This window comes from Kitasatospora sp. NPDC091335, from assembly GCF_044757205.1.
Classification (GTDB): Bacteria; Actinomycetota; Actinomycetes; order Streptomycetales; family Streptomycetaceae; genus Kitasatospora.
In genome coordinates this window covers 343,874-399,644 of sequence record NZ_JBIVUM010000007.1, presented here as the reverse complement: position 1 = coordinate 399,644, position 55,771 = coordinate 343,874, and the positions used below count along the sequence as shown (strand labels likewise).

50 protein-coding genes, 1 pseudogene and 1 riboswitch (1 of these 52 only partly in view) are annotated in these 55,771 nt (G+C 74.3%); of the genes and pseudogenes, 24 read left to right on the top strand and 27 right to left on the bottom strand.

Annotated elements, in window-relative coordinates; all coding sequences use genetic code 11:
• Positions 1-49: 49 nt before the first annotated feature.
• A complete protein-coding gene (locus ACIQOW_RS18310) occupies positions 50-241 on the bottom strand; it encodes a DUF5999 family protein (protein ID WP_188300053.1) in 192 nt (63 codons plus the stop codon).
• A 413-nt stretch (positions 242-654) separates the two neighbouring features.
• A complete protein-coding gene (locus ACIQOW_RS18305; RefSeq protein WP_401085858.1) occupies positions 655-1,227 on the bottom strand; it encodes a hypothetical protein in 573 nt (190 codons plus the stop codon).
• Positions 1,228-1,619: 392 nt separating this feature from the next.
• Between ACIQOW_RS18305 and ACIQOW_RS18300 the strand changes: the two genes are divergently transcribed.
• Both ACIQOW_RS18300 and ACIQOW_RS18295 read left to right on the top strand, forming a co-directional pair.
• On the top strand, positions 1,620-3,125 hold the full coding sequence (locus ACIQOW_RS18300) for a glutamate--cysteine ligase (protein ID WP_401085900.1): 1,506 nt from the start codon (positions 1,620-1,622) through the stop codon (positions 3,123-3,125).
• 95 nt (positions 3,126-3,220) lie between these two features.
• Entirely contained in the window at positions 3,221-4,009 is a 789-nt protein-coding gene (locus ACIQOW_RS18295) for a CPBP family intramembrane glutamic endopeptidase (protein WP_401085855.1), read from the top strand.
• Here the strand turns inward: ACIQOW_RS18295 and ACIQOW_RS18290 are convergent.
• The 6 genes from ACIQOW_RS18290 to ACIQOW_RS18265 all read right to left on the bottom strand — a co-directional run bounded on the left by ACIQOW_RS18290 (position 3,987) and on the right by ACIQOW_RS18265 (position 9,681).
• On the bottom strand, positions 3,987-4,514 hold the full coding sequence (locus ACIQOW_RS18290; protein ID WP_401085853.1) for an HAD domain-containing protein: 528 nt from the start codon (positions 4,512-4,514) through the stop codon (positions 3,987-3,989). The two genes, ACIQOW_RS18295 and ACIQOW_RS18290, sit on opposite strands and share 23 nt — an antisense overlap.
• A gap of 101 nt (positions 4,515-4,615) precedes the next feature.
• Positions 4,616-5,887: an MFS transporter gene (locus ACIQOW_RS18285; protein ID WP_401085851.1), complete on the bottom strand. Its 1,272-nt coding sequence runs from the start codon at positions 5,885-5,887 to the stop codon at positions 4,616-4,618.
• Positions 5,888-5,957: 70 nt separating this feature from the next.
• On the bottom strand, positions 5,958-6,659 hold the full coding sequence (locus ACIQOW_RS18280) for a dienelactone hydrolase family protein (RefSeq protein WP_401085848.1): 702 nt from the start codon (positions 6,657-6,659) through the stop codon (positions 5,958-5,960).
• A 56-nt stretch (positions 6,660-6,715) separates the two neighbouring features.
• Positions 6,716-8,128, bottom strand: coding sequence for a sugar porter family MFS transporter (locus ACIQOW_RS18275; protein WP_401085845.1), 1,413 nt, complete (start codon positions 8,126-8,128; stop codon positions 6,716-6,718).
• A 117-nt stretch (positions 8,129-8,245) separates the two neighbouring features.
• Positions 8,246-8,995 carry an FMN-binding negative transcriptional regulator gene (locus tag ACIQOW_RS18270; protein ID WP_401085843.1) on the bottom strand — a complete coding sequence of 250 codons (750 nt, stop codon included), beginning with the start codon at positions 8,993-8,995 and terminating at the stop codon, positions 8,246-8,248.
• A 14-nt stretch (positions 8,996-9,009) separates the two neighbouring features.
• The gene (locus tag ACIQOW_RS18265) at positions 9,010-9,681 is read right to left on the bottom strand and encodes a pyridoxamine 5'-phosphate oxidase family protein (protein ID WP_401085840.1); all 672 of its coding nucleotides are present in this window, start codon (positions 9,679-9,681) and stop codon (positions 9,010-9,012) included.
• Between the two features lie 34 nt (positions 9,682-9,715).
• Between ACIQOW_RS18265 and ACIQOW_RS18260 the strand changes: the two genes are divergently transcribed.
• The gene (locus ACIQOW_RS18260; RefSeq protein ID WP_401085837.1) at positions 9,716-11,053 is read left to right on the top strand and encodes an aminotransferase class I/II-fold pyridoxal phosphate-dependent enzyme; all 1,338 of its coding nucleotides are present in this window, start codon (positions 9,716-9,718) and stop codon (positions 11,051-11,053) included.
• A 165-nt stretch (positions 11,054-11,218) separates the two neighbouring features.
• Here ACIQOW_RS18260 and ACIQOW_RS18255 read toward each other — a convergent pair whose 3' ends face one another.
• A complete protein-coding gene (locus tag ACIQOW_RS18255; RefSeq protein ID WP_401085834.1) occupies positions 11,219-12,577 on the bottom strand; it encodes an NAD(P)/FAD-dependent oxidoreductase in 1,359 nt (452 codons plus the stop codon).
• Positions 12,578-12,782: 205 nt separating this feature from the next.
• Here ACIQOW_RS18255 and ACIQOW_RS18250 point away from each other — a divergent pair, with 205 nt between their 5' ends.
• The 3 genes from ACIQOW_RS18250 to ACIQOW_RS18240 all read left to right on the top strand — a co-directional run bounded on the left by ACIQOW_RS18250 (position 12,783) and on the right by ACIQOW_RS18240 (position 14,491).
• Positions 12,783-13,538, top strand: a complete 756-nt coding sequence (locus tag ACIQOW_RS18250; protein WP_401085831.1) for a HipA family kinase — start codon at positions 12,783-12,785, stop codon at positions 13,536-13,538.
• Entirely contained in the window at positions 13,535-13,951 is a 417-nt protein-coding gene (locus tag ACIQOW_RS18245; protein ID WP_401085828.1) for a DUF3037 domain-containing protein, read from the top strand. The genes ACIQOW_RS18250 and ACIQOW_RS18245 overlap by 4 nt, the downstream gene beginning before the upstream one ends.
• A gap of 84 nt (positions 13,952-14,035) precedes the next feature.
• Positions 14,036-14,491 carry a MarR family winged helix-turn-helix transcriptional regulator gene (locus ACIQOW_RS18240; RefSeq protein ID WP_188300066.1) on the top strand — a complete coding sequence of 152 codons (456 nt, stop codon included), beginning with the start codon at positions 14,036-14,038 and terminating at the stop codon, positions 14,489-14,491.
• Positions 14,492-14,532: 41 nt separating this feature from the next.
• On the opposite strand, the gene ACIQOW_RS18235 is transcribed toward ACIQOW_RS18240, so the two are convergent.
• Entirely contained in the window at positions 14,533-16,647 is a 2,115-nt protein-coding gene (locus ACIQOW_RS18235) for a HelD family protein (protein ID WP_401085826.1), read from the bottom strand.
• A 118-nt stretch (positions 16,648-16,765) separates the two neighbouring features.
• Between ACIQOW_RS18235 and purB the strand changes: the two genes are divergently transcribed.
• Entirely contained in the window at positions 16,766-18,196 is a 1,431-nt protein-coding gene (gene purB / locus ACIQOW_RS18230; protein WP_401085823.1) for an adenylosuccinate lyase, read from the top strand.
• Between the two features lie 7 nt (positions 18,197-18,203).
• On the opposite strand, the gene ACIQOW_RS18225 is transcribed toward purB, so the two are convergent.
• Positions 18,204-19,745, bottom strand: coding sequence for a DHA2 family efflux MFS transporter permease subunit (locus tag ACIQOW_RS18225; protein ID WP_401085820.1), 1,542 nt, complete (start codon positions 19,743-19,745; stop codon positions 18,204-18,206).
• Positions 19,746-20,026: 281 nt separating this feature from the next.
• A riboswitch (cyclic di-AMP (ydaO/yuaA leader) is annotated at positions 20,027-20,237 on the top strand.
• 3 nt (positions 20,238-20,240) lie between these two features.
• Here ACIQOW_RS18225 and ACIQOW_RS18220 point away from each other — a divergent pair.
• Both ACIQOW_RS18220 and ACIQOW_RS18215 read left to right on the top strand, forming a co-directional pair.
• Entirely contained in the window at positions 20,241-21,248 is a 1,008-nt protein-coding gene (locus ACIQOW_RS18220) for a peptidoglycan DD-metalloendopeptidase family protein (RefSeq protein WP_401085818.1), read from the top strand.
• 476 nt (positions 21,249-21,724) lie between these two features.
• Positions 21,725-22,381, top strand: a complete 657-nt coding sequence (locus tag ACIQOW_RS18215) for a hypothetical protein (protein ID WP_401085815.1) — start codon at positions 21,725-21,727, stop codon at positions 22,379-22,381.
• Positions 22,382-22,399: 18 nt separating this feature from the next.
• Here ACIQOW_RS18215 and ACIQOW_RS18210 read toward each other — a convergent pair whose 3' ends face one another.
• From ACIQOW_RS18210 to ACIQOW_RS18195, 4 genes are all read right to left on the bottom strand, one after another.
• Positions 22,400-23,119: a DUF2470 domain-containing protein gene (locus ACIQOW_RS18210; RefSeq protein WP_401085812.1), complete on the bottom strand. Its 720-nt coding sequence runs from the start codon at positions 23,117-23,119 to the stop codon at positions 22,400-22,402.
• 152 nt (positions 23,120-23,271) lie between these two features.
• Complete coding sequence (locus tag ACIQOW_RS18205) at positions 23,272-23,682, bottom strand: RidA family protein (RefSeq protein ID WP_401085810.1); 411 nt, start codon at positions 23,680-23,682, stop codon at positions 23,272-23,274.
• Positions 23,683-23,716: 34 nt separating this feature from the next.
• Positions 23,717-24,466, bottom strand: a complete 750-nt coding sequence (locus tag ACIQOW_RS18200; RefSeq protein ID WP_401085808.1) for an IclR family transcriptional regulator — start codon at positions 24,464-24,466, stop codon at positions 23,717-23,719.
• Between the two features lie 31 nt (positions 24,467-24,497).
• Positions 24,498-25,640 (bottom strand): sugar kinase, encoded by a 1,143-nt coding sequence (locus tag ACIQOW_RS18195; protein WP_401085805.1) that lies wholly within the window; start codon positions 25,638-25,640, stop codon positions 24,498-24,500.
• 206 nt (positions 25,641-25,846) lie between these two features.
• Here ACIQOW_RS18195 and ACIQOW_RS18190 point away from each other — a divergent pair, with 206 nt between their 5' ends.
• The 5 genes from ACIQOW_RS18190 to ACIQOW_RS18170 all read left to right on the top strand — a co-directional run bounded on the left by ACIQOW_RS18190 (position 25,847) and on the right by ACIQOW_RS18170 (position 32,465).
• Positions 25,847-27,178 (top strand): alanine racemase, encoded by a 1,332-nt coding sequence (locus ACIQOW_RS18190; RefSeq protein ID WP_401085802.1) that lies wholly within the window; start codon positions 25,847-25,849, stop codon positions 27,176-27,178.
• Entirely contained in the window at positions 27,178-28,824 is a 1,647-nt protein-coding gene (locus ACIQOW_RS18185; RefSeq protein WP_401085799.1) for an amidohydrolase family protein, read from the top strand. The genes ACIQOW_RS18190 and ACIQOW_RS18185 overlap by 1 nt, the downstream gene beginning before the upstream one ends.
• Entirely contained in the window at positions 28,821-29,486 is a 666-nt protein-coding gene (locus ACIQOW_RS18180; protein WP_401085797.1) for a bifunctional 4-hydroxy-2-oxoglutarate aldolase/2-dehydro-3-deoxy-phosphogluconate aldolase, read from the top strand. Before ACIQOW_RS18185 ends, ACIQOW_RS18180 begins: the two co-directional genes overlap by 4 nt.
• A 179-nt stretch (positions 29,487-29,665) precedes the next feature.
• Positions 29,666-31,252 (top strand): alpha-amylase family glycosyl hydrolase, encoded by a 1,587-nt coding sequence (locus ACIQOW_RS18175; RefSeq protein ID WP_401085794.1) that lies wholly within the window; start codon positions 29,666-29,668, stop codon positions 31,250-31,252.
• A gap of 160 nt (positions 31,253-31,412) precedes the next feature.
• Positions 31,413-32,465, top strand: coding sequence for a hypothetical protein (locus ACIQOW_RS18170; RefSeq protein ID WP_401085791.1), 1,053 nt, complete (start codon positions 31,413-31,415; stop codon positions 32,463-32,465).
• 211 nt (positions 32,466-32,676) lie between these two features.
• On the opposite strand, the gene ACIQOW_RS18165 is transcribed toward ACIQOW_RS18170, so the two are convergent.
• From ACIQOW_RS18165 to ACIQOW_RS18155, 3 genes are all read right to left on the bottom strand, one after another.
• Positions 32,677-34,185, bottom strand: a complete 1,509-nt coding sequence (locus ACIQOW_RS18165; protein ID WP_401085788.1) for an APC family permease — start codon at positions 34,183-34,185, stop codon at positions 32,677-32,679.
• Between the two features lie 310 nt (positions 34,186-34,495).
• Complete coding sequence (locus ACIQOW_RS18160) at positions 34,496-35,227, bottom strand: (2Fe-2S)-binding protein (RefSeq protein ID WP_401085785.1); 732 nt, start codon at positions 35,225-35,227, stop codon at positions 34,496-34,498.
• 155 nt (positions 35,228-35,382) lie between these two features.
• A complete protein-coding gene (locus tag ACIQOW_RS18155) occupies positions 35,383-35,919 on the bottom strand; it encodes a hypothetical protein (RefSeq protein WP_401085782.1) in 537 nt (178 codons plus the stop codon).
• A gap of 199 nt (positions 35,920-36,118) precedes the next feature.
• Here ACIQOW_RS18155 and ACIQOW_RS18150 point away from each other — a divergent pair, with 199 nt between their 5' ends.
• Positions 36,119-37,372 carry a sensor histidine kinase gene (locus ACIQOW_RS18150; protein WP_401085779.1) on the top strand — a complete coding sequence of 418 codons (1,254 nt, stop codon included), beginning with the start codon at positions 36,119-36,121 and terminating at the stop codon, positions 37,370-37,372.
• A gap of 51 nt (positions 37,373-37,423) precedes the next feature.
• On the opposite strand, the gene ACIQOW_RS18145 is transcribed toward ACIQOW_RS18150, so the two are convergent.
• Positions 37,424-39,007: a purple acid phosphatase family protein gene (locus ACIQOW_RS18145; RefSeq protein ID WP_401085775.1), complete on the bottom strand. Its 1,584-nt coding sequence runs from the start codon at positions 39,005-39,007 to the stop codon at positions 37,424-37,426.
• An 88-nt stretch (positions 39,008-39,095) separates the two neighbouring features.
• Here ACIQOW_RS18145 and ACIQOW_RS18140 point away from each other — a divergent pair, with 88 nt between their 5' ends.
• A complete protein-coding gene (locus ACIQOW_RS18140; RefSeq protein WP_401085772.1) occupies positions 39,096-39,782 on the top strand; it encodes a response regulator in 687 nt (228 codons plus the stop codon).
• Positions 39,783-40,253: 471 nt separating this feature from the next.
• Complete coding sequence (locus ACIQOW_RS18135; protein ID WP_401085770.1) at positions 40,254-41,051, top strand: pseudouridine-5'-phosphate glycosidase; 798 nt, start codon at positions 40,254-40,256, stop codon at positions 41,049-41,051.
• A 51-nt stretch (positions 41,052-41,102) separates the two neighbouring features.
• Here ACIQOW_RS18135 and polX read toward each other — a convergent pair whose 3' ends face one another.
• Entirely contained in the window at positions 41,103-42,833 is a 1,731-nt protein-coding gene (polX, locus tag ACIQOW_RS18130; RefSeq protein ID WP_401085768.1) for a DNA polymerase/3'-5' exonuclease PolX, read from the bottom strand.
• A gap of 66 nt (positions 42,834-42,899) precedes the next feature.
• Positions 42,900-43,640, bottom strand: coding sequence for a hypothetical protein (locus tag ACIQOW_RS18125; protein ID WP_401085765.1), 741 nt, complete (start codon positions 43,638-43,640; stop codon positions 42,900-42,902).
• 292 nt (positions 43,641-43,932) lie between these two features.
• Here ACIQOW_RS18125 and ACIQOW_RS18120 point away from each other — a divergent pair, with 292 nt between their 5' ends.
• Together ACIQOW_RS18120 and ACIQOW_RS18115 are read left to right on the top strand one after the other, a co-directional pair.
• Complete coding sequence (locus ACIQOW_RS18120; protein ID WP_188301096.1) at positions 43,933-44,553, top strand: helix-turn-helix transcriptional regulator; 621 nt, start codon at positions 43,933-43,935, stop codon at positions 44,551-44,553.
• Entirely contained in the window at positions 44,550-45,890 is a 1,341-nt protein-coding gene (locus ACIQOW_RS18115) for an MFS transporter (RefSeq protein WP_401085762.1), read from the top strand. The genes ACIQOW_RS18120 and ACIQOW_RS18115 overlap by 4 nt, the downstream gene beginning before the upstream one ends.
• Positions 45,891-45,917: 27 nt before the next feature.
• Here the strand turns inward: ACIQOW_RS18115 and ACIQOW_RS18110 are convergent, their stop codons facing one another.
• On the bottom strand, positions 45,918-46,601 hold the full coding sequence (locus tag ACIQOW_RS18110) for a DUF6629 family protein (RefSeq protein ID WP_401085759.1): 684 nt from the start codon (positions 46,599-46,601) through the stop codon (positions 45,918-45,920).
• Positions 46,602-46,814: 213 nt separating this feature from the next.
• Positions 46,815-47,654 (bottom strand): annotated as a pseudogene (locus tag ACIQOW_RS18105) (DMT family transporter); the annotation flags it as partial.
• Between the two features lie 268 nt (positions 47,655-47,922).
• Here ACIQOW_RS18105 and ACIQOW_RS18100 point away from each other — a divergent pair.
• Entirely contained in the window at positions 47,923-48,186 is a 264-nt protein-coding gene (locus ACIQOW_RS18100; RefSeq protein ID WP_188301093.1) for a dsRBD fold-containing protein, read from the top strand.
• A gap of 571 nt (positions 48,187-48,757) precedes the next feature.
• Here ACIQOW_RS18100 and ACIQOW_RS18095 read toward each other — a convergent pair.
• Complete coding sequence (locus ACIQOW_RS18095) at positions 48,758-49,639, bottom strand: alpha/beta fold hydrolase (protein WP_401085756.1); 882 nt, start codon at positions 49,637-49,639, stop codon at positions 48,758-48,760.
• Positions 49,640-49,793: 154 nt separating this feature from the next.
• On the opposite strand from ACIQOW_RS18095, the gene ACIQOW_RS18090 reads away from it, so the two are divergent.
• Positions 49,794-50,228, top strand: a complete 435-nt coding sequence (locus tag ACIQOW_RS18090) for a MarR family winged helix-turn-helix transcriptional regulator (protein WP_401085898.1) — start codon at positions 49,794-49,796, stop codon at positions 50,226-50,228.
• A gap of 72 nt (positions 50,229-50,300) precedes the next feature.
• Here ACIQOW_RS18090 and ACIQOW_RS18085 read toward each other — a convergent pair whose 3' ends face one another.
• Complete coding sequence (locus ACIQOW_RS18085; protein ID WP_401085753.1) at positions 50,301-51,227, bottom strand: AEC family transporter; 927 nt, start codon at positions 51,225-51,227, stop codon at positions 50,301-50,303.
• 206 nt (positions 51,228-51,433) lie between these two features.
• Here ACIQOW_RS18085 and ACIQOW_RS18080 point away from each other — a divergent pair, with 206 nt between their 5' ends.
• Positions 51,434-51,892 carry an HD domain-containing protein gene (locus tag ACIQOW_RS18080; protein ID WP_401085751.1) on the top strand — a complete coding sequence of 153 codons (459 nt, stop codon included), beginning with the start codon at positions 51,434-51,436 and terminating at the stop codon, positions 51,890-51,892.
• A 200-nt stretch (positions 51,893-52,092) separates the two neighbouring features.
• Here ACIQOW_RS18080 and ACIQOW_RS18075 read toward each other — a convergent pair whose 3' ends face one another.
• Positions 52,093-52,467, bottom strand: a complete 375-nt coding sequence (locus tag ACIQOW_RS18075; protein WP_223245427.1) for a transglycosylase SLT domain-containing protein — start codon at positions 52,465-52,467, stop codon at positions 52,093-52,095.
• 552 nt (positions 52,468-53,019) lie between these two features.
• On the bottom strand, positions 53,020-54,525 hold the full coding sequence (locus ACIQOW_RS18070) for a carboxyl transferase domain-containing protein (RefSeq protein ID WP_401085747.1): 1,506 nt from the start codon (positions 54,523-54,525) through the stop codon (positions 53,020-53,022).
• A 295-nt stretch (positions 54,526-54,820) separates the two neighbouring features.
• Here ACIQOW_RS18070 and ACIQOW_RS18065 point away from each other — a divergent pair, with 295 nt between their 5' ends.
• Together ACIQOW_RS18065 and ACIQOW_RS18060 are read left to right on the top strand one after the other, a co-directional pair.
• Positions 54,821-55,522 (top strand): TetR/AcrR family transcriptional regulator, encoded by a 702-nt coding sequence (locus ACIQOW_RS18065; protein ID WP_401085744.1) that lies wholly within the window; start codon positions 54,821-54,823, stop codon positions 55,520-55,522.
• A 140-nt stretch (positions 55,523-55,662) separates the two neighbouring features.
• Positions 55,663-55,771, top strand: the 5' end (the start) of a protein-coding gene (locus ACIQOW_RS18060) for a universal stress protein (protein ID WP_401085741.1). Its footprint extends 419 nt past the window's final position; 109 of the gene's 528 nt are visible here — the first part of the coding sequence; it begins with the start codon at positions 55,663-55,665; its stop codon lies beyond the right edge, outside the window.

Genomic DNA, 55,771 nt, shown 5'->3' with positions numbered 1-55,771 from the left:
TGCGCTCGTTCGTCGGCGGCTGCCCCCGCCGTACGGTCCGACCGGGTGGTCAGGCCGCGTGGGCGACGGGGCGGCGCGGGGCGATCACCCGGCCGTCGGGCAGCAGTTCTCCGGTGTCCTCGAAGAGGACGACGCCGTTGCAGAGCAGGCTCCAGCCCTGCTCCGGGTGGCGGGCCACCGACGCGGCCGCCTCACGGTCCTCCGACTCGGCCGACGGGCACTCAGGACGGTGCTGGCACATACGCGTACCCTCGCTTCGCTTCGCGATCCTCCCCGTGATGCGGACGCCGGAGGTCGGGCCGTCCGGAGCCGCCGCGGTAGTCGGATCCTGTCCGCACGCCGGCCAAGTGTGGACCGGCGCTCAAGTGGGTAGGACAGGGGGTCCTTCCACGCTGGTTCCCAGTGTCGGCATCTGCGGACCCGCGCGCAGGGATTTCGTGACATGCGCCACAACTCCCGGGCATAGATCACCCGTTCAGGTGGGACAGCGGGGAAATGGCGCACCAGTGGGTCAGTCGGGACATGGCCCGTTGGGGCCATGGCGGATGGCTCGTCCAGGTGGGTGCCGTTCGGGTGAGGAACGCGGGGGCGGGCGCGCGGGCACGGCTGAGGGCCGCCGGGCGGGTGGGCCCGGCGGCCGGTGGGGTCGCCGGGTCAGGAGGAGCCGAGCAGCAGCGGCCTGGCGAGCGGGGCGCGGGCGAGCAGCGGCAGCAGTTCGGCGGCCGGGCAGGCGCGGTGCGCGGTGACGCCGAGTGGGGCCGGGGCCAGCGGGATCAGCAGGTCGGCGGTCGGATCGGTGTCGGGGCTGTGCAGCCAGAGCGCCGTGGCGTACTGGCCGGGGAAGGTCAGCAGCCGGGGCTGCCGGCGGGTCCTGGAGCCCTGGGCGAGCTGCCAGGCCTCGCGCAGGGCGCGGACCGTCGAGTCGAGGTAGGGGCCGGCGGTGAAGTGGGAGAAGGTGTGACCCTCGGCGCTCTGCACCACCTCGGCGGCGGCGGCGACCTCGGTGCCGTCCTTGATCAGGAAGCGCCAGCCGGTGCGGCGGGCGGCCGGGAGCTCCGGGCGCGGGCCGTTCAGGACGTACACCGCGAGCGGGTGGGCGGGGAGTAGGGGGCCGTTCGGACGGAGCAGTGCTGCGGCGGCGGGCTGGCGCAGTGCGGTCTCCGAGTCGAGCGCGCCCAGGACGGCGCGCAGGGCGCTCGGTGGGGGCTGGGGGGTTTGCAGGGTCATGGCGGGGTCCGCCTCTCCAAGCGAGATCGGCGTGCGAGTGCGGCATACCGGCATGGCGCGGCGACGCGTCCACGGTGACGGGCCTGGCCGTGTCCGGTTGTGCAGGATCGCGGTGCCGGCGCGGTCGCCGCCGTCGACGAGGCTCCGGGGTTCCGGAGCTTCGGGGCAAAGGCGGACCGGCCGGGGGCTGGCGAGATTCGAACAGATGCGCAGGGTGACCTGTTTATCACAGGCAGTGGCGTCGGGCAAGTCCACAGTTCTACTGATTCTCCGTCAGACGCCTTGCAATGCAAGCCAGTAGGCGCATTCGGGTATCGATCTTCGGGGTGGGCATCATGCTTGCACGGTCGGTCGACCGGGTGCTCGACGGGGTGGCTCTGGAGGAGGGGACCGTGGGCGAGAAGGTCGTGGCGACTCGGGCGGAACTGGCGGACCGGCAGCTGTACCGGCGCAAGCTCCAGACCTGCCTCGAAGCGCTCGGACGGATGCTCGGGGAGGACCGCTTCGACCGGCCGCGGGCGGTGATGGGCCTGGAGATCGAGCTCAACCTGGCCGACGAGCAGGGCCTGCCGGCCATGAACAACGCCCAGGTGCTGAGCGCGATCGGCTCCAGCGACTTCCAGACCGAGCTGGGCAAGTTCAACATCGAGGTCAACATCACCCCGCACCGGCTCTGCGGACACGTCTTCGAGGAACTGCGCGAGGAGATCGACACCGGGCTGCGCTACGCCGACCGGCGGGCGGCCGAGGCGGGCGCCAGGATCGTCATGGTGGGAATCCTGCCGACCCTGGAACACGCCCACACCGGGCTGGACGCGATGAGCCACAACCAGCGGTACAGCCTGCTCAGCGACCAGATCCTGGCCGCTCGCGGGGAGGACATCGCGCTGGACATCGAGGGGGTCGAGCACCTCCAGCTGGAGTCGATCACCATGGTGGCCGAGGCCGCCGCGACCTCGCTCCAGCTGCACCTCCAGGTGACCCCGGAGCGGTTCTCCTCGGTGTGGAACGCGGCCCAGGCGCTCTGCGGGCCGCAGCTCGCGCTCGGCGCCAACTCGCCGTTCCTGTTCGGGCGGGAGCTGTGGCGGGAGACCCGTCCGGTGCTCTTCCAGCAGGCCTGTGACACCCGTACGGCGGAGCTCAAGGCGCAGGGGGTGCGCCCGATCACCTGGTTCGGCGAGCGCTGGGTGGACTCGGCGTACGACCTGTTCGAGGAGAACCTGCGGTACTTCCCCGCGCTGCTGCCGATCTGCGACGACGAGGACCCGATGAAGGTGCTGTCCTCGGGCGGTGCGCCCAGGCTCGCCGAGATGAGGCTGCACAACGGCACCATCTACCGCTGGAACCGCCCGGTGTACGACGTCGCGGGCGGGATCGCGCACCTGCGGGTGGAGAACCGGGCTCTGCCGGCCGGGCCGACGGTGGCCGACACCCTGGCCAACGCCGCCTTCTACTACGGGCTGGTGCGGGTGCTCGCCGAGCAGCCCAGGCCGGTCTGGACCCGGCTGCCGTTCGAGCGGGCCGACGAGAACTTCCGGCAGGGCGCCCGGTACGGCATCGACGCGGTGTTCCAGTGGCCCCGCCAGGGGCGGGCCGGCCGCGGCGGCGGGCTGCAGACGGTGTCCGCCGTCGACCTGGTGCTGAACGAGCTGCTGCCGATGGCCCACCAGGGCCTCGAAGAGTGGGGTGTGGAGCCCGCGGACCGGGACCGCTACCTGGGCATCATCGAGCAGCGCTGCCTGCGCCGCACCAACGGCGCGACCTGGCAGGCCGCGACCTTCCACCGGCTGCGCGAGCAGTACGGGATGGACCGGCCGGCCGCGCTCGCGGCGATGACCAGGCGCTACGCCGAGCACATGCGCGGCGGCGAGCCGGTGCACACCTGGCCGGTGGGCTGAGACCTCCCCGCCGGGGCGCTGCGGCGGCTGTGTCAGGATGATCGCTCCGGCGGTCGGCCGACGGCCGGAGCGACCGCCCGTCCGCTGGAGCCCCCGTGACCACCGTCCCGACCGCGCCGGAGACCGCGAAGCCCACCCGTCGGCTGCTCGGCGCGGAGCTGCTGATCGTCCTGGGCCTCTCCCTCGGGGCGAGCGGGATCAGTGCGCTGATCAGCTTCACCGGCTCGCTCACCGAACCGCTCAAGCTCGGCCAGCAGGTCGCCACGCTGAACGGCTCGCGGGCGCCGGGGCGGCCCTGGCTGGACCTGGTGTGGCAGCTGTACTACATCGGGCGCGGGCTGATGCCGGTGGTGCTGGTCGGCTACCTGCTGGTGCGCGAGGGCGTGGCGCTGCGGGTGCTGGGCTTCGACCTCGGGCAGAAGCTGCGCGACCTGGGCCGGGGCGCCGCCGTCGCGGCCGCCATCGGCGGGTCGGGGCTGGCGCTCTACCTGGCCTCGCAGGCGGCCGGGTACAACCTGACGGTGGCGCCGTCCGGGCTGCCGGACGTGTGGTGGCGGGTGCCGGTGCTGCTGCTGTCGGCCTGGCAGAACGCCGTCCTGGAGGAGGTCCTCGTCCTCGGCTACCTGCTGCGCCGGGTGCGGCAGCTGGGGTGGTCCTGGCCGGTGGCGGTGGCGGCGAGTTCGGTGCTGCGCGGCTCGTACCACCTGTACCAGGGGGTCGGCGGGCTGGTCGGCAACATGGTGATGGGCGTGGTGTTCTGCCTGCTGTACCGGCGTTGGGGGCGGGTGATGCCGCTGGTGGTGGCGCACGCGTTGATCGACACGGTGGCCTTCGTCGGGTACGCCCTGCTGGCCGGGCACGTCAGCTGGCTGCCGACCCCTTGACCGACAGCGCCTGGCCGCGCGGCGGGCGGGCGAGCAGCCGGTCGACGTGCCGGCGCTCCAGGCCCTGACCGGGGTCGACGGGCAGCAGCAGGCGGTCCCGGCGCCACTGGGAGCGGCGGACCAGCCGCGGTGGGATGACGTCGTCCACCCAGGCGAACGGGCGCCCCTCGGCGTAGCGCAGCAGCGGGGCCCACTTTGCGGCGGAGAAGAGCTCCATCAGCGGGACGCGCGGGTCGCCCGGCTGGGGGGCGTAGCCGGTGAAGGTGACCACGGGGAGCGGGTCCAGGCCGATCGCCGGGGCGATGTGGGTGTTCGCGTGGGTCTCCCAGGTGGTCGCCCACACCAGGTCGTACGTGCGGGCGAGTTCGCGCAGCCAGGCGCCGTGCCGGGCGGAGAGCAGGACGGTGTAGCCGAACATGGTGTGGGCGTCGAACCCGGCGTCCGGATGCGGGCAGACCGGGTTCAGGACGCCGTCGACGTCCAGGAACAGCAGTGGCTTCGGCACCGGTGGCCCCCAGAGACAGTGGTGTTTCCTGACTGTTCGGACGACCCGCGCGCACCTCCGGTTGCTCATGGGGGGTGGGCGCACGCGGGGCGCACAGGGGCTCACGGCGCGGGCGCGGGCTCGCTGACGGACACCGGTGCGTCGGTCGTGCTCCGCCGGCTCAACCGGCGCACCTGCGGTTCCAGCAGGACGACCGCGCTGAGCACCAGGCAGATGACGGCGCACGCCCAGAGCGCTCCGGACAGGCCGAGCGCCACCGCGGCGGGCCCGGCCAGCGCGGTGCCGACCGGGGCCAGCGAGTAGGAGCCGAGTTCGTCGTAGGCGCTGACCCGGGAGAACATCTCCTCGGGTATCTCCTGCTGGAGCGCGACCATCCAGTTGACGCCGAAGACGGTGACGCCGACGCCGGACAGGAACATCGCGACGACCAGCAGCGGCAGCGGCACCTCGGCGGCGAGGGCGAGGGCGGGCACGCCGAACAGGAAGACCCCCCAGTTGCCGACCAGCAGGATCCGGCGGGGCCGCCAGCGGGTCATCAGCACGCCGGTGGCCACCAGCCCGACGCCGTAGGCGGACATCGCCAGGCCCCAGGCGCCCGCGCCGCCGAGCCGCTCCTTGGCGGCGGTCGGACCGTACACCGACTCGACCGCGTTGATGCAGGCGACCAGGACGGAGAACTGGAGCACGATCACCCAGAGCCAGCGGCGGGAGGCGAACTCCCGCCAGCCCTCGCGCAGATCGCGCAGCATGCCGCCGCCGGAGGGCACCGGGCCCTTCTCCGGCTCCAGGAAGTAGCGGAGCGCGGCGGCGGCCAGGAAGCAGAGGGCGTCCAGGGCGAGCACCCAGCCGGGGCCGACGGCGGCGGTGAGCGCGCCGCCGAGGGCCGCGCCGCCGATCTGGGAGGCGTTGAGGCCCATCCGGAAGACCGCGAAGGCGCGGGCGGCGTGCTCCTTGGGGACGGCCTGCATGATCATGCCGCCGGAGGCGGGCGAGTACAGGGCGTAGCCGGCCCCGCCGGCCGCGGAGAGCACCATCATCTGCCAGAACCGGACGTCCCCGGTCAGCACCAGGGCGGCCAGGACGGCCTGGGAGACGCCGCTGAACACGTTGGCGGCGACCATGATCAGGTGGCGCGGCAGCCGGTCGGCGAGGGTGCCGCCGACCACCATGAGCAGCACGGTGGGCACCAGTCGGGCGGCGGTGACGTAGCCGACCTCGGTGGTGGTGCCGCCGTTGCCGAGCACGGCGAAGGCGGTGGCGATGGGGGCTCCGGCGTTGCCCAGGCCGCTGATCACGGTGGCGGCGGTCTGGATGCGGAAGTTGCGGCTCGCCCAGGCGAAACGGCGGGGGGAGGAGGGTGGGGTGGTCGGCACCCGGTGACTATGCCGAAGGGTCGTACGGCTGTCCATACGGTTTTCGTACCGGCACCCCGGAACGGGGGTGTCAGCCGAGGTGGCCCCAGAGGAAGGCGAGCGTGCGGCGCCAGGCGATCCGGGCCTGGAGCGGGTCGTGGGTGCCGATCAGGTTCTCGTCGTTCATGAAGGCGTGCCCGGCCGGGTAGAAGTGGATCTCCGGACGGACGTCGGTGGCCTCGCCGATCCGGATCGCCGCCTCGTCCACGGTGGCCATCGGGATCGAGCCGTCCAGCTCGCCGAAGTGGCCGAGCACGTGGGCGGTCAGACCGCGGTAGTCGAAGTCCGGGTCGGGCGGCAGGCCGTAGAACGGCACCACGGCGGCCACCTTGTCGCCGGCCCTCGCGGCCAGCAGCAGGGCGAAGCCGCCCCCCATGCAGAAGCCGACCACCCCGACCGCGTCGCCGACCACGCCGTCCAGCGCGAACAGGTGGTCGACGGCCCCGGCGAGGTCCTCCACCGCCCGCTCGACCGGGAGCTCGCGCCTGAACCGGGCCGCCTCGGTGCCGTCGTGGGTGGTGGCGCCGCCGAACAGGTCGGGGGCGAGGACGGTGAAGCCCTCGGTGGCGAAGCGGTCGGCCACGTCGGCGATGTGCGAGGTGAGGCCCCACCACTCCTGCACCACCACCAGGCCGGGACCGACGCCCTGCGGCGGGCGGGCCAGGTAGCCGTGCGCCGTACGGCCGTTGCTCGGGAAGGTGACGTTCTGCCGGGAGCCGCCCTGGTCAGGCATGGCTTCCTCTCGGTGGGTCGGGCCGCGTGCGGCGGGGGTCGGCGGGGCGGTCCCGGTCAGCCCATCTCCTCCAGCGCCCGGCCCTTGGTCTCCTTGATGCAGAAGGCCACGAACGGGATGGAGAGCAGCGCGAAGGCCGCGTAGATGACGTACGTCGCCGAGAGGTTCCAGTCGGCGAGGTCGGGGAAGCTGACGGTGATCGCCCAGTTGGCGATCCACTGCGCCGAGGCGGCGACGGACAGGGCCAGCGCGCGGATCCGGTTGGGGAACATCTCGCCGAGCAGGACCCAGACCACCACGCCCCAGGAGAAGGCGAAGCAGAGCACGAAGACGTGCGCGGCGATCAGGGCGACGGTGGCGTGGGTGTTGTCCAGGGTGGCGGTGTCGCCGGTGCCGTGCCGGTAGGAGAACGCCCAGGCGGCGGTGGACAGCGCGGCCGCCATGCCGGCCGAGCCGGCCAGGGCGAGCGGCCTGCGGCCGATCCGGTCCACCAGGACCATCGCGATCACCGTGCCGATCACGTTGATGATCGAGGTGGAGAGGCTGATCAGCAGCGAGTCGGACTCGTTGATGCCGACCGACTGCCACAGGAAGGACGAGTAGTAGAAGATCACGTTGATGCCGACGAACTGCTGGAACACCGAGGCGCCGATGCCCACCCAGACGATCGGCAGCAGGCCGAAGCGGCCGCCCGTCAGGTCCTTGAGCCGGGGCTTGTGCGAGGACTCCAGCACCGTGCGGATCTCCGCCACCCTGGCGTCCAGGTCCACGCCCTCGCCCTCGACCTCGACCAGCACCTTGCGGGCCTGCGCCTCGCGGTGGTCGGCGATCAGGAAGCGCGGCGACTCCGGGATGGAGAGCGCCATCAGCCCGTACACCAGGGCCGGGATGGTCTCGACCCCGAGCATCCACTGCCAGGCCTGGATGCCGCCGAGGTGGCTGGTGGACTCGCCGCCGGCGGCCTGGTTGAGCGCCCAGTTGGCGAGCTGGGAGACGGTGATGCCGAGCACGATCGCCATCTGCTGGAAGGAGGCGAGCCGGCCGCGGTAGGCGGTCGGGGCGACCTCGGCGATGTAGGTCGGGGCGATCACCGAGGCGATGCCGATCGCGATGCCGCCGATCACGCGCCAGGTGGCGAGGGTCTGGATGTTCGGCGGGAACATCGAACCGAGGCCGCTGGCCGCGAACAGCACGGCGGCCAGCAGCATCGTGCGCACCCGGCCGAGGCGGTCGGCGAGCCGGCCCGCGATCACCGCGCCCGCCGCCGAGCCGAGCAGCGCGATCGCCACCACGAAGGCGGTGGTGCCGTTGCCCACCGCGAAGTGCCGCTGGATGCCCGTCACGGCGCCGTTGATCACCGCGCTGTCGTAGCCGAACAGGAAGCCGCCCATGGCCGCGGCCGCCGAGATGAACACCACGTGGCCGAGGTGGGCCTCTCCGGTCGCCCGATGGCTGTTGACTGAGGACACACGCGCTCCCGGGGGTGGACGGGCCCGCTCCGACGCCGAGTGGGCAGGGCTCGTCTCACATTCGAGCAGCGCGGCGGCCGACCTGCCCGAGTTGGCGACCGATCGGGTGACTCCGGGTCAGTCGGCGGCGCGCGGGTGGTCGGTGCGCCGGTCCGCACCGCGCGGGTGGTCGGTGCGGGGGGTGGTGTCCGAGGGGGCGGTGGCGCCCTCCGGTGCGGCGCCGGGCCCCGCGGTGCGCCGCCGGTGACGGCGGAGCAGCTGGGCGCGGGCGGCGGCGTACTGGTCACGGCCGCGCCCTCGTCCGTCGGCGCGCTCGGCGAGCCGGTCGGCGATCGCGTACTGCGCCTCGGCGGGCTTCTTGTCGTCGTACTTGAACTTGGCCCGCACCTCGTTCACGGTCAGCCGGAGCCCGCGCAGCCCGGGCAGCTGCCTGGCCAGCTCGCCCTCACCGGGCACCACCCGGACCTCAGGCGTCTCGGGCTGGAAGTGCGCCAGCTGGCGGTTGAGGATCTCCGCCTTGCCGGTGGCTGACTCCACCACCTCGGCGGTGCAGTGGAAGTGGACCGAGGCGTAGTAGCTGGTGGGCGTGCCCGGCGCGCCGCGCCAGTGCCCGGGGGCGAAGGCGTAGCCGTCGGTGACCGCGAGGGTGACCTGCGGGTCGGCCCTGACGGCGGCCAGCAGCGGGTTGGGCGCGGCCAGGTGGAGCAGGATCTCGCCGCGTTCGGCGTCCAGCAGGAAGTGCGTCGGGACCAGCACCGGGCCCTCGCCGGCGCCGCCGTTGGCCGCGAGCAGGCCGAAGTCGCGGCCCTCGGCCAGCCAGGCGCGCCACTCGTTCTCGTCGCCGCGGTCCCAGGATCTGATCAGCATGGGTGGACCTCCCGTCAGCGGGGGTAGCCGCGCAGGTGCGCGGGCAGCGGGACGGTGGTTCCGGGGTGCGGCTCGGGGGCGCCGTGCACGGTGGTGACCGGGATCAGGCCGGACCAGTGCGGCAGGCCGGCGTCCTCCGGGTCGTCGTCGGCGCCGTCGGCGCGGGTCTTGGCCGAGACCTCGTCCAGCTCCAGCCGGATGACGGCGGTGGCGGCGAGCTCCTTGGCGTCGGCCGGACGGACCTCGGCGGACCGGCCGGGCACCGCGTGGTCGACCAGGGCGGCCAGCGCGACGTCCCGTTCCCCGGCGTCGGTGACCTGGTGCGCGGTGCCGTGGGCGACCACCGAGCGGAAGTTCACCGAGTGGTTGAACGCGGACTTGGTCAGCACCAGGGCGTCGACCAGGGTGACCGTGACGCAGACCGGCATGCCCTGCTCGCCGGAGGCGTTGCGCAGCGGGCGGCTGCCGGTGGAGCCGTGGAGGTAGAGCCGGCTGCCGACCCGGGCGAAGATCGTCGGCAGGACGACGGGGGCGCCGTCGACGACGAAGCCGAGGTGGCAGACGTACGTGCTGTCGAGGATGGCGTGGATCGCCTCCTGCTCCCAGGTGGCCCGGTCCCGGTAGCGGGTGGGTGTGGTTCCGGGGGTGCGGGAGTAGCTGGGCGAACCTTCCGGGTTGGCTGACATGACATCCTCTATGTACTAGTGCATAATTTGCTTTGTGCTAGGAGACTATCCGCTGAAAGGGCGACGCGCCACTGAGATCGCGGCCCACATCGAGCAGGGCGTGAGCAGCGGACTGCTCGCCCCGGGAACCGCGCTGCCCCCGCTGCGCGACCTCGCCGCCGAACTCGGCGTCAACCCCAACACCGTCGCCGCCGCCTACCGGCTGCTGCGCGACCGCGGCGTGATCGAGACCGCGGGCCGAAAGGGCAGCCGCATCCTGCCCAGACCCGCCCTCGCCCCGCGCGACCGGATCCGCGTCCCCGTCCCCCCGCACGCCCGCGACCTCTCCACCGGCAACCCCGACCCGGCCCTGCTGCCCGACCTCACCCGGGCCATCGCGGCCGCCGCCGAGGCCGCGCACGCCGATCCGGTGCTCTACGGGCACGAGGCCGTCGACCCGCGGCTGCTCGCGATGGCCCGCGCCTCCTTCGAGGCCGACGGCCTGCCCGGCGGACCGGTCGTCGTCGCCTCAGGCTCGCTGGACACCGTCGAGCGGATCCTCGACGCCCGGCTGCGCCCCGGCGACGCGGTGGCCGTCGAGGACCCGGGCTGGGGCAGCCTGCTCGACCTGCTGCCCGCGATGGGGCTGCGGCACGCGCCCTTCCGGCTGGACGACGAGGGCCCGCTGCCGGACTCGCTGGCCGCCGCGCTGGCCGAGGGCGCCCGGGCCGTGGTGGTCACCAGCCGGGCGCAGAACCCGACCGGCGCGGCGCTCACCGCGCGACGGGCCGAGGCGCTGAAGGCCGTACTGGCCGAGCACCCCGGAGTGCTGCTGATCGAGGACGACCACGGGCACGGCATGGTCGACCAGCCCTACCACCCGCTGGTCGGCGCCGGCACCCGGCACTGGGCGGTGGTGCGCTCGGCGGCCAAGGCGTACGGGCCCGACCTGCGGGTCTCGATCGCGGTCGGCGACGAGGAGACGATCGGGCGGGTGGCCGGCCGGCTGCGGCTGGGCGTCGGCTGGGTCAGCCACCTGCTGCAGCGCACCGTCGCGGAGCTGTGGCGCGGCGACGCCGCCCCGGCCGCCCTGGTGGCCGGGGCGTACCGGGCCAGGCGGGACGCGCTGCTCGGGGAGCTGGCGGCCCGTGGGATCGCGGCGCACGGGGAGAGCGGGCTGAACGTCTGGGTGCCGGTGCCGGACGAGACCTCGGTGCTGGCGGCGCTGGTGCAGCGCGGCTGGGTCGCGGCGCCCGGCGCGCGGTACCGGATCCAGTCGCCGCCCGGGCTGCGCTTCACCACGGCGCGGCTGGAGCCCGCGCAGGCGCGGGAGCTGGCGGAGGACCTGGCGACGGTGCTGGGGGCGGGCCGGGGCGGATCGCGGCTGGTGTGAGCGCCGGTGCGGTTCGGGGGCGGCGGGTGTGGCCGACGGCCGGGCAGGACGTGCCCGGCCTCGCGCCGACCACGTGCGTCGGCGCCCCGCCGGCCCGGCCCTGGCCCTGGCCCGGCCTCGGCCGCCGGGGCGCCGACCCGGTCGGGCGCGTCCCGTGCCGGAGGGTCAGCCCTTGGCGAGCAGGGACTGCGCGTGGGCGCGGACCTGATCCTTCGTCAGATAGGCGTCGGTGTACTCGAAGTCGCGCAGCCGGGCGGGCTGGCGGGCGAGGAAGCCGGTGCGCACGAAGTCGTCGCCGGCGGTCGCGTTGAGCACCCAGTTGGCGCCCACCCGGAACTTGGCCGCGTTGGTGCGCATCGCCATCAGGTGGTAGCCGCGCGCCACCAGCTGGGCCGGCACCCCGCGCAGCTCCACGCCGAGCGGCTTGGAGACCGCGTCCTTGCCGCCGAGGTCGACCACCAGGCCCAAGTCCTTGTGGTAGTACGGCTCCAGCGGCTGGTTGCGGAGCGAGGCGATCACGTTGTCGGCGGTCGCGCGGCCCTGCCGGGCGGAGTGCTGGGCGGTCGGCGGGCAGACCGCGCCGTCCCCCTTGGCGAGGTCGGGGACGGCGGCGGCGTCGCCGAGCGCGAACACGCCCTCGAACTGCGGCACCCGCATCTCCGCCGTCACGGCGAGCCGGCCGCGGACCGTCTCGGCGTCCAGGGTGCCGATCAGCGGGCTCGCGGCCACGCCGGCGGTCCAGATCAGCGTGCGGCAGGGGAGCACCCGGCCGTCGGTGAACTTGACCGTCTCGGCGCCGACTTCGGCCACCGAGACGCCCAGTGACACCTCGATGCCGCGGTCGCGCAGCACCTCCAGGGCGGCTTCGCCGAGCGGGTCGCCGAGCTCCGGCATCAGCTTCGGGGCGATGTCGATCAGGTGCCACTTGATCTGCCGGGCGTCCAGGCGCGGGTAGCGCAGGGTGGCGGCGGTGGTCAGCCGCTGGAGGCAGGCGGCCGTCTCGGTGCCCGCGTAGCCGCCGCCGACCACCACGAACTGGAGCCGGGACTCGCGCTCCTTCTGGTCCAGGGTGGCGGAGGCGAGGTCGAGTTGGGCGATCACGTGGTCGCGGACGTAGGCCGCCTCGGCGAGCGTCTTCATGCCGCGGGCGTAGTCGGTGAGGCCGGGGATGTCGAAGGTGCGGGTGACACTGCCGGGGGCGAGCACCAGGATGTCGTACTTCTGCGCGACCACCTCGTCGGTGATCTTGCGGACGACGCACACCTTGGAGGCCGGGTCCACGCCGATGGCACCGCCGGGGACGATGTGGGTGCGGCGCAGCGAGCGGCGCAGGGAGATGGCCACGGACTGCGGGGTGAGGACGCCGGCCGCGACGTGGGGGAGGAGGGGGAGGTAGAGCTGGTAGCTGAACGGCGTGACCAGCGAGATCTCGGCCTCCGACGGTGACAGCTTGCGTTCGAGGCGGCGGGCGCACTCCAGGCCGGCGAAGCCACCGCCCACGATCAGGATCCGAGGTCGTTCCATCGTTCATCCCTTTGCCGTGAAGGTCCCCATTACTGCCCGCCACACTCGCACGGAGCAGCGGGGGCTGCCACCGGGGCGGGGCGCAGGGGGGAGCCGGGGGGCGCGGGGCGTGGGCGGGGCAGCGCGGCGGGGAGAGGGGAGCGGGCTTCCCCCGTACGGGGTGGTGGTGGGGGAAAGGGGTGGCGGCACCGATAGGCTGTCGGCCGTGCTACCCCAGGTGACGGCGATCCGGTACGTGACGCCACTGCGAGAAGGCGGCTCGATGCCGGGCCTGGTCGAGGCCGACGACCGGCGGCTGTACGCGCTGAAATGGGTCGGTGCCGCGCAGGGGCGCAAGGCACTGGTCGCGGAGGTGCTGGCCGGGGAACTCGGCCGGCGGCTCGGGCTGCCGGTGCCGGAGCTGGTGACGGTCGACCTGGACCCGGTGCTCGCGCGCAGCGAGCCGGACCACCAGATCCAGGACCAGATGCGGGCCAGCGGCGGGACCAACCTCGGGATGGCCTTCGTCAGCGGCGCGCTCAACTTCGACCCGCTCTGCTTCGAGGTGGACCCGGAACTCGCCGGGCAGGTGCTCTGGTTCGACGCGCTGATCGGCAACGTCGACCGGTCCTGGCGCAACCCCAACCTGCTGGTGGCGACCGGTGGGCTGCGGCTGATCGACCACGGCGCGAGCCTGATCTTCCACCACAACTGGCCGGGCGCCGCCGCCTGGATCCGCCGCCCGTACGACGCCTCCGACCACGCGCTGCTGCGGGCCAGGCCGGACGTGGCGGCGGCCGACAAGGCGCTCGCGCCGGTCGCGGAGGCGGCGATCGAGGCCGCGGTGGCACGGATCCCCGAGGTGTGGCTGACGGACGAGTTCGGCTTCGACTCGCCCGACGAGGTGCGCGCCGCGTACCGCACCCAGCTGACCGAGCGACTGGCCGGTCCGCGCGACTGGCTGCCGGAGGTGCCCGCATGACCGAGTCCTCGCCGTCCGCGCTGCCGGCCACTGTCGAGCTGCACGACTACGAGTACGCCGTGATCCGCGCGGTGCCGAGGGTCGAGCGCGGCGAGTGCGTCAACGTCGGGGTGCTGCTGTACTGCCGGCAGAGTTCGCACCTGGCCGCCCGTACCCACCTGGACCAGGCCCGGCTGCTGGCGCTGGATCCGGTGGCGGACGTGCAGGGCGTGCGGCGGGCGTTGCACGGGATCGAGGCCGTCTGCCTGGGCGGCCCGCAGGCCGGTCCGGCGGCGGGGGACAACGCCGGTCAGCGGTTCCGCTGGCTGACCGCGCCGCGCAGCGCGATCGTCCAGCCGGGGCCGGTGCACACCGGGCTGACCGCGGACCCGGAGGCGGAGCTGCGGCGGCTGTTCGACCAGCTCGTGCTCTGACCCGGGACGGGCGGGAGGCGACTCGCGGACGGTTGCCCTGGTCAAAGCTTGAGTTACTGAAGCACCTGGCCGTACCCTTGCCCCATGGGTTCGACAGCGACGACGACCGTACCGACCAACGCCGAGTTGATGGAGGTGTTGGCCTCCGTCGGTGCCGCGTACTTCCAGGACTTCGCGGCGGCCGCGGCCAGGCACGGCCTCTCCTCCTCGCAGGCCAAGGCGCTGGGCGCGGTGCAGGAGCCGGTGCCGATGCGGGCGCTGGCCGGACGGCTCGGCTGCGACGCGTCGAACGTCACCGGGATCGTGGACCGGCTGGAGTCGCTGGGCCTGGCCAACCGGGCGGCGGCGGCCGGTGACCGCCGGGTGAAGATCGTGGTGATCACGGACGAGGGCCGGGAGATCCTGAACGGCATCCGCGGTGAGATGGCCAGGACCCACCAGGCCTTCGAGGCGATGACCGACGAGCAGCGGATCGCCCTGCACTCGATCTGCTCCCAGGTGCTGCCGGTGCTGGCCGGCCGCCCCGGCGGCGCGCAGTAGGACCCGCGAAGCCCGCTGCCTCCCGGCCGGAGCGGCTCCGCTCAGAGCAGCCCGGCGAGTTCCGGCGGCAGCGGCCGGTGGTGCAGCAGGGTGAGCGAACGGGTGGTCCTGGTGAGGGCGACGTAGCGGTCGCGCGGCGCGAGCGCGGCCGGCTCGACCACCACGACCGCGTCGAACTCCAGCCCCTTGGCGTCCGCAACGGTGAGCGCGTCCAGTCCGGCGGCCAGGGCGTCCGGCGCGATCACGCCCGAGGTGCCGGTGCCGCGGGGCAGCCGGGCGAGCGCGGCGGCGAAGTCGCCGTCCGGGACGGGGACCGCGCGCGGCTGCTCGGTGCCGGGGCGGATGGACTCGGGCGGCCGGTGGCCGGGCACGGCGGTGCGCAGGACGGCGGCGGCGAGGGCCATGACGGGCTCCGGCGTGCGGTAGTTGACGGTCAGCCGCTCTTCGCGCCAGCGGCCGGGCAGGTGCGGGTCGAGCATCTCGGCCCAGCTGCGGGCGCCGGCGGGCGATCCGGTCTGGGCGAGGTCGCCGACGATGGTGAGCGAGGTGGCCGGGACGCGCCGCAGGACGGCGCGCCAGGCCATCGCGGACAGCTCCTGCGCCTCGTCGACGACGACGTGGCCGTACGCCCAGGTGCGGTCGTCGGCGGCGCGCTCGGCGGTGGAGCGGTACGGGCCGTCGTCGCGGAAGCGCCCGGCCAGCGCGGCGGAGTTCAGCAGGACGTCGTCGGTCTGTCCGGTGATGGTCAACACGCCCTGGGCGAAGGCCAGTTCGTCCGGGTCCTCGTCGCAGGCGGCGGAAGCCCGCTGTTCGCCGAGGAGTTCGGCGGCCTCGTCGAGCAGTGGGACGTCCTCGACCGTCCAGGGGGAGCCGGGCGGGCGGAGCAGGACGGACGCCTGCCCGGGGGCCGAATCCGCAAGTAACTCCCGGTCGGTGAGCAGCCGTTCGAGCAGCTGCTGCGGGGTGAGCAGCGGCCACAGCGGGTCGAGCACGGCGCGGACGTCCGGGCGCTGCCACAGTTCGCGCGGGGCGTAGTGGGCCTCCTCGTCGTCGTACGGGCGGCCGAGGGTGAGCGCCTGGGCGATGCCGAGGGCGTCGAGCAGGGTGCGCAGGTAGAAGCCGCGGGCCCGGTTGTGCGGCAGTCGCAGGCCACGGGCGGCGTCCCTGGCCTCGGCGCAGGCCCGGGCGGAGAGGGTCAGCCCCTCGCCGAGGTCCAGGCCTTCGGCCGGGGCCCGCTGGTGGGCGGCCAGGGCGCGGCGGAGCACCCCGGCCATCCGGGGGCCGCCCTTGGCCACGGCGGTGGCGGGGGCGTCGGTGCCGGTGGCGTCGATGCCGGGGAAGAGCTCGCCGACGGTGCGCAGGACCACCTCGGTTTCGCCGAGGGCGGGCAGCACCTCGTGGATGTACCGCAGGAAGCCGGCGTTGGGGCCGATCAGCAGCACGCCCCGGCGCTCCAGGGCGGCGCGGTGGGTGAACAGCAGGTAGGCGGCGCGGTGCAGGGCGGCCAGCGTCTTGCCGGTGCCTGGACCGCCCTGGACCACCAGGGCGCCGGACAGCGGGGAGCGGATCACCCGGTCCTGCTCGGTCTGGATGGTGGCGACGGCGGAGCCCATGCGGCCGGTGCGGTCGCGGGCGAGCGCGGCGAGCAGCGCGGCCTCGCCGACCAGGCCGCGCCGGCCGGAGTCGCTCAGCCCGACGAGGTCGAGCGCCTCGTCGTCCAGGCCGGTGAGGGTGCGGCCCCTGGTGTGCAGGTGGCGGCGGCGCACCACGGGGCCGGGCCGGGCGGGCGTCGCGGTGTAGAAGGGGCGGGCGGCCGGGGTGCGCCAGTCGAGCAGCAGCGGTTCGTGGGCCTCGTCGGTCAGGCCGGCTCGACCGATGTAGTGGACGGTGCCGTCGCGAGCGTCGAGCCGGCCGAAGCAGAGGCCGTGCTCGACCGCGTCCAGCCGGGCGGCGTGGCGGGCGGCCTCGCGGGCGCGCACCTCGCGTTCCAGCCTGGACTGGTGGGTGCCGCCGGCCGCGGCTCCGTCGTGGGCGGCGTCGGCGGTGCGCCGGGCCCGCTCGCGTACGGTGTCCAGCCGGGCGTAGAGGCCGGAGAGGTGGGCCTGTTCGCTGCGCAGGGCCTCGGCGAGGACGGGTTCCGCTGGAACTTCACTCATCGATGTGGTATCCTTGCGGTGAGAAGATTTCGGTGCGTCAGGTGAAGGGCGCTCAATCGACCCAGCCTACCCCATCCGCCGACGCCTGGCGTGACCTCGGCTGTTACTCTTGCGAAGCGTGAGCGCGAAGCCCCAGATCCCCAATGTCCTGGCCTCCCGGTACGCCTCGGCGACCCTGGCCCAGCTGTGGTCCCCCGAGCACAAGGTGGTCCTCGAGCGCCACCTGTGGCTCGCCGTCCTGAAGGCCCAGCAGGACCTCGGCGTCGAGGTGCCGGCGGGCGCCGTCGCCGACTACGAGCGGGTGATCGACCAGGTCGACCTCGGTTCGATCGCCGCCCGTGAGCGGGTCACCCGCCACGACGTGAAGGCCCGGATCGAGGAGTTCAGCGAACTCGCCGGCCACGAGCAGATCCACAAGGGCATGACCTCCCGGGATCTGACCGAGAACGTCGAGCAGCTCCAGATCCGCCAGTCCCTGGAGCACGTACGGGACCGCACGGTGGCCGTGCTGGTGCGCCTGGGCAAGCTGTCCGCCCAGCACGCCGAGCTGGTCATGGCCGGCCGCTCGCACAACGTGGCCGCGCAGGCCACCACCCTGGGCAAGCGCTTCGCCTCGATCACCGACGAGCTGCTGGTCGCCTTCCGCCGTCTGGAGGAGCTGATCGCCCGCTACCCGCTGCGCGGGATCAAGGGCCCGGTCGGCACCGCCCAGGACATGCTGGACCTGATGGGCGGGGACACCGAGAAGCTGGCCGAGCTGGAGCGCCGGGTCGCCGGGCACCTCGGCTTCGACCACGTGCTGACCAGCGTCGGCCAGGTCTACCCGCGCTCGCTGGACTTCGAGGTGCTCACCGCCCTCGTCCAGCTGGCCGCCGCGCCGTCCAGCCTGGCCAAGACCATCCGCCTGATGGCCGGCCACGAGCTGGTCACGGAGGGCTTCAAGGAGGGCCAGGTCGGCTCCTCCGCGATGCCGCACAAGATGAACACCCGCTCCTGCGAGCGCGTCAACGGCCTGGCCGTCATCCTGCGCGGCTACGCCTCGATGACCGGCGAGCTGGCCGGCGACCAGTGGAACGAGGGGGACGTCTCCTGCTCGGTGGTGCGCCGGGTCGCGCTGCCGGACGCGTTCTTCGCCTTCGACGGTCTGCTGGAGACCTTCCTGACCGTCCTCGACGAGTTCGGCGCCTTCCCGGCCGTGATCGAGACCGAGCTGGACCGCTACCTGCCGTTCCTCGCCACCACCAAGGTGCTGATGGGCGCGGTGCGCGCGGGCGTGGGCCGGGAGACCGGCCACGAGGTCATCAAGGAGCACGCCGTGGCCTCCGCGCTGGCGATGCGCGCGGGTGCCCGGGAGAACGAGCTGCTGGACCGCCTGGCCGCCGACGAGCGGATTCCGCTGGACCGGGCCGCGCTGGACGCGCTGCTGGCCGACAAGCTTTCCTTCACCGGCGCGGCCGGTGCCCAGGTCGCCGAGGTGGTCCGCCAGGTGGAGGCCGTCGCGGCCGCCTACCCGGAGGCCGCCAAGTACGTTCCGGGCGACATTCTCTGACGATTCGTCAGGCCTTGCGTGAGGGCCCTGCCGCCGGACCGCCGGTGGCAGGGCCCTCACGCGTCGCGGTGACGTGGCCGGGGTCGAGCGGCGGGGTGGTGCCGCAGCTCCACTCGGTGTCGGGCTCGGCCACCGGGTGGTCCGCGGGGGCCAGCACGTTGCCCCGTACGGTCGCGAGGGCGGTCAGCCCGCCGGCGGTGAGCAGGCCCGCGCAGATCAGCATCGCGGTGTGGAACGCGGAGTCGACCGAGGCGGGCACCCGGTAGGCGTCGCCGCTCAGCCCGGCCAGCGCCGGCAGGGCGGCCACCGCGAGCAGGCCGGCCGCCCGGGCGGCGGCGTTGTTGACCCCGCTGGCGATGCCCGCGTGCCGGACCTCGACGGCGGCCAGCACCGTCGCCGTCAGCGGCGCGACCAGCAGCGTCATCCCGCAGCCCATCACCGTGACGGCGGGCAGCACGTCCACCCAGTACGAGGAGTCGGCGCCGATGCGCAGCATCAGCAGCACTCCGGCGGCGCACAGCAGCGGACCGACGGTCAGCGGGATGCGCGGACCGATCAGCTTGCCGAGGCGCCCGGCGCGCGCCGACAGCACCAGCATCAGCACGGTGATCGGCACCAGCGCGAAGCCCGAGACCAGCGGGGAGAACCCGGACACGATCTGGAGCTGCACCACCAGCAGGAAGAAGACCCCGCTGAACGCCGCGTACACGCACAGGGTCACCAGGTTCACCGCGGTGAACAGCCGGGAGGAGAACAGTCCGAGCGGCAGCATCGGCTCGGGCGCGCGGCGCTCGACGGCGACGAAGGCGACGCCGAGCACCAGGCCGGCCACGCCGCTGACCCAGACGGCGGGGGACAGGCCCTCGCCGGCGGCGGTCAGCGCGTAGGTGACCGCGCCGAGGGCGAGGGCGGCGAGCACGGCGCCGAGCACGTCGAACCGGCCGGAGGCGCTCTCGTCCCGGCTCTCCGGCACCGACCGGGTGGTGACCACGATCACGGCGGCGGCGAGCGGCAGGTTCAGCAGGAAGATCCAGCGCCAGCCGGGGCCGTCCACCAGCCAGCCGCCGAGGAAGGGGCCGACCGCGGCCGAGACCCCGCCGAGGCCGGACCAGAGGCCGACCGCCGCCGAGCGGTCGTCGGGGTGGAAGACGGCCTGGAGCATGGCGAGCGAGCCGGGGGTGAGCAGCGCCCCGCCGATGCCCTGGACGGCGCGGGCGGCGATCAGCACGTGGATGTTCGGCGCGGCGGCGCAGGCCGCGGAGGCGACGGCGAACCAGACCACGCCGATCAGGAAGACCTTGCGCCGCCCGTAGCGGTCGCCGAGCGCGCCGCCGAGCAGGATCAGGCCCGCCAGGGTGAGCAGATAGGCGTTCAGCGTCCATTGCAGGGACGCCAGGGAGGCGCCGAGGTCGGCGCCGATCCGGGGCAGGGCGACGTTCACCACGGTGCCGTCGAGCATCGCCATGCTGGAGCCGAGCACCGTCGCCAGTAGTACCAGGCGGCCCTGCGCGGTGCCCAGGCGCAGGGTCCCTGCCTCTGAGGTGGTCACGGGCGAATCCTGCGCTGCCGGGACGCACGTGACAAGGCTCACCGGGTGGTGTGTTGGCCGCGAGCTGTCCGTGAGCGGCCGGCCGCGCAGCGTCGCGGATCTCGGCGCAGGGTCGTGGATCAGTGGCTGGGGGTGAATGGATTGTGTACGTATCGTGTGGTCGTCCCTGCGGAGGGTCACTGGGCTCCGGAGGGTTGTTGCTGTTTCAAGAGATCGACATTGCTTCACCCGAACGGATGGGTTTTAGTTCAGCGACCGCCCGGCCAGTCCGGACGGATCCGCCGGGTGGAACGCCGAATCCTGCCGCTGCCCGGTGGTTCGAAACGAACTCTGTACGGCAGGAGCGGGGGACCCACAGGTAAGTCGCCGGACCGGAGTTCGCGCCTCAGGGCGTGGACGACCAGGACCGGCTAGGGGTGAAGCCGCGCATGCGGCCGGGCAACTCCAGCCCGAACCCGACAGCTCACCTCGCAGGCGTCGGAGAGGAAAAATTCCATGCCTGCTCAGGCTCGTCGTATCGCCCTGCCCCGCGCCGTCCGTATCGGCATCGCCACGGCCGTCACCGGTGTCTCCTTCGCCGTGCCGCTCGTGACCGCGGTGACCGCCCAGGCGCACACCGCCCCGGCCCCGCAGGCCGCCGTCGCCACCACCGACGCCCCGCCGGCCGCCGCTGCGGCCACCGGGTCGGCCGCTCCGGCCGCGCCGGAGAGCTACCGCGTCGTCAGTGGCGACACCCTGTCCAGGATCGCCGACGCCAGGAGCGTCGACGGTGGCTGGCAGGCGCTGTACGAGCAGAACCGCTCGGTCGTCGGCGCCAACCCGAACCTGATCTTCCCGGGTCAGCAGCTCGCGCTGCCTGGCCACGCCACCGCGCCGTCCGCCGACGCCGCCCCGGCGAAGCCGGCCGCTCCGGCCAAGCCCGCCGCTCCGGCGAAGCCCGCCAAGCCGGCCGCTCCGGCGACCCAGGCCGCCAAGCCGCAGGCACAGGTCCAGGTGAAGACCGAGGCCGCCAAGCCGTCCGCCCAGCTCCAGACCCAGGTGCAGGTCGCCGCTCCGGCCGCGGCCGTGACCGCCACTCCGGTCGCCGCCGCCACCTCCGGCTACGTCGCCCCGCTGGCCGGCCCGAAGCTGGGCACCGCCTACGGCGTGGCCGGCTCGATGTGGGCCTCCGGCCACCACACCGGCCAGGACTTCGTCGCCTCCACCGGCACCCCGCTGCGCGCCGTCGCCAACGGTGTCGTGGTCAAGGCCGGCAACGGCGGCGCCTACGGCAACGAGGTCGAGATCAGGCTCGCCGACGGCCACTACGCCGAGTACGCGCACCTCTCCTCGATCGGTGTGAAGATCGGTCAGACCGTCACCGCCGGCCAGCAGATCGGCCTCTCCGGTGCCACCGGCAACGTGACCGGCCCGCACCTGCACTTCGAGATCCGCAACGGCTCTGAGTACGGCTCGGACATCAACCCGGTCGCCTTCCTCCGGGCGCACGGCGTCGCGCTCTGAGCCTGACGGGCTCCGAGGGTTTCAGGAACCGCCACTGTCGCGGGGTGAACCGATCCTCCGGGATGGTCATGTCGGGTGACCGCTCGACCGGGTGATCGCCGCACGGTGGACATGGGCGAGGGACACGCCCAGGCCGGCCCGGCTGTACGAGGAATTCCTCGGGCAGCCGGGCCGGCCGCTTTCGTTCCCTGGTCTTCCCTGGGCCTTTCCGGGGTGTTCGGTCCAGGTCGAACGCGGCGTCAACTCCGATGCCCAGATGGGCGGTCGACGCGTCTCCGGTTGCCCGCGGCGCGCCATGCTGGCGGTCGGTCAGTGCCCGGCCGGTCCGGCGGACGGGCGGGTCCTGGAGGCGAGGAGGCCGGATGGCGGTCCGCGGCGGGGAGACGGCGGGGTAGACGGCGGAGCGGGCCCGGCCGGGCGCGGGCGGGGTCGACCGGCTGAAGGCGGACTCGGTCTGCCTGGTCGGCGTGGTGTTCATGGCGCTCGCCACCGCCGCCCCGATCACCGCGATGACCGGCAACCTGCCGATCGTCGTCGGGCAGGGCAACGGAGTCGGCGCACCCGCCGCGTACATCGTGGCGACCGTGGTGCTGACGGTGTTCTCGGTCGGGTACGTGGCGATGGCCCGGCACATCACCGCGGCCGGCGCGTTCTGCGGCTACGTCTCGCACGGGCTGGGCCGGGTCGCCGGACTGGCCTCGGGGCTGCTCGCGGTGCTCGCGTACGTCGTCACCGAGGCCGCGGTCCTCGGCTTCTTCGCGTTCTCGCTGCGCGGGCTGGCCCGTTCACAGCTGGGGGTGGAGCTGGGCTGGGGCTGGTACGCGCTGTCCGGGGCGGTGGTGATCGGAGTGGCGGGCTGGTTCGACCTCCAGCTGACGGCCAGGGTGCTCGGGGCCGCGCTGGTGCTGGAGACCGGGGTGCTGGGCGCGGTCTCGCTGGCGGTGCTGTTCTCCGGCGGCGGTCCGGACGGGATCGTGGCCGAGGCCGTGAATCCGCTGAACGCGCTGAAGGGGGTGGGGAGTTCGGGCATCTCGGCGGCCGGGCTCGGACTGGCGCTGGCGGTGCGCCGGTGGCGGCCCGGGCTGTACGCGCGGATGGGGCGGATCGTGCTGGAGGACACGGTCGAGCGGTGACGGCCGGTCGGCCGGCGCTCAGCCGCGGCGGACCGGCAGGCCGTGCTGGGCGGCGGCCAGCAGCTCGTGCATCCGGTGGCCGAAGTCCTCGGTGTCCCTGGCCGGTTCGGGGAAGACCAGGCGGACGTCGCGGTGGCCGTACGGGTGGTCCAGGCGCAGCACCAGGCCGTAGCGGTCCAGGGCGAGCGGGCGGACGTCCGGGGCGTGGGTGAGGACGGCCGGGTCGAGCAGCCGGGTGAGGACGTCGAGCGCGTCGGCGTGGTCGTCGGCGAGGTGGGTGAGCATCATGGCCTCGTACCTGGCCAGCGGGTCGGGGGCGGCCAGCGCGAGGTCGGCGGCGGTGACCGCGGCGGTGCCGTACGGGGTGGCGAGGACGGCGTGGGCGACGTCCACTCCCAGGTGGACGCCGAGGCCGTCGTCGGTCAGGTGGGCCAGGTGCAGCCGGCCGGCCAGGGTGAGGCGGGCGCGGACGCGGTCGCGGACGGCGACAGGGGCGACGTCGGTGACGTCGAGGACGACGGCGAGGCCCTCGGTGGCTCCGGCGGCGGCCGAGGTGAGCGGGTCGTCGAGGGCGGTGCGCAGCCGCAGCCGGGAGCCGTGCAGGGAGAGCGGGGTGTCCAGGTGGTGGTGCTCGCCCAGGGCGCGGACGGTGAGCGAGGAGGCCGTGCCGAGCAGGCTGTGGATCCGTTCGGCTGTGGTGGGCTCGGGGACCTCGGTGTCGCCGGTGGGCAGGCTCATGGACGGACCTCCAGTGAAGTTAGGTGAGCCTAACCTAATATTCGTCCGAGGGTGTGGCAAGCGGGCGTTCGGCAATCGGCCGACGGGCGTCCGCGCATGCCGAGGGCCCGGACGCGCGGAGGCGTCCGGGCCCTTCGCCGGGCGGGGCCCGGTCAGCCGACGACGGCCTGGGCGTCGATCTCGACCAGCATCGGCTCCTGCGGCAGCTCGACGAAGATGGTGGTGCGGCACGGCTTCACACCGCCGGGCCTGACGTTCTCGTCGATGAACTCGGCGTAGACCTCGTTCATCAGCGGGAAGTCGGCGCGCTTGGTGAGGTAGACGCGGAACATCACCACGTCCTCGATGGTGGCGCCGCCGGCCTCGACGATGGCCTTGACGTTCTCCAGGGTGCGGCGGGTCTGCGCCTTCACGTCGCCGCGGTACAGGTACTCGCCGGTGGCCGGGTCCTGCGGGCCCTGGCCGGAGACCTGGAGGATCGGGCCCTTGCGGACGCCCTGGGAGAACATCCAGGCGGGGGCGGGGGCGCCTTCGGTACGGATCTCGATCTTGTCGGAGGACATGGGTTCCTTGGTCTCTCGGGTTCTCGACGGTTCGTCAGTAGTGGTCGGGGCGGCCGCAGTCGGCCGAGACGGCGCGGGCGGTGGCGAGCAGCTGCGGGAGCAGGTCCAGCACCTGCTCGTACGGCAGGACCACGTCCGGGACGGAGATGGAGGCGGCGGCGACCACCCGGCCGCTGGCGTCCCTGACCGGCGCGGCCACGCAGTTGATGAAGGACTCGTGCTCGGCGTGGTCCTGCGCCCAGCCCTGGACGGCGACCTTCTCCAGCTCGGCGAGCAGGGCCTCGGGGGTGGTCAGGGTGCGCTCGGTGTGCGGGACGAAGTCGATCCCCGCCACCACCCGGCGCCGCTCGGGCAGCGGCAGGTCGGCCAGCAGCACCTTGGAGACGGCGGCGCTGTGCAGGGCGGCGCGCAGGCCGATCCGGGAGTACATCCGGACCGGGTGGCGGGAGTCGAACTTGTCGATGTAGACCACCTCGCCGCCCTCGTACGCGGCCAGGTGCACGGTCTGACCGGTCGCGGCGTTCAGCTCGGCCAGGTGCGGGGCGGCGATCCGGCGCACGCCGCGCTGCTCCAGGGCCAGGCCGGAGAGTGCGAAGAGCCCGGCGCCCAGGTGGTAGCGGTAGGCCGCGTCGCGGTAGACGAACCGTTCCTCTTCGAGGCTCTGGAGCAGTCGGAGCACGGTCGTCTTGTGGACGCCGAGCACCTCGGCGAGCTGGTCGAGGGAGCGCCGGCCCTCGCCGAGCTCGGCGAGGATGCGCAGGGCGCGGGTGACGGTCTGGCTCATCGTGCTCCGCTCCGAGGGCTGGGGTTCCCGCTCATTGTGCCCGGGCCCGGCCGGCGGACGGCGACGGGTCGGCCGTCGGCGCCCGTCCGGCCGGACGGGAGGCGGCGCCGGGGCGCACGGCCGGTCCCGTGATGCCCTCCGCGGTGACCCTGGTGGCCGCCCACTGAGCGGGGGAGGCGTCGAGCAGTGCGGTCACCACGGCGGCGTCCGGCAGCTCGGCCTGGTCGCCGTGCGCGGTCAGCGCGCAGGCCGCGCTCAGATGGCCGAGCCGCAGCCGGCGGCGCTGGTCCAGGCCCCGGACGGTGCCGGCCAGGTAGCCGGCCGCGAAGGCGTCGCCCGCGCCGGTGGCCTCGACCACCTCGACCACGAGGGCCGGCTCGGTGACCGCCGTCCCCTCCCGGTCCATCGCGGTCACCTGATTGGCCGCGTCCTTGACCACGACGGTGGCCGGGGCGGGGAAGCGGCGCCGCAGGGTGGCCGGGTCGCCGGTGCCGAAGGCGGCCTCGGCCTCGTCGGCGCCGAGCAGCAGCAGGTCGGCGGCGTCCAGCAGCGGCGGCAGCACCACCGGGTCGCGGTCGCGCCAGAGCGACGGGCGCCAGTTGAGGTCGAAGCTGACCATTCGGCCCGGGCGGCGGTCGGCGAGCAGCGCCCGCAGCAGGGCGAGGCAGTCGTCGGAGAGCGCGGCGGTGATGCCGGACAGGTGCAGCAGCCGGGCACCGGCCAGCAGGGCGGCGGCGGCCGGGTCGGTGAGCAGGTCGGGGGAGAGCGCGGCGGCCGCGGAGCCGCGCCGGTGGTAGTGGAGCCGGCTGCGTCCGGGGCCGAGGTCGTGGCGGCCGCCGGTGGTGCCGCCGACCTCCTTGAGGTAGAGGCCGGTGGGGCGGTGCGGGTCGACCGCGACCGCCGAGACGTCCACGCCGCGGGCGGCGACCTCGGCGAGCAGCCGGCGGCCGAAGCCGTCGTCGCCGACCCGGCTGATCCAGGCGGTCGGCACGCCGAGACCGGCCAGCGCGCCGGCCACGTTGGACTCCGCGCCGCCGACGGACAGCCGGAAGCTGCCCACCGACTCCAGTGGTCCCGGGCGGTCCGGCAGCAGGACGGCCATCGACTCGCCCACGCACACGGCCGTCGGGGGAGAACCGGGGCGGGTCGGGCCCTGGGTGTCCTGTCGCGGCATGTGCGGGGCTCCTCGTCTGCGGCCGTTCCGTCGAGAGCGGGCCCACCGGGTCGACCCCGTGGCGCGAGAGCGTCGCACGTGAGCCGACCCCGTCGGCCTGGAGTCAGGTCCGTTGACCGTGATCCGGCGCCGATGCTAGAACCGTGTTGCCAGCATGTGCAACCCTCGTTGCGCATGTTGCAACCCTGTGCGGATGGAGGAACACGGTGGAGCAGACGTTCACAAGCAGCGGAACCGGTCCGGGCATCGCCCGCGGCGCGGTGGCCGCCCTGGCCGACGAGCCGCTCGACTGGCGGTTCAAGGCCGCGCCGCCGGAGTCTCCCCCAGCCTGGCGGCCGGGAGGTGCCCCCAGGGGCCGCACCGTCCGGGAGTGGCTCGCCACCGGCCCCACCCTCTCCTCGCTCGGCACCCCGCTGCTCACCCTCGACGGCGAGGCCCTCGCCCACAACGTCCGTACCATGGCCGACTGGTGCGCCAAGGCGGGCGTCGCGCTCGCCCCGCACGGCAAGACCACCATGGCGCCCGCCCTCTGGCAGGCGCAGCTGGACGCCGGCAGCCACGGCATCACCCTCGCCAACCTGCCCCAGGTGCGGATCGCCAGGGCCTTCGGGGTGCAGCGCATCCTGCTCGCCAACGCCCTGCTCGACCCGGCCGGACTCGCCTGGATCGCCGACGAGCTCGCCGCCGACCCGGACTTCGCCCTGCTCGCCTGGGTCGACTCCGTCGAGGGCGTGCGGCTGATGGACGAGGCGCTGCGCGCCGCCGGGGCCGAACGGCCGGTCGAGGTGCTGGTCGAACTCGGCGGCCCCGGCGGGCGGACCGGCGCCCGCGGCGTGGACGCCGCCGTCGAGGTCGCCGCCGCCGTACTGCGCACCGCCACCCTGCGCCTCGCGGGCGTCGGCGGGTACGAGGGCGCGCTCGCGCACGACGCCTCCACCGAGGGGCTGGCCGCCGTCCGCGACTACCTGCGGGAGCTCGGCAGGCTGCACGGCCGGCTCGCCGGCGCGTACCCGGAGGGCACCAGGCCGGTGGTCTCGGCGGGCGGCAGCGCCTACTTCGACCTGGTGGTCGAGGAACTGGCGAACCTGCCGGAGGCGTTCGTGGTGCTGCGTTCGGGGGCGTACATCGCCCACGACGACGGCTTCTACCGGGGCATCTCGCCGCTCGCCAGGGGCGCCGGGCAGACGCCGTTCCGCAGTGCGCTGCACGGCTGGGCCCGGGTCGTCTCCCGGCCCGAGCCGCAGCTCGCGCTGCTGGACGCGGGCAAGCGCGACCTGCCCTTCGACGAGGGACTGCCGGAGCCGCACCTGGTGCGCGGCGGAGCCGAACTGACCGGCACCGCGGCCAGGATCACCGCACTCAACGACCAGCACGCCTTCCTGCGCGACGCGGGCGACCTCGCGCCGATCGGCGCGGTGCTGCGGCTGGGGGTCTCGCACCCGTGCACCGCCTTCGACAAGTGGACGGCGATCCCGGTCCTGGACTCCGCGGACGCGGCCGAGCCCAAGGTCACCGGCCTGGTCAGGACGTTCTTCTGATGGCCGGGGAGAGAACGGCCCCCGGGAGCGGGAGGGCCGGCCGGGGCGCGACGGTCTTCAAGGGCGCGACGGTCGTCGACGGCACCGGCGCCGAGCGCTACCGGGCGGACGTCCGGATCGCCGACGGCCTGATCACCGGGGTCGGCGCAGACCTCGACGCCCCCGAGACGGTGGACGCCGACGGACTGGTGCTGGCCCCCGGCTTCATCGACATGCACGCCCACTCCGACCTCGCCCTGCTGCTCGAACCCGAGCACCCGGCCAAGGTCACCCAGGGCGTCACCTGCGAGGTGCTCGGCCAGGACGGGCTGTCGTACGCCCCGGTGGACGGCACCACGCTGCCCGCGCTGCGCCGCCAGCTCGCGGGCTGGAACGGCGATCCGGAGGGCTTCGACTGGGACTGGCGGGACGTCGCCGGCTACCTGGACCGGATCGACCGGGCCGGCGTCGCCGTCAACGCCTGCTACCTCGTCCCGCACGGCACGCTGCGGATGCTCGTCATGGGCTGGGCCAACCGCCCGCCCACTCCGGCCGAACTCGACCGGATGCGGCAGGTGTTGGCGAAGAGCCTGCTGGACGGCGCGGTCGGCATGTCCAGCGGCCTCAGTTACACCCCGGGGATGTACGCGGACACCGCCGAGCTGGTCGAGCTGTGCACAGTGGTCGCGGCCTACGGCGGCTTCCACGCGCCGCATCAACGCTCCTACGGCGCCGGGGCGTTGGAGGGCTACGCGGAGATGGTGGAGATCGCCGGGCGGAGCGGCTGCGCGCTGCACCTGACCCACGCCACGATGAACTTCGGGGTCAACCGGGACCGGGCCGGCGAGTTCCTGGAGCTGGTCGACCAGGCGCTCGCCGACGGCGTCGACCTCACCCTGGACAGCTACCCCTACCTGCCCGGCTCCACCACCCTGGCGGCGCTGCTGCCGAGTTGGGCCACCGAGGGCGGCCCGGCCGCCACGCTGGCGCGGCTCACCGACCCGGCGCAGTGCGCCAGGATCCGGTACGAGGTGGAGGAGAAGGGCAGCGACGGCTGCCACGGCGTGGTCACCGACTGGTCGACGATCCAGATCTCCGGCGTCCGCTCGGCCGCGCTCGCCGGGACGGTCGGCCGCACCGTCGCCGAACTGGCCGTCGAGGAGGAGCGGACCGGCACCGAGGTGTTCCTGGACCTGCTGCGCCGGGACGAGCTGGCCACCACGATCCTCCAGCACGTCGGGCACGAGGAGAACGTCCGGGCGATCATGCGCCACCGCGCGCACACCGTCGGCAGTGACGGGCTGCTGGTCGGTGCCCGGCCGCATCCGCGGGCCTGGGGCACCTTCCCGCGCTACCTCGGCCACTACGGCCGGGAGTTGGGCGTGCTGACGCTGGAGGAGACGATCGCCCGGATGACCGGCCGCCCGGCCGCCCGGCTGGGACTGGACCGGCGCGGCCGGATCGCCCCGGGCCACCACGCCGACCTGGTGCTCCTCGACCCCGAACGGGTCAGGGACGCCGCCACCTTCGAGCACCCCCGGCGGCCCGCCGAGGGCATCGAGCACGTGTACGTCAACGGCATCGCCGTCGTCCGGCAGGGCCGCACCACGGGCGCCCGGCCCGGGCGCGCCCTGCGCAGAACCGACCGAGGAACCCTGGCCATATGACCGAGCTCTCCGCCTCCACCGACCTGTCCGCATCGACCGGCCGTTCCGTCCTGCACGGCGAAACGGTGATCGCGGTGGTCCGCGCACCCCGGATCCCGGACGCCGCCGCGCTCTGCGCCGCGCTCGCCGAGGGCGGCATCAACCTGACCGAATTCACCTACACCACACCGAATGTGACGGATCATCTGCTCCGGGCATCGAAGGCCGGATGGCGGGTCGGCGTCGGCACGGTGCTGACCGCCGAGCAGGCCGGGCGCGGGGTCGAGGCGGGTGCGTCCTTCCTGGTCACCCCCGGCTGCCGCCCCGAGGTCGCCGAGGCGGCGGCCGCCGCCGGGGTGCCGGTGGTGCTCGGGGCGCTCACCCCGACCGAGGTGGCGCACGCGGTGGACCTCGGTGCCGCCGCCGTGAAGATCTTCCCGGCCCGGGCGTTCGGTCCCGGCTACTTCAAGGACCTGCGCGGCCCGTACCCCGATGTCCCGCTGGTGGCCTCGGGCGGGGTGAACGCGGGCAACGCCGCCGAGTTCCTGGCGCAGGGCGCCCTCGCGGTCTGCGCGGGGACGGACGTGGTGCCGCCGGACGTGGTCGCGGCGGGGGACTGGGCGGAGATCACCCGGCGGGCCAGGGCGTTCACGGCGGCCTGTACCGGCGCGGCCGGCTCATAGCGCGCCGACGGCGGGTCCGGGGGCGGGGCGGACAGCGGGTTCGGCGCGCGCCGTCGACGGGTTCGGGGCGAGGCGGGCTGTCGGGGCGGCCGGGATTGGACGAGAATCGGGGGCACCCGGCCCGGCCCCGCCTTCGCCCGGCCGGGCCCCGGACCCGGACCCGGCAGGAGGAACCGCCCATGACCTCGACCCGCCCCGGCCCCGACTGGCTCGCCGACGCCGTGCTCTACCAGATCTACCCGCAGAGCTTCGCCGACTCCGACGGTGACGGCATCGGCGACTTCGCCGGCATCGCCGCGCACCTGGACCACCTCGCCTGGCTCGGCGTCGACACCGTCTGGCTCAACCCCTGCTTCGCCTCGCCGTTCCGCGACGCCGGGTACGACGTGACCGACTACCTCACCCCCGCCCCGCGCTACGGCGACACCGAGGACTTCGCGGCGCTGGTCGAGGCCGCCCGCGGCAGGGGCATCAGGGTCCTGCTGGACCTGGTGGCCGGGCACACCTCGGACCGCCACCCCTGGTTCCTGGCCTCCGCCGAGGACCCGTCCGACCACCGGTACGTCTGGTCCGACCGTCCGGCGGACGGCTTCGTGGCCTCGCCCGGCAGCCGATCCGGCTGGTACCTGCCGAACTTCTTCGACTGTCAGCCAGCGCTCAACTTCGGCTACGCGCGCAGCAGTCCGCAGGAGCCGTGGCGGCAGGCGGTGGACGCGGACGGCCCGCGCGCCAACCGGGCGGCACTGCGCGCGATCATGGAACACTGGCTCCGCCTCGGGGTGTCCGGCTTCCGGGTGGACATGGCGTACTCGCTGGTCAAGGACGACCCGGGCAAGGTGGAAACCGCCAAGCTCTGGACCGGAGTGCGCGACTGGCTGGACCGCACCCACCCCCAGGCCGCCCTGCTCGCCGAGTGGGGAGACCCGGCAGCGGCCGTCGGGGCCGGCTTCCACGCCGACTTCTTCCTGCACTTCGGCGGCGCGGACCACGGTCTGCCGCTCCGCTCGCTCTGGAACAACAACGGCGGGACGGTCGAGGAGTTCTGGAGCCAGGGGTCCTGCTACTTCGAGGCCGAGGGCCGCGGCACCCCGCAGCCCTTCCTGGACGCCTGGCGCTCCGCCGCCGAACTCACCGAGGGCAGCGGGCACATCGTGCTGCCCACCGCGAACCACGACTTCTCCCGGCTGGCGACCGGACCGCGCACCGCGGAGCAACTCGCCACCGCCTTCGCCTTCCTGCTCACCTGGCCCACCCTCCCGGCCGTCTACTACGGCGACGAGATCGGCATGCGCTACCTGCCGGGCCTGCCCGACACCGAGGGGAGCGTGCTCGGCCCGCGGTTCAACCGGGCCGGCTCGCGCACTCCGATGCAGTGGACGCCGGGGCCCACGGCGGGCTTCTCCGACGCCCCGCCGGAGCGGCTCTACCTGCCGGTGGACCCGGACCCGTACCGGCCTGACGTGCTCTCCCAGCGCGCCGACCCGACGTCGCTGCTGCACACCGTCCGGCGGCTGATCGCGCTGCGCCGGGCGCATCCGGGGCTGGGCGCGGCCGGCGGTGCCGAGGTCGGGCACGCCGGGTACCCGCTGGTGTACACCCGGGCCGACCGCTACCTGGTGGCGGTCAACCCGCGCCGGGAGCCGGCGTCCGTACGGCTGCCGGACCTGCCGCAGGGCGTGCGGCCGCTGGAGGCGCAGGGCGTGCGGGTCGCGGACGGGGAACTGCGGGCGGACGGCTTCTCGTACGGGGTGTTCGAGCTGGGCTGAGCGCGGGTGAGGGAGCCGGGCCGCGCAGGGGGCCCGGCTTTCGATCGGTGTCGGATGGTTGTAGGCTACATCGATAGATCGATGCATTTGCCACCTATATTGGTTGTATTTGCCATCTTCGTGATCGAGCCGAGAACCACCGGAGGACGGTACGAACCCCATGAGCACACCCCGGAACCCCGCCGCAGCGCCCGCCCTGGGCCACTCGCTCAAACACCTGGCCATCCACCTGATCACCCCGCTGCTGATGTGCCTGGGCATGGCGCTCGCCTACCAGGGCGCCTTCCACCAGCCCGAGCCGCACCACCTCAAGGTGGCCGTGGTCGGCACCACGCCGCAGGCGCGGGGCCTGGCGCAGGCGATCCAGGGCAGGGCCGGGGACGCGCTTGACGTCCGCACCGTGGACGACCGGGCCGCCGCCGAGCAGCAGCTGCGCGACCGGGACCTGGTGGGCGCCTTCGTCCCGGACGTCAGGAGCCCCGAACTGATCGTCGCCAAGGGGAACTCGGAGACCTCGGTGGTGGCCGCCACGGCGGTGTTCACCAATGTCACCGACCAGCAGGGCGTGCCGCTGCACGTCACCGACCTGACCACTCCGGCGGAGGGCGACCCGACCGGGCAGGGCCTGTTCTTTCTGCTGGTCGCGCTGAGCATCGGCTCCTACGCCAGCGTCGCGGTCATCGGCGCGGCCGGCGCGGCGTTGAGCGTGTGGGTCAGGGCGCTGGTCGGGGTGGCGGTCTCGCTGGCGGTCAGCGTGATCGGGATCGTCACCGCGGGGCCGGTCTTCCAGGTCGTCGACCACGACCACGTCGCGGTCTGGGCGCTCGGCTGGCTGTACTCGGCGGGCATCGTGCTGATCGGCATCGGCCTGCACAGCTTCCTGAAGAAGTGGACCACGCTGGCCCTGATGGTGCTGTTCGTGATGCTGAACTTCACCTCCTCCGGCGGCATCTACCGGCCCGAGTTGCAGAACGGGTTCTTCGGCGGGCTGCACGGCTTCTGGACCGGCGCCGGCTTCATGGAGGGCGCTCGCGGCATCCTCTACTTCGACGGCGGCGCCGGGCTCGGCGGGCACGTGGTGACCCTGCTGGTCTGGCTGCTGCTCGGCGGGGCGGCCCTGGTGGCCGCGGCGCTGTACGAGGGCCGCGGGCGCCGTCCGGTGGAGGTGCTGGAGGAGGCCGAGGAGGAGATGGAAGAGGCGGTCGCGGTCTGACCGCGCGCCCCGGAGAACAACTCCACCCGGTGCCACGGGCATCGGCACCGGGTGGGGAAGGACGGCCCGCGCCCGGCCCCGGACAGGCCGGACGCGGGCCTCGGCGCGACCGCGCCGAGCGTCGGCGTCGGGGGCGGCAGGCGGCGTGGTCAGGTGGGGCGCGGCGAGGTTCCGCCGTCGGCGACCGGGAGGCCGGAGCGTGGGAGCCCCGTCATGCCTGCCCCCTCGTCGGTGCGGCACCGGCCGTCGCGTCGCCCGAGGGGGCGTCGCCGCGCAGGTGCGGACGGGCCAGCGCGAGGTAGAGGCCGCCGGCCGCGAGGACGACCACCGCCGAGAGCAGCACCAGGTAGTCGTCGTACCAGGCGGCGTCCGGGGTGCGGCCCCAGCAGATGTTCACGATCGCGGCGACGCCGTAGACCAGCGCGCCGACGTTCACCGCCAGGCCCCAGCGCCCGAGCCGGAAGTCCCCGCTCGGGCGCCAGCCGCGCAGCCGGGCCCGCAGGGCGGCCAGCACCACCATCTGGAAGGCCAGGTAGATGCCGATGGTGGAGAAGGAGATGATCTTCGTGAGTGCTCCCTCGGAGAGCGCCGAGGCGCCCACGATGATCACCCCGGGCAGCGTCGCCGCGAGCAGCAGCGCGTACGGCGGCACCCGCAGCCGGTCCGAGACGGTGGCCAGCAGCCGGCTGCCGACGATCATCCGGTCCCGGGCGAAGGAGTACGCGAGCCGGCTCGCCGCCGCCTGGAGGCTCAGCACGCAGGACAGGAAGGAGATCAGCACCACGCCGATCACCACCCGGGCGCCGGCCGCCCCGAAGGCGTCGTGCAGCACCCTGGCCACCGGGTCCCCGTCGTCACCGGAGACCACCGCGCCGATGTCCTGGATCGACATCACCAGGGCCAGGCTGACCCCGATCGCCGCCGCGCCGCCGACGTAGATGGTGCGCCGCATCGACTTGGGGATCTGTCGGCCCGGATCGGGCACCTCCTCGGCGACGTCGCCGCAGGCCTCGAAACCGAAGAACAGGAACACCGCGATCAGGCCGGCGGCCAGGAAGGCGTCGGCGTAGCTGCCGTCGCCGCCCGCGCCGAAGCGGTCGAGGACCACGCCGAGGCCGTGGTGGCGGTGCGTCAGCAGCAGCCAGGCGCCGACCGCCAGGGCGCCGAGCAGCTCGGCGGCGAAGCCGAACACCGCCGCCGCCGACAGCACCCGGGTGCCGCCGAGGTTGATCACGGTGGCCAGCGCCAGCAGGCCGAGCGCGCACCAGACGGTCGTCGCGGTGCTCGGTTCGACGCCCAGCAGGACGGCCACGTAGGGGCCGGCACCGTACGAGACGGCCGCGATGGTGGACATCAGCGCCAGCAGGTAGACCCAGCCGGTCAGCCAGCCCCAGGTGCGGCCCCAGAGCCGGCGCGCCCACGGGTAGACCCCGCCGGCCACCGGGAACTGGGCGACCACCTCGCTGAACACCAGGGCCACCAGCAACTGGCCGACGCCCGCGATCAGGAAGCTCCAGACCATCGGCGGCCCCGCGGTGGCGAGGGAGGAGGCGAAGAGCGTGTACACGCCGACGACGGGGGAGAGATAGGTGAAGCCCAGCGAGAAGTTCGCCCAGAGGCTCATGTCGCGCCTGAACTCGGAGGTGTAGCCGAGGGCGGCCAGCCGTTCGGCGTCCGGGTCGGGGGAGTCGAGGGTGGCACGTGCACCGGCATCGGTCATGACCTGCTCCTGGGAACGTGTCGTGAGGCGTGGGGGAGCGCTGCGGGGTGATGCTCGGGCTCGGCGCCGTGCACGAGGCCGAAGTCGCCGGGAAAACATAGGAGATCGGGATTCCGGCGGCAAGGGTGCGCACTCGGCCGAGGGGCACCCCATGGGAATCCGGAAGCGCTTCGCCGGGCAGCACCGGGAGATCGCGGCGAGTGACGCGGTGGCGTGCCGTCCGTTTCCGGAGCCGGCCTCCGCCTGAGGAGCCGTCAGGGCCGGCGCGCGGCTGGGGGCGGCCCCGGTATGACCTTCAGTGGTGAAGGCATCAGCCGCTCGGCTTCCCGCGGCCGGGCGGCGCGCTGAAACAGCAGTCCCCGCAGAGCCCGGCGCCCGGTCCCACCCGGTAGTAGAGGCAGCAGCTGTTCCGCCGGAACGCGGTGCCGCGGGGCCCGGTGCGCAGGGTGCCGGAGCCGGCCAGCGGCGGACGGTCGAGCAGCTCCGCCGCCAACGCCCGGGCAGCGCCCGGCGCATGGCCGTCCAGCACCCGCAGCGTCCCGGCCAGCGCCGAGGCGGCGTTGCCGAGCAGCAGGCGCGGGGAGAGCGGGGCGACGGCCCGGACGGCGGCCGCCAGCGGCTCCAGCCGGCCGAGCAGGACGGCCTCGTGGAGCCGGTCGGCGAGCGTTCCCGCGGCCGGCCCGGCGGGCTCCGGTGGGGTCCACAGGTCGAGCGGGCCCTGGTCGGGGATCCGCATCCAGGCCTGCTCCAGGGTCGGGACCGTCCCCAGCAGGACGGCCGAGCCCAGGCCCACCGACCAGAACCGGGCGGCCAGCCCCAGGTGCAGGATCGAGGCGGCCACCCGGGGTTCACCGGTGCCGAGCCGCTGCGCCACCACCCGCAGCCGCGTCGCCAGCGGCGCGTCCGGCCCGGTGCCGTACAGCTCGGCCAGCGGCCGGAAGCCCGCCGGCGGCCCGTCCCCGGCGGTGTCCAGCGCGAAGTACGGCCCGACGGCGGCGAGTCGGGCGTAGTCGGGCGGCTGATGGTAGAGCGCGGGGTTCAACGGCCCTCCCCTGTGAGGCCGTTGAACCCCGCGCCCGCTTGTGGTGGTGCGGTCGGACGGTCGTGGGACAACGGGGCCTCCGGGTCTTCGGGCGCTCGGGCGGCGGGCAGCCCGGTCGGACCGGAGAGGCCTCGGCAGGCCCGGTCGTTCGGGTGTCAGCCGCGCACGGAGAAGTCGCCACTGGTCGTGCGGATGAACGCTACCGTGCCCTGGCAGTCCGACACCGGTTTGCCGAGCGCGCCCCAGACCCAGCCCATCCGGTCCCCGCGCCGCCCGTTGTCCTCCACCGAGACCGAGACCTTCGAGCCGACCAGCTCCAGGCCGGGGAACCACGGCGCCTCGCCCTTGGTGACCACTCCGGTGGCGATCGCCTCCCGGCCGCCGACGGCCAGGCAGGTGATGTCCCCCTCGAAGTCGGCGACCAGCCGGCCGTCGGTGTGCACGTGGCGGACGTGGAAGTGGCCGCCGGTGCTGCCGGGGACGGAGTCGGTGGTGGCGCGGGCGTCCACCGAGATCCGCACCGGGTCTCCCTCGAAGCCCTGGAACGCGGAGGTGAGGACGGTGTCGCCGGTGCCGCGCACGCTCACCGGGCCGAAGCCGTCCGCCGCGGCGGTGGCGGCCGGTGCCGCGGCGGCGACCGTCCCGGCCAGCAGGAGGAGTGCGACTGCGGCGGTGGTGAAACGGCGGTTCATGGCGGTTGGGTCTCCTTCGGCGCGGTGGTCCCGGCGCGTCGTCCTGCGTGGTGGTTCCGGAGCGGTTCTTCCGACGCCTTCGAGCATGCTCGCGATCGGCCGCGCGGACCTCCCGCTGCGGAGGGGAGTCGACGGCCGGACGCTCCTTCACGAGGAGGAGGCCGACTCCCCCGGGAGAGCTGCCCGTAGGCTCGGCCGGGTGCGCACCGACTCTCCCTCCGTACGCTCCGGTTCCGGTCGGCCGTGGCCGGCCCGGATCCGCCGGCCGCTCGCCGCCGGCTCCGCGCTCGCCCTGCTGGCGCCCGTCGCGCTGGCGCAGCCGGACGCCCGGGGAGCGGCCGTGCTGCTCGCCCTGACGGCGGCGCTCACCGCGCCGGCGGCGCTGCTGCCGTGGCCCGCCGGGCGGATCACCCTCGGCACGGCCGCCGGGGCGGTGGCCGCCGCCTCGCTGCTGGTCGACCTGGTCTACCAGGGGCCGTACCGGCTGCCCGCGTTCTGGCTGCCGTTCGAGTGGCTCGCCCTGCTCGGGCTGCTCTTCCGGGCCGTCCGGCGGCTGCCCGACCGCTCGGTCTGGGCGGTCGGCGGGCTGCTCGGGCTCGCGGCAACGCTGCTGCCGCTGCGGTTCGCCCTGCGGACGCCGCAGGGCGGCGCGGCCGGGCCGGTGGCCGGAGTGCTGGTCTCGCTGCTGCCGTTGCTCGGCGTCGCCGGGGCTGCCCTCTACCTGCGTGTCCTGGACGGCCGTCGGGGGCGGGCGGTCGCCCGGGCGCGGCGCGAGCAGCGGCTGGAGGTGGCCCGGGGGCTGCACGACTTCGTCGCGCACGAGATCACCGGCATCGTGCTGGAGGCCCAGGTCGGTCAACTCCCCGGCCAGGAGCCGGAGGAGACCGGCGCGCTGCTGCGCCGTCTGGAGCAGGCCGGGCTGCGGGCGCTGGACTCGATGGACGAGATGGTCGGCGCCCTGCGCGAGCCGAGCGGCCAGGACGGCCGGGTGGACCAGGGTGGCCGGGACGACCGGGAGACGCGCTCCGACGGTGCGACCACCCGCCGGTCGGGTCTGGCCGACCTTCCCGGACTGGTCGCCCGCTTCGGTGCCACCGGCAGCCTGCGCGCCACCGCGGACCTGGCCGCCGGCACGGCGGGCCGGCTCTCCGCCGAGGCCGAGGCGACCGGGTACGCCGTCGTACTGGAGGCCCTCACCAACATCCGCCGGCACGCACCGCAGGCCACCGAGGTCACCGTCCGGGCGGCCCCCGGCGAGGACGGTGCCGTCGAACTGACCGTCACCGACGACGGTGGCGGCCCCGGCCGGAAGCCGCTGCTGCGCCGCCCCGGCGCCGGCGGCACCGGCCTGGCCGGGCTCACCGCCCGCGCCGCCGCCCACGGGGGCTCACTGACCGCCGGCCCCGGTCCGTCCGGGGGCTGGCGGGTCAGCTGCTCCCTTCCCGGACGCTGAGACGCGTGCCCGCCCGGCCGACTGCGCCGTCAGCCGGGCGGGGCGCGGCGGTCAGTGGCCCCGGCCGCCGCCGCGGGCGCGGCGCGGTCGGGTCAGGGTGAAGCGGTCGACCGGGACGAGCTCCCCGAACGGGCCGCTGACGGAGTAGTAGGTGACGCCGATGGTGGTCTGCCCGTTGCGGCCGCCCGGGTCGACGTCGAAGGACGCGAAGCCGTACGGGTTGTCGGCGTCCCGGAAGGCGGACCAGGGGGCGTCCTCGATCACGTACACCGGCGGGCGCTTGCCGGTGGCCGGGTCGGCGGCGCCGACTCCGGTGATCACCCGGGCCTTGGCGGGGCTGAAGAAGAGCTGGTTGGACGGGGAGGAGGTGCCGCCGCCGCCGATCACCATGTGGACGGTGCCCTTGGTGGTGTCGATGGTCTCGGTGCCGGTCGAGACCGGGACCGGCGTACGGGTGTCGGTCGGCTGCTGGCCGCGGATCGGGTGCGAGCGCTCGTAGTGGTGCTCGTGGCCGCAGACCACCAGGTCGACCCCGTACCTGTCGAACAGCGGCACCCAGGTCTCGCGGATGCCGAGGTCGGCGCCGTTGAACCTGTCGGCGGTGGAGATCACCACCTGGTGCATGCACACCACGATCCAGTCGATCCCCGGGTCCGCGTTGGCGGCGATCAACTCCCGCTCCAGCCAGCGCTGCTGGGCTCCGCCGGAGTAGCCGTGGACGTAGCTGTTGCCGCCGTCCTGGTAGGCCACGTCGTCGTTGTTGAGGCTGATCACGCGCACCGAGCCGGCCGTGAACGAGTACCACAGGCCGCGGGTCTCCGCGTCGGAGCGGGCGTCCGGCAGCTCGAAGTACGCCTGGTACGCGCCGAAGCCGATCGGGCCGTTGCCCTTCTCGTTCTCGTGGTTGCCGGCCGCGGGCATCCAGGGGCGGTGGCGGGCCGAGCGGCTGTTGTTCTCGAACCAGTCGGACCAGGTGCGGACCCGGTCGCTGGCGATGTTGGCGTAGCAGAGGTCGCCGTTGAGCAGGTGGAACAGCGGGGCGATCCGTTCGACCCCGGCGGTGGTGTCGCCGGCGGCGGGGCTGCCCAGGTTGTCGTTCACGTAGCCGTTGGCGGTCTTCCTGCCGAGGGTGGGGGTGCCCTGGTCGCCGAAGCTGGTGAACGTGAAGGCGGAGCGGCCGCGCGGGGCGGTGCGGACGGTGCCGAGCTCGGGGGTGGTGCCGTCGTGGACGGCGGCGTAGACGTAGTCCGTGTCGGCGCGCAGCCCGGTCAGCCGGGCGTGGTGCGCCTGGACCTCGGTGCCGGAGGCGGCGTCCCGGTAGGTGCGGGTCGCGGCCTGGACCGTCCGGCCGAAGCCGCTGCTCGAAGTCCCGTACATCACGCGGGGGTTGCCGACGGACGTGGTGGTGTGCCAGGAGACCGCCACCTCGCGCGAGGCGTCCGAGCCGAACTGGAGGTGCAGGCCGCCCACGCGTGGCGCACCGGAGCGGCCCGGCCGCTGCCACAGCACCGGGGAGGCGGCGGCCGGGGTCGCCGAGACACCGGAGAGGGAGACGGCGCCGCCGAGGCCGACACCGGTCGCACCGGACAGGAGCCCGCGCCTGCTGACGGAAGGACGTCCACTGGATTCGTTCATGGCGGCCAGCTCACCGGACGAAGGTGAACCGGGCCCGGTCCGACGCGTGAATTTTCCCGTCCGGCGGCCGTACGCCACACTGCTGGGCGTGACGAGTACGAACGGCGGGCGTCAGCGGGTGATCCGCACCCTGATCGCGGACGACCAGGAGGCCGTCCGGCGCGGGGTGCGGCGGATCCTGGCGGCCCAGCCGGACATCGAGGTGGTGGGCGAGGCGGCGGACGGGCTGGCCGCGTTGCGGCTGGCGGCCGAACTGCGGCCGGACGTCGCGCTGGTGGACATCCGGATGCCGCGGATGGACGGGCTGGAGCTGACCCGGCGGCTGGCCGGGCCGGGGGTGGCGGAGCCGGTGCGGGTGGTGGTGCTGACCACCTTCGACCTGGACGAGTACGTGTACCCGGCCCTGCAGCACGGCGCGTCCGGCTTCCTGCTGAAACGTTCAGGGCCGTCCCTGCTGGCCGAGGCGGTGCGGGCGGCGGCGGACGGGGAGAGCCTGATCAGCCCGTCGGTCACGGTCCGGCTGCTGCGGCACGTGACGGCGCCGCGCCGCCCGGAGCGCCGACGGCCCGCGTTCGTGGTGCCGCTGACCGAGCGGGAGATGGAGATCGCCGGGCACGTCGCGGCCGGCCGCACCAACGCGGACATCGCCGCGGAGCTGTTCATCTCGCCGGGGACGGTCAAGACCCACGTCGCCAGCATCCAGCGCAAGCTCGGGGTGGCGAACCGGGTCGGGATCGCGGTGCACGCCTGGGAGATGGGCTGGGCGGCCCGGTAGCCGGCAACGGGTGCGCGTCCAGACGGGTGCGCGTCCACGGGGCCGAGGGGATGCTCCGTGGGCGCGCTGAACCTGTGAGACTGGGGTGGCCTCCGGACGTCACGTCCTCCGGCCGGTAGTTCGATCGTCGACCGAGGTAGTACCCAGCGGCAGACCCTGATCCGTCTCGATCCGTCGCCACTGCCTCCTGCGGTCGAACTATTTCAGCTGCCTCACAGGTCCACCTCCCATCATGCGCCTCCCACGCGCCGTGCACCAGGGGTGGACGGACTGGATTCGGGCAATCTTCGCAACCCGGGCAGGTCGGGACTTCGCCCCGGCCTGCCCGGGCGTGGCGGGGCTGCTGCCCGCGCGGCAGCGACGGCGGTGGCGGGCCGGGCAGTCGGGCACTCTGGATTCCGGTGCGAACCGTCCATACGCTGAGCCGCACGCTGCCCCCTCGCAGTGGCAACCTCACAGGAGGCTCCCGGCATGACCGGACTGCCCCGCACCGCTCCCGCCATCCGGGTCGCCGAGGAGGTCGCCCGGGCGCTCGCCGACGGACGGCCGGTGGTCGCCCTGGAGTCGACCATCTTCACCCACGGCCTGCCGCGGCCGCGCAACCTGGCCGTCGCGCTGGAGGCGGAGCGGCGACTGCGCGAGGCGGGCGTCGTGCCGGCGACGATCGGGGTGCACGCCGGAGTGCCGACGGTCGGCCTGAGCACCGGGCAGATCACCGAACTGTCCGCCACCGACGGCCTGGACAAGGTGAGCCTGCGTGACCTGCCGGTGGTCGTCGCGCTCGGCCGGCACGGCGGCACCACCGTCGCGGCCACCGCCTTCCTCGCCCACCGCGCGGGCATCCGGGTCTTCTCCACCGGGGGGCTCGGCGGCGTGCACTTCGGCGCCTCGGAGAGCTTCGACGAGTCGGCCGACATCACCACCCTGGCCGCCACCCCGGTCACCGTGATCAGTGCGGGCGTGAAGTCCATCCTGGACATCCGGGCCACCCTGGAGCGCTTCGAGACCCACAACATCCCGGTCGTCGGCTACCGCACCCGCAAGTACCCCGGCTTCTACGTCACCGACTCCGGCCACGAGATCAACTTCAGCGTGGAGTCGCCCGACCAGGCCGCCAGGGTCACCGAGGCCCGCGACCGGCTGGACCTGCCGCAGGCCGTCCTGATCGCCAACCCGGTGGACCCGGCCAAGCAGCTGCCGCCCGAGGAACTGGACGGCATCCTGACCCGGGTGCTGGATTCGCCGGGGGCCTCCTGGGGCGGGGAGTGACGCTCGGGCGGGCGCGGCGGGCCCCGGCGGGGGTGGCGGCCCCGTGCGGCGCTACTTCGGCACCGCGTCCTTGCGGAGGAAGTGCTTCAGCCTCTGCCAGGTCCAGGTGTTGACCACGTCCTCGGCGGTGAGCCAGCCGCGCTGCGCCGTGCCGATGCCGAAGCGCGGGTAGGCGAGCTGGCCGGTGGCGTGCGCGTCGCTGTCGACAGCGAAGCGCACGCCGTGCCGCCGGGCCCGCAGGACGTCCTCGTCGCGCAGGTCGAGCCGCTGCGGGGAGCTGTTGATCTCGATCGCGGTGCCGGTGCGCGCGGCGGCCTCGAACACCGCGTCCAGGTCGACGTCGATCGGCTCGCGGCGGCCGATCCTGCGGGTGGTGAGGTGGCCGATGACGTGCACGTACGGGTTCTCGCAGGCGCGGATCAGCCGGCGGGTCTGGGCGGCCCGGTCCAGGGCGAAGTGCGAGTGCACGGAGGCCACGCAGACGTCGAAGCCGGCCAGGAAAGCGGGCGGCCAGTCCACCCCGCCGTCCGGGCCGATGTTCAGTTCGGTGCCGTGCAGCAGCCGCAACTTCTTGTGCCGGTCGGCGAGTTGCCGCAGCTGCTCGCGCTGGGCGAGCATCTTCTCGTCCGTCATCCGCTGCATCACCAGGTCCGGGGCGTGGTCGGTGACGGCGAAGTAGGAGTAGCCGCGGGCGGCGGCGGTGTCGGTCATCTCCTCCAGGGTGGCCAGCCCGTCGGTCAGGTCGGTGTGGGTGTGCAGGTCGCCGCGCAGGTCGGACTCCCGGACCAGGTCGGGGAGCTCGCCGTCCAGTGCGGCCTCGACCTCGCCCCGGTCCTCGCGCAGCGGCGGCGCGATCCACGGCAGGCCGAGCGCCGCGTACACCTCCTCCTCGGTCTCCGAGACCACTTTGGCGCCGCCGTCCACCTCGAACAGCCCGTACTCCGAGAGCTTCAGCCCGGCCCGGACGGCCATCGTGCGTAGCTTGATGTTGTGCGCCTTCGAGCCGGTGAAGTAGACCAGCGCCGCTCCCCAGTCCTCCTCCGGGAGGACCCGCAGATCCACCTGTACGCCCTCGGTGGTACGGATCGAGGTCTTGGTGCTCCCACTCCCGATCACCTCGGCGACGTACGGGAGTTCGGTGAGGGCGGCCATCAGTGGGGCGGAGTCCTCGGCGGTCGCGAGTACGTCGATGTCGCCCACCGTCTCGCGCATCCGGCGCAGCGAGCCCGCGTACGCGCAGCGGGTGCAGCCGGGGATGGCGGAGAGCGCGGCGACCAGCTGCTCGGCCAGCTCGGTGGCGGTGTCCAGCAGGGTGCGGCCGCCGGACCGCCGCATCAGCTCGATGCCGTGCAGGATCTTCTCGCCGCTGCGCTCGCCGAAGCCCGGCAGGTCGGCGAGCCTCTCGGCGCGGGCGGCCGCGGCGAGTTCGTCCACCGAGGCGATCCCGAGGTCGCGGTACAGGGCGAGGGCGCGCTTGGGCCCGACGCTGGGCACGGCCATCATCTCCCGTACGCCGGACGGGATCTCGGCGCGCAGTGCCTCCAGGGCGGGGACCGTCCCGGTGGCGAGGTACTCGGCGACCTTCTCGGCGGTGGACCTGCCGACGCCGGGGATCCGCTGGAGGCCCTTGACGTCCAGACCGGCCAGGTCCTGCGGGTGCTCGCCGACCGCGCGGGCGGCCTTCTCGTAGGCGCGGGCCCGGAAGGCGTCCCCGCCGGTGATGCTGATCAGGTCGGCGTACTCCTGGAGCAGCTCCCTGACCTGGTCGTTGAGCCGGGGCATGGGGCAAGTCTAGGTTCGGCTGGGCCGGTCCGCCGGGTGTGCGGCGTGCGCCCGGGCGCTGTGCGGTCAGCCGGACGCGACGGTCAGCAGCAGGACCACGGTCAGCCCGCCGCCGGGGGTGGGCTCCACCGCGAGCCGGCCGCCCGCGGCCAGCACCAGGCTGTGCAGGGCCGGTCCCACCGGTCCGCCGGGCCGCGCGCCGGCGAGCAGCCACTCGCGCGCCTCGGGCAGCTCGTAGGCGCCCCGGTCGGAGATCCGGATCTCCACCCGGCCGCGGGTCGCCGCGGCCCGGGCGGGCGCCCGCAGCGCGGTCGCGCCGCCCGCCACGTCGGCCCGGACCAGCACCCGGCCGCCCAGCGGGCTGCGCCGGATCGCCTGGTCGACCAGCCCGGCCACGGCGGCCTCCAGCCGGCGGGCGTCCCCGGCCACCACCGGGAGCCCGGGTGTCATCCGGACCGTGACGGCCGCCGCCCGGCCGCCGCCGCGCACCACCCGGCGGACCACGTCGGCCACCTGGACGTGCCGGGCCGTCGGCTCGCAGCCGGCCTGCCGGCCGGTCCAGCGCAGCCGCTCCAGCTCGGTGCGGGTGAGCGCCCTGGGCGCCGCCATCACGCCGGGCGGGAACGGGCCGGGGCCCTGCTCGGCCCCGGCGGTCGCCGACGCGCCCGCGCGTCCCGGCCCGCCGCGGCGCCCCGTCCCGCCCGGGTGGCCGGTGCCGCCCGCGCCGGCGGTGCCGCCGAACGTGCCGAACGCGCCGAGCGCCCGGGCCCCCGATGCGACGTAGCCCCAGAGTCTCCGGCGTGCCATCGTCCTGCCCCTCGTGCTTCCCGGCGGCCGTCATCGGTTCCGCGGCCGACCGGGGCGGGCCGTTGTCCGGGCCCTCCCTGCCAGCCTGCGCCTAGGCCGTCCGGGTGACAATCCCGTTCCGGGACGCGGTCCGCCCACCGGCCCCCGCCGAGCGGCCGGGGGGCACCCGCCGTCCGGCGGGGCCGTGGGGCGGCGTCCTCCTCCTCGGCGCTCAACCGCAGCGGATCCTTCGCAAAGGCCTGTTCGCAGAAAACCCTTTGCAAAGAACCCTTTGCGGTTCTAGTCTCCTGCCATGACCGAAGAGCAGGGCTGGAAGCACGGCGACGACCAGCGCAGCATCGCCCTCACCGCCGAGAGCATGCGGGCGATGGCGCACCCGGTGCGGCTGCGGGTGGTGGGGATGCTGCGCAAGTACGGCCCCTCCACGGCGACCCGGCTCGCCGCGGAGCTGGGGCTCAACTCCGGCGCGACCAGCTACCACCTGCGCCAGCTCGCCGCCGCGGGCTTCGTGGAGGAGGACGAGGCACGGGGCAACGCCCGGGAGCGCTGGTGGCGTTCGGCCCACCGCGTCACGGTCTGGACGGTGGACGACATGGCCGACGACGAGCTGGGCGAGGCCGCCGGCTACCTGCGGTCCGTTCTGGCCGCGCACACCCTGGCGGCCGAGCGCTCGCTGGACGCCTTCGAGGCGCTGCCGCGCGACTGGCGCAAGGCCGTGAACCTGAGCGACCTGGTGCTCCAGCTGACGCCCGCCGAGGCCGAGCGGCTGTCCGGCGAGTTGAACGAGGTGATCAGGCGCTACCGCTGGGTGGGCGCCGAGGGGCCGGTCCCGGAGGGATCGGAGCAGGTATCCGTCGTCTTCCACGTCCTGCCGGACGTGCGTGGCGGCACCGACGAGGGGGGAACCACATGACCGGCGGCACGACCACCGCCACGAGAACCGCCGTCGACGGGCCGGGCCGCAGCTTCCGGCCGCTGGCCGGGGTGCTGACCGCCACGGCCGTCTCCGTGACCGGGACGCGCGTCTCGGCCATCGCCCTGCCCTGGTTCGTCCTGGCGACCACCGGCAGCGCCACCATGACCGGACTGGTCGCCTTCGCCGAGATGGCGCCGTACGTGGCGGTCAAGGCGCTGACCGGGCCGCTGGTGGACCGGCTCGGGCCGCGGGTGGTGTCCTGGACGACGGACGCGGTCAGCGCCGGCGCGGCCGGGCTGATCCCACTGCTGCACGCGCGTGGGCTGATGCCGTTCTGGGTGCTGCTGGTGATGGTCGCGGTGATCGGGGCGATGCGGGGCCCGGGGGACCTCGCCAAGTCCGTCATGGTCCCGGAGGCGGCCGACCACGCCCGGGTGCCGATGGAGCGCGCCACCGGCCTGTCGGGCGTCACCGAGCGGCTGGCCTCGACGATCGGCCCCGCGGTCGGCGGCGGCCTGGTCGCCCTGATGGGCCCGCTGGCGGGTGTGGCGGTCAACGCGGGCACCTTCGCGCTCGGGTCGCTGATCATCGCGGTCGCCCTGCCGCGCGGCATGGGGCGCTCGGCGGTGCCGGTCACGGACGCCGGTCCGGCCGAGCAGGAGCAGACCGCGGGCTACTGGCGGATGTTCCGCGAGGGCTTCACGTTCCTGCGGTCGGAGCCGCTGCTGCTCACCGTGATCGTGATGATCGGCATCACCAACCTGATCGACGCCGGATTCGTCAGCGTGCTCGTCCCGGTCTGGGCGCGGGAGTCGGGCAACGGCCCGGCCGGCATCGGCCTGACCGCCGCGGTCATGGGCGGCACCGCGGTCCTCGGCAGCCTGATCGCGGCGGCCGTCGCCTCCCGGCTGCCGCGTCGGACGGTCTTCTTCGCCGGCTTCCTGCTCTGCGGTGCGCCGCGCTTCCTGGTGCTCGCCCTGGGCGCGCCGATGTGGGTGGTGCTCACGGTCTTCGCGATCGGCGGCTTCGGCTCCGGCTTCCTCAATCCGATCCTCGGTGCGGTGCTCTTCGAGCGGGTGCCCCGCCACCTGCTCGGCCGCGTCCACGCCCTCAGCGGCTCCCTGTCCTGGGCCGGCATCCCGCTCGGCGGGCTCGCCGCCGGCGCCTCGATCGCCCTGGTCGGCCTGATACCCAGCCTGATCGCGGCCGGTGCCGTGTACTTCGCGACCACGACGCTGGCGGGGCTCCGGCCCGAGTGGCGCGAGATGGACCGCCTCAGGGGCGGCGCCTCCGGCGAGGCCGCCGTCGCGCCGGAAACGGCTCGCACCGCCTGAGCACCCAGGGCCGGTCAGCGGGTCCGGCTAGCGAGCCCGGTCGGTTGCGCGGTCGGTGCTCGGAGCGGCCTGGCCGGTCGGCCGGTGGCCGGCCCAGTGGAGCAGCAGCAGGCTGACGAGGGCTGCCAGGGCGCACCAGGTGGAGACGAAGGCGAGACGCCAGAGCAGGGCGCAGCCGACGGCGCCCGCGCCGGCGAGGACACCGAGACGGCGGAGCAGCCGGTCGCCGCTCAGCAGGAGGGAACCGACGGTGGCGAGGAGATAGCCGGTCAGGAGGAGGGCGGGGTGAGGGATGCCGATGGCGTAGCCGAGGGTGTGGCCGCGCGCGGTGGCCGTCACCGGGCGGGAGGCGACGGCCGCGGCCAGCGGAACGGCGACCACCGCGCCGAGCAGGGTGAGGCCGGCGGGCGCCCGTCGCCGCGGCTCGCGGGTCGCGCACCACACGGCGGCGGGGACGAGGACGGGCAGCAGCGGGAGGGCGATCACCGCCCAGGCGGTGCGGGCCGCTCCGGCGAGCCCGTCCGACAGTCCGCCGTCCGTGCCGAGCCAGACCAGCGCCTCGATCAGCTGGTGTACGCCCAGCACCAGGGGGAGCGCGGCGATCGGCAGGCGCTCGGGCCGTCCGGACCAGTGGGCGCGGACCAGGCAGGCCACCCCGACGCCCGCGACCAGCCCTCCGGCCACGGCGTCCGCCTGCGCGCTCCAGCACATGGGGGCCTAACCGGTGCTCCCGGGGCGGTCGTCCTCCTCGGACCCGCCCGTCGGCCTGTCGGCCGATTTGTCCGGCTCCTCCCGCCCATCCGGCTTGTCCGGCTCCTTCCGCCCGACAGGCTCGTCCATGGACCGTTTCTCCGGTGTGTCCGCCGGTTCCGGCCCGTCCTCCGGCGACGCCCCGATGGTCTCCAGGGTGTCCCGGACGGTTCCGGGAAGCGCCGGATGGCGGCCGATCACGATCACCCCGGTCACGATCGCCAGCAGCCCGACCGACTGCCAGGCCAGCGCGCCCGGGGTCACCCGCAGCCGGTCGCCGAGGAAGCCCACCGCGCAGGCGATCCCGGCCAGCGGCTGGGCGGCGGTCAGCGCCGGCAGGGACATCCGCAGCGGCGCGGCCTCGAAGGCGCTCTGCACCAGCAGCAGCCCGACCACGCCCGCCGCCACCACCGCGTACGGCTGCCAGCTGCGCAGCACCACGGCCAGGCCCTCGTGGTCGAGCCGCTGGGTGGTGGTCCTGGTGAGCGCGTCCTGGAGCCCGTAGAGCAGCCCGGCGGCGAGCGCCAGCAGGGTCGCCTCCTCGAACAGCGGCAGCCGCCGGGCCAGCGAGACCAGCAGCAGGACCAGCCCGACCACGGTGCCGACCACCAGCCAGTGCCGCAGCTCCCCGGCCGGTGGCCCGCCGCCCGTCGGACGCCCGGCCACGATGAAGACCGTCACCCCGAGGGCCAGCAGCAGGACCCCGGCCCAGCCGGACCGGCCCAGGGTCTGACGGGTCAGCACCCGGGCCAGCGCCATGGCGAAGATCAGATTGGTGGCCAGCAGCGGTTCGACCAGCGACACCTCGCCCTGGTTGAGCGCGAGCGCGGAGAGGATCAACCCGCAGACCATGAACCCGGTGCCGAGCAGCCACTGCGGCATCCGCATCAGGTCCAGCAGCAGCCGCCAGCGCAGCAGATCGGAGCGCGGGGCTTGCTGCGCCGCGTGCTGCTGGAGGACGAAGCCGAGCCCCAGGAAGCACGCCGCGCTGAGAGCGAGGAGGAAGACCGCCACGGAGGGACCACCAGGTTGTCGCTGTCCGCGCCGTGCCGACGGGTCCGAGGGTGGGTCGGCCGTCGCGGCCGCTCCCGTCAGCCTACCGCCGGGGCGATGGCCGGGCCGGTCGCACCACGCGCGCGTGGTGCGGCGACCGCGGGGCCTTCCGACAGCGCTTGCCGCCGACGGCGGGGCAGGCGCACGCTGGTGTGAGCGGCCGCCGCGGGTCACCGTCCGTGCCGGTCCGGACAGGCGGGCGACGGGGGCCGGCGCCAGGAGGTGTGGCATGCACAACCAGTGGGACGTGGAGCTGAGCTTCGAGGAAGACGGTGTGCACACGGCGTGCGAGGCCAGGCTGACCGGTGCGCGGGCGCCGGGCTTGAGCGCGCGCGGCGAGTCCGAGAAGAGCGCGGACGACCGTCCGCTCGCCAGGATCGGCGAGGAGGTCGCCGCCTCCCGGGCCCTGGAGGAGCTGTCCCGCAAGTTGCGGGTCCAGGCCACCGGGGAGATCGACGACGAAGGGCACCGCCCGGGCTACCTGATCTACTGAGTCCACCGACCGCCGACCGGGCGCGAGCACGTGTGCCGACCCGGTGGCGCGCTGCCTTGTCAGGGCAGGGAGTTCTGTCGTGCCAGGATTTCGCGGTGATGGAACCCGGTCGCGGGTCGATGTTGGGTGACTCCATCGCCGGAGCGTCGTCGCAGCCCCCGGCACCCGTCCAACGGCCTTGCCCGGAACGGTCGGTAGCCGATGCCGAACGCGAATCTGCGGTGGCGCGGCGTCAGGGAGCTTACGGCGAAGGGTGTATCCGGCAGGGGAGATGGGCGAGCGGCTCCAGCCGGTGCCCCCTGCGCGTACCGGCAGCGAGCCGGACCATGCCCTGGCGCTCGGCCGGCTGCGGATCCGGCGAGCGTGGCGCCCGCCCGCCCGGTGGGCGGGGACGTTTCAGCCGAGCCGCTGCCCGGGGCCTGGCGGTCAGACTCGGCAGCCAGGGCGTTCTGCGAGTCGGACCGTTTTGACCGCCCCCGGGTCGTGCGGCGGCCCGTGTGCTGGAAGTCGCACCGGCCGACTTCCGGTGGGGATGAAGTGGGGGTGGTTGTCGGGGTGGGTCAGGGACTGGTCAGGGACGGCGGGTGGGGGCCAGGAATTCGGTGAGGCGGGTGTTGACCGTGGGGGCGGCGGCCATGGGGAGGTTGTGGTGGGAGACGCCGGGGAGGACGGCGACGTCCGCCGCCGGGAGGATGCGGCGGGCGGTGGCGGCGACGCGGGCGGCTGAGTGGGGGCGGCTGTGGGCGGCGAGGAGGGTGAGGACGGGCGCGGTGAGGGTGCGGAGGCGTTCGGGGGAGGGGCGGGGGCCGGTGACGACGCGGGAGGCGGGGAAGCCGGCGTGGCCGAGGGCGTACAGCTCGCGCCAGTCGGGGTCGAGGCTGGGCGTGTCGCCGGTTTCCCAGTCGAGGTAGGCGCGGGCGCGGGCCGGGGTGCGCCGGGGGAGGAAGAGGGGGAGGGCGCGCAGCAGGTAGCCGGGACGGAAGCCGGCGAAGCACTGGGTGGGGTCGAGCAGGGCGAGCCGGCCGACCCGGGCGGGGGCGTGCAGGGCGTACTCCAGGGCGATCCAGCCGCCGTACGAGTGGCCGCAGAGGTCGGCCCGCGGGACGTCGAGCCGGTCGAGGACGGCGTCCAGCCAGCCGAGCAGGCCGGGCACGCCGTCGAGCGCGGCGCCGTCGTGGACGCTGCGGCCGGGGTCGCCGATGAGGTCGACGGCGAGGACGCGGTGTCCGGCCTCGGCCCAGGCGCCGGCGTTGGCGAACCACATGGTGGAGGTGGCGCCGCCGCCGTGCAGCAGGACGAGCGGGCGGCCGTCGGCGGGCCCACAGGCGTTGATCCGGGTGGTGCCGTGCGCGGTGCGGACGGTGAGCGCCTCGACCGGGACCGGCCAGCGGGCCAGCAGGGCGTCGTAGGCGGCGAGGAAGGGGGCGGGGGAGACGGTGGTGCGGGCGGACATCGAGGCCCCCGCGGATGTGGTGTGATGGCGTGCCGAATCAGCTGGACCACTCGCTGAACGAGTATCGCGTGGAACAAGTATCTCGCTGAGCGAGAGAATAGTGGCACATGCCTACCGGAGGAAGGACGACAGGGTGTCCGAGGTTGCGGAGCCGATGCGGCTGGTCCACCTGCTGCGTGGTCTGACGGTCGAACTCGACCTTTTCGGAGCCGGGTTCGCGGCCCGCAACGGTCTGCATCCGACCGACCTGCGGGCGCTGATCCACCTCCTGGACGCGGCCAGGGCCGGGGAGGTGGTCACCCCGGGCCGGCTCGGTGAGGCGTTGGGCCTGAACTCGGCGGGCACCACCGGTCTGGTGGACCGGCTGGAGCGGCTCGGGCTGATCCGCCGCGAGCGCGACCCGCAGGACCGGCGGCGGGTGCGGCTGCTGGTGGAGGAGCGGGCGGTGGAGCTGGGACAGGGGTTCTTCGGCGGGCTGATCGGTGATCTGGTCGCGGCGATGCGGCAGTTCGGACCCGGCGAGCTGGAGACGGCCCGGCGCTTCCTGGAGGCCATGTCCGAGGTGGTGGCGACCGCCAGGAAGGAGTGACCGCCTCGGAACGCCGGGCGGACACAGGGCTGACAGGGGAGGCGGACACGGGGCGGACGCGGTGGCGGTGGGCTACGCGGGCCCGAGGGTCCAGCTGATCACCGAGAGCGTCGCCATCGACACCAGCGTCGACCAGAGCACCGCGTCCCTGGCCAGGGCGGCGCCCTGCCGGTACTCGCGGGCGTAGGTGTAGACGTTCTGTGCGGTGGGCAGCGCGGAGAACAGCACCACGGTGAGCAGTTGGTGGGTGGGCAGGTGCAGCAGCGGTCCGGCCACGGCGAGTGCGACGAGCGGCTGGATCAGGGTCTTGAGCACGACGGTCAGCCCGACCTCGGTACGGTGCGGACGGCCGTCCGCCGGCGGGCGGTTGTGCAGCGAGATGCCGAGGGTTATCAGGGCGGTGGGGACCGCCGCGCCGCCGAGCAGCTCGAAGGAACGGTTCAGCTCGGCGGGCAGGTGCACGCCGGTCGCCGAGGCGGCGGCGCCGAGCGCGGTGGCCAGCAGGATCGGGTTGCGCACGGGCAGGGTGAGCAGTGCCCGGCGGCCGGCCGCGCCACCGTCCAGGACGGCCAGGACGGCCGGGGTGACCAGCAGGATCTGGAACAGCACCACGGGTGCCACGAAGGAGGCGTCGCCGAGGACCTGCATGGTCACCGGGATGCCGAGGTTCGCCGAGTTGACGTACCCGGAGGCCATCGCGCCGATGGCCAGTTCGCCCGGCTTGCGGTGGAAGAACAGCCGCCCGGCGAGCAGCCCGAGGCCGATCGTGACGAGGGTGCCGGCCGCGAAGGCGAGCATCGAGGCGTTGGCGAACCGGTCCAGCGGGGTGCGGGCGATCATCAGGAACAGCGCGGCCGGCATCGCCACGTGGAAGACGAACCGGTTGAGCACCGTCTCGGCGTGGGGCCCGATCAGCCCGGTGCGGCCGACGACGTAGCCGACGCCGGTGAGTACCCAGATCGGCGCGAAGGCGGACAGCAGGGGGTGCAGGGCCGGCATGGTTCCTCGGATCGCTCGGGCGGATCAGCCTGGTGCGACGGGGGTCTCCCGTCGGGGGCGTCAACTCCCGGGCGCGGTAACCCCCGAAGCCGTGAACCCCCGGGGCAGTAAACCAGTGGCCGGAGACGGGATGATCAACGGGTCTGTCGCGAGCACGCCAGCCGGTACGGCCGCGGCGCTCCGCCGCCCGGGCATACGATGAGCCGATGGAGGACCAGTACCTGAGCCTGTCCGAGGTGGAGGCGATCGCCCGCCGGGCCCATCAGGGGCAGGTGGACAAGAACGGCCACCCGTACGGCGAGCACATCGCGGCGGTCGCCCACGGGACGGCGGCGCGCGGCGGCAGTGCGGCGCAGGTCGCGGCGGGGTGGCTGCACGACACCGTCGAGGACGACCGGCTGAGCCGGGAGTGGCTGGCCCGGGCCGCACTGCCGGAGGAGACCAAGGCGATCGTGGACGCGCTCACCCGGCGCCCGGACGAGCCAGTCGAGGAGTACACCGGGCGCATCCTGGGCACGCCGGGCGCGCTGCTGGTCAAGCGCGCGGACCTGGCGCACAACTCCGATCCGGTCCGCCTCGCCTCGCTGGACCCGGCGACCGCCGAGCGGCTGGTCGCCAAGTACGCGCGGATGCGCGAGCTGCTCGGGCTCACCGGCGAGCCGTAGCCGACAAGCTGTAACCGACGAGCTGTAACCGGCGAGCCGGGCCCGCGGAAGAACGACCACCGGAGAACCCCGAGAGGGCCCGGACCACGCGGGTCGCGCGGGTCCGGGCCCTCGGGCACCCCGGTGGTCCCTGTCCGACCCCCGGGGTGAGGGGGAGTGGTCAGGTGACGGGCTGAGGCTGGTGAGCCGACGGGGTCGGCTTAGTACCAGTGGTTGGACTGCCAGAAGGACCAGGCGGCGTTCGGGCTGCCGTAGCGGCTGTTCATGTAGTCCAGCGCCCACTTGATCTGGGTGGTCGGGTTGGTCTTCCAGTCCGCACCGGCCGAGGCCATCTTGGAGCCCGGCAGCGCCTGGGCCAGGCCGTACGCGCCCGAGCTCGGGTTGGTCGCGGTGACGTTCCAGCTCGACTCGTGGGCGATGATCTGGCTGAAGGCGGCCAGCTGGTTGGCCGGGACGATCTGGGCGGCGATGGCCTGCGGGGAGGCGGTGGCGGCGTTCGCGGTGGCGGGCAGGACACCCGCGCCCAGGGCGGTCAGACCGGCGGCACCGGCGAGAATCGCGGCGGAAGTACGCATGCGGAGCTTGAAAGCGGGCATGAAGAACAGGACCTCAATCAGGTTGGGCCGGGTCACTCCCCGCCCTGGACCACGGCCGGACAGGGGCCGGAAAGGTCGCGGGGCGTGACTCGGCGGTAAGCCGTTCACCGGCGGGACAGGTGCCGGTGCGGCTGACGACGAGAGCCATTGTTGGCAGACCGGATCGGCCGTCGCCAAGACCCCTTCGTTACGACCCGCGGTCGTACGGAAGGGCCTGCCGTGGATTCGAAGGGGCCGCCGTGCGGAGCCTGCCGACCGGCGTTGAGCTGCGCGAACGCGGGGGCCGCAGGGGCGGGTCCGGCGCCCCGCCGGTGTCTACTACCGTCCGTCGTGGTCGTTGATCACGTGTGAGCGCACTCACCGTCCTGGCCTCCGCCGACGTCACGCGCCGGTCCGGGCGCGGCACGTTGGGTACAGGCGATCAACCCCGTGCTGAGACCGGCGCCACACCGTCGCGGCGGCTGGGCGGCTGGGCGGCCGGTTGGTCGGGTGGCCGGTCGTGGTCGCGCGGGGGTCGGGCAGCGCCGGGGGTCAGCGGAGGTCGCCCAGCCGCCGGTGCCGGGCGGCCCTGGCCGCGAGCAGGTCCGCTCCGGCGGCCGACGCCAGGCCGCCGAGCGCCGTGCCGACGGCCTGCCCGAGCCGGGCGCAGAACGCCGCCGGCTCCTCGGCGGCGTCCGGCAGCTCCGGGACCACCTCGTCGACCAGGCCGACCTCGGCCAGGTGCCGCGCCCCGATCCCCTGGGAACGGGCCAGCTCGGCGGCGTGCGCACCGTCCCGGTGGACGATCGCCGAGGCGCCCTCCGGCGGCAGCGGCGCCAGCCAGGCGTGCTCGGCGGCGATCACCCGGTCGGCCGGGAGCAGGGCGAGCGCCCCGCCGCCCGAGCCCTGGCCGAGCAGCACCGCCAGGACGGGCGTGCGCAGCGCGAGCAGGGTGGTCAGGCAGTGCGCGATCTCCACCGCGATGCCCTCCAGCTCGGCCTGGGCGGACAGCTCGGCGCCGGCCGTGTCCACCACGGTGACCAGCGGCAGTCCGAGCTGCTCGGCCAGGCGCGCGGTGCGCCGTACGGCCCGCAGGTCGGCGGCGGTGAAGGGGCGCTCGTGCTCGGGGGTCCGCCGCTGCTGGCCGACCACCAGGACGGGGTGCCCGCCGAGCACGGCCAGTGCCCGGACCAGCGCCCCGCCGCGCCCGCCGGGGGCGTCCAGCAGCACCAGCTCCTCGGCGGTGTGCCGCAGCAGCTCGCGGGTGCCGGGGCGGTCGGGTCGCCGGGTGCGGAGGACGGAGTCCCAGGCGTCGGGGCGCCCTGGGGCGGCCTTGGTGTCCGTGCGGGGGGCCGTAGGAGGGGAGGGCGGGGTGGTGCCGAGGACGGCGAGCGTGCGGCGGAGCAGCTCGCGCAGCTCCTGCGGCGGCACCACGGCGTCCACCAGTCCCCGGGCGGCGAGCGTCTCGGCCCGCTGGACGTCCGGCGGCAGCTCCACACCGCGCAGTTCCTCGTACACGCGCGGGCCGAGGAAGCCGAGCCGGGCGCCGGGCTCGGCGAACACCAGCTGGCCGAGTGTGCCCCAGGAGGCGAAGACCCCGCCCATGGTGGGGTTGCGCAGGTAGCTGAGGTAGGGGAGGCCGGCCGCGCGGTGCGCCTGGACGGCGGCGGTGATCCGCAGCATGCAGAGGAAGGCCGCCGAGCCCTCCTGCATCCGCGTGCCGCCGGAGACCGGCAGGGCGAGCAGCGGCAGCCGCTCGGCGGTGGCGCGCTCGACGGCGCGGGTGATCCGCTCCGCGGTGGCGACGCCGATCGAGCCGCCGAGGAAGCCGAACTCGGAGGCGACCAGGGCGACCGGCCGGCCGTCGATCAGGCCGAGGCCGGTGAGGACGGCCTCGTCCAGGCCGGTCCGTTCGCGGGCCCGGTCGAGCGAGGCGCGGTAGCCGGGGTCGGCGGGCGGGCCGGCCGGCGGCTCGTCCCAGCCGTGGAAGCCGTCCGGATCGACCAGCAGCCCGATCAGCTGGTGGGCCGTCAGTGCCGTGCCCGCGCCCGTACCCATGCCCACCCCGTCGGAGATCGTTCCGGCCTGCCGTGATCCGTCACTCTATGCGGCGCGATCCGGGTGCGGCGAGCGCCGGGGCGGGCGCTGGGGCGGGCACGGGGGCGGGCGGCCGGGACGGGCCGACGGGACCGCTCCGGCAGGAGCGCGGCGGTGACCCGGCACGTTTCCCCGCCGAGGTCGCGGCCGTCCACGATCCGGCCATCTCGCCTGTGCGGCAGGACAGTTGGGAGCCATCGAAGGCCGGGGCGGCGGCGTCGAGTGGATCCGTCCGGCACTTGCTAGGGTCGGAGGCATGGCACCACCGAGCAGCGCCAACCCCCCGGGGCGGCTCCGGCGAGACGCGCAGCGCAACCGCGACCTGCTGCTCGCCGCCGCCCGCGACATGTTCTCCCGGCACGGCCTGGACGTGCCGCTGGACCAGATCGCCAAGGAGGCCGGCGTCGGCAACGCCACCCTCTACCGGCACTTCCCGACCCGCGAGGCGCTGATCGGCGAGGTGTTCGCGGACGCCGGGGCCGGTCTGGCCGCCGCGGGCGAGGAAGCACTCGCCGCCGAGGACGCCTGGAACGGCCTCGAACGGTACTTCGGGCGGATCTTCGAGCTGGTCGCCGCCGACCGGGGCATCAACGACCTGGTCACCCAGGCCATCCCGGTCATCCCCGGCATGACCGAGATCAGCCGGCAGCACGCCACCACGGTCGGCACCCTGATCGCCCGCGCCCAGGAGCAGGGCAGCATGCGCCGCGACGTGGTCACCATGGACCTGCTGTTCCTGCTCGGCCCGCTCTGCCGTGCGCTGCCCGCCGCCACCGAGCTGCGCCCCGACCTCTGGCGCCGCTACCTCGCCCTGCTGCTCGACGGCTTCCGCACCCGGGCCGCCCACCCGCTGCCGGTCCCGCCGGTCGGGGAGGAGCACCTGGACCGGATGTTCGCGGACCTCTGGGAAGCGGACGTACCGGAGCAGCCTGGGACGGTCGGGCCGCCGGAGGCCTGAGCATGCTCCGCCCGCGCCGCATCAGGGACGCGTACGGAACGCCCGGCCCCGCGTCAGAGCCGCGTCAAGGAGGCGAAGCCGCACCGGTACCCGCCGCTTTGCTGGGAGGCGGACCGGGCGAAGCGACGAGGGACGGGGCCATGACGGACAGTGGTGGTGCGGACGAGGGCCGGATCGTGGTCGGCGTCAGCGGCTCGCTCGGCAGCCTCGCGGCGCTGCACCACGGGGTGGCCGAGGCCCGCCGGACGG

Bases quoted from the DNA above. Each gene is read 5' to 3' on its own strand.
- ACIQOW_RS18135 (WP_401085770.1), top strand. From the start codon at position 40,254: ATGACCGGACTGCCCCGCACCGCTCCCGCCATCCGGGTCGCCGAGGAG.
- ACIQOW_RS18085 (WP_401085753.1), bottom strand. From the start codon at position 51,227: ATGCCGGCCCTGCACCCCCTGCTGTCCGCCTTCGCGCCGATCTGGGTA.
- ACIQOW_RS18180 (WP_401085797.1), top strand. From the start codon at position 28,821: ATGACCGAGCTCTCCGCCTCCACCGACCTGTCCGCATCGACCGGCCGT.
- ACIQOW_RS18240 (WP_188300066.1), top strand. From the start codon at position 14,036: ATGGGTTCGACAGCGACGACGACCGTACCGACCAACGCCGAGTTGATG.
- ACIQOW_RS18245 (WP_401085828.1), top strand. From the start codon at position 13,535: ATGACCGAGTCCTCGCCGTCCGCGCTGCCGGCCACTGTCGAGCTGCAC.
- ACIQOW_RS18210 (WP_401085812.1), bottom strand. From the start codon at position 23,119: ATGAGCCTGCCCACCGGCGACACCGAGGTCCCCGAGCCCACCACAGCC.
- ACIQOW_RS18280 (WP_401085848.1), bottom strand. From the start codon at position 6,659: ATGCCTGACCAGGGCGGCTCCCGGCAGAACGTCACCTTCCCGAGCAAC.
- ACIQOW_RS18090 (WP_401085898.1), top strand. From the start codon at position 49,794: ATGCGGCTGGTCCACCTGCTGCGTGGTCTGACGGTCGAACTCGACCTT.
- ACIQOW_RS18185 (WP_401085799.1), top strand. From the start codon at position 27,178: ATGGCCGGGGAGAGAACGGCCCCCGGGAGCGGGAGGGCCGGCCGGGGC.
- ACIQOW_RS18270 (WP_401085843.1), bottom strand. From the start codon at position 8,995: ATGCTGATCAGATCCTGGGACCGCGGCGACGAGAACGAGTGGCGCGCC.
- ACIQOW_RS18305 (WP_401085858.1), bottom strand. From the start codon at position 1,227: ATGACCCTGCAAACCCCCCAGCCCCCACCGAGCGCCCTGCGCGCCGTC.
- ACIQOW_RS18065 (WP_401085744.1), top strand. From the start codon at position 54,821: ATGGCACCACCGAGCAGCGCCAACCCCCCGGGGCGGCTCCGGCGAGAC.
- ACIQOW_RS18195 (WP_401085805.1), bottom strand. From the start codon at position 25,640: ATGCCGCGACAGGACACCCAGGGCCCGACCCGCCCCGGTTCTCCCCCG.
- ACIQOW_RS18070 (WP_401085747.1), bottom strand. From the start codon at position 54,525: ATGGGTACGGGCGCGGGCACGGCACTGACGGCCCACCAGCTGATCGGG.
- ACIQOW_RS18220 (WP_401085818.1), top strand. From the start codon at position 20,241: ATGCCTGCTCAGGCTCGTCGTATCGCCCTGCCCCGCGCCGTCCGTATC.
- ACIQOW_RS18200 (WP_401085808.1), bottom strand. From the start codon at position 24,466: ATGAGCCAGACCGTCACCCGCGCCCTGCGCATCCTCGCCGAGCTCGGC.
- ACIQOW_RS18255 (WP_401085834.1), bottom strand. From the start codon at position 12,577: ATGGAACGACCTCGGATCCTGATCGTGGGCGGTGGCTTCGCCGGCCTG.
- ACIQOW_RS18110 (WP_401085759.1), bottom strand. From the start codon at position 46,601: ATGTGCTGGAGCGCGCAGGCGGACGCCGTGGCCGGAGGGCTGGTCGCG.
- ACIQOW_RS18080 (WP_401085751.1), top strand. From the start codon at position 51,434: ATGGAGGACCAGTACCTGAGCCTGTCCGAGGTGGAGGCGATCGCCCGC.
- ACIQOW_RS18155 (WP_401085782.1), bottom strand. From the start codon at position 35,919: ATGAACCGCCGTTTCACCACCGCCGCAGTCGCACTCCTCCTGCTGGCC.
- ACIQOW_RS18165 (WP_401085788.1), bottom strand. From the start codon at position 34,185: ATGACCGATGCCGGTGCACGTGCCACCCTCGACTCCCCCGACCCGGAC.
- ACIQOW_RS18205 (WP_401085810.1), bottom strand. From the start codon at position 23,682: ATGTCCTCCGACAAGATCGAGATCCGTACCGAAGGCGCCCCCGCCCCC.
- polX (WP_401085768.1), bottom strand. From the start codon at position 42,833: ATGCCCCGGCTCAACGACCAGGTCAGGGAGCTGCTCCAGGAGTACGCC.
- ACIQOW_RS18175 (WP_401085794.1), top strand. From the start codon at position 29,666: ATGACCTCGACCCGCCCCGGCCCCGACTGGCTCGCCGACGCCGTGCTC.
- ACIQOW_RS18125 (WP_401085765.1), bottom strand. From the start codon at position 43,640: ATGGCACGCCGGAGACTCTGGGGCTACGTCGCATCGGGGGCCCGGGCG.
- ACIQOW_RS18170 (WP_401085791.1), top strand. From the start codon at position 31,413: ATGAGCACACCCCGGAACCCCGCCGCAGCGCCCGCCCTGGGCCACTCG.
- ACIQOW_RS18120 (WP_188301096.1), top strand. From the start codon at position 43,933: ATGACCGAAGAGCAGGGCTGGAAGCACGGCGACGACCAGCGCAGCATC.
- ACIQOW_RS18215 (WP_401085815.1), top strand. From the start codon at position 21,725: ATGGCGCTCGCCACCGCCGCCCCGATCACCGCGATGACCGGCAACCTG.
- ACIQOW_RS18100 (WP_188301093.1), top strand. From the start codon at position 47,923: ATGCACAACCAGTGGGACGTGGAGCTGAGCTTCGAGGAAGACGGTGTG.
- ACIQOW_RS18235 (WP_401085826.1), bottom strand. From the start codon at position 16,647: ATGAGTGAAGTTCCAGCGGAACCCGTCCTCGCCGAGGCCCTGCGCAGC.
- ACIQOW_RS18265 (WP_401085840.1), bottom strand. From the start codon at position 9,681: ATGTCAGCCAACCCGGAAGGTTCGCCCAGCTACTCCCGCACCCCCGGA.
- ACIQOW_RS18075 (WP_223245427.1), bottom strand. From the start codon at position 52,467: ATGCGTACTTCCGCCGCGATTCTCGCCGGTGCCGCCGGTCTGACCGCC.
- ACIQOW_RS18115 (WP_401085762.1), top strand. From the start codon at position 44,550: ATGACCGGCGGCACGACCACCGCCACGAGAACCGCCGTCGACGGGCCG.
- ACIQOW_RS18310 (WP_188300053.1), bottom strand. From the start codon at position 241: ATGTGCCAGCACCGTCCTGAGTGCCCGTCGGCCGAGTCGGAGGACCGT.
- ACIQOW_RS18145 (WP_401085775.1), bottom strand. From the start codon at position 39,007: ATGAACGAATCCAGTGGACGTCCTTCCGTCAGCAGGCGCGGGCTCCTG.
- ACIQOW_RS18095 (WP_401085756.1), bottom strand. From the start codon at position 49,639: ATGTCCGCCCGCACCACCGTCTCCCCCGCCCCCTTCCTCGCCGCCTAC.